38 protein-coding genes, 1 tRNA gene and 3 pseudogenes are annotated in these 56,306 nt (G+C 51.7%); 31 read left to right on the top strand and 11 right to left on the bottom strand.

The annotated features are described in order from the left end of the window. Nucleotides 1-863: hypothetical protein (locus EDC30_RS18635; RefSeq protein ID WP_207907328.1), on the bottom strand; the 863-nt coding region annotated here is incomplete at its 3' end. Between the two features lie 1,098 nt (nt 864-1,961). Between EDC30_RS18635 and EDC30_RS18630 the strand changes: the two genes are divergently transcribed. After that, nucleotides 1,962-3,338: a tyrosine-type recombinase/integrase gene (locus tag EDC30_RS18630; RefSeq protein WP_132260368.1), complete on the top strand. Its 1,377-nt coding sequence runs from the start codon at nt 1,962-1,964 to the stop codon at nt 3,336-3,338. Here EDC30_RS18630 and EDC30_RS18625 read toward each other — a convergent pair. Together EDC30_RS18625 and EDC30_RS19535 are read right to left on the bottom strand one after the other, a co-directional pair. Then, nucleotides 3,339-3,425, bottom strand: a tRNA-Leu gene (locus EDC30_RS18625). A gap of 206 nt (nt 3,426-3,631) precedes the next feature. Continuing rightward, entirely contained in the window at nt 3,632-3,793 is a 162-nt protein-coding gene (locus EDC30_RS19535; protein ID WP_165973885.1) for a hypothetical protein, read from the bottom strand. A 375-nt stretch (nt 3,794-4,168) separates the two neighbouring features. Here EDC30_RS19535 and EDC30_RS18620 point away from each other — a divergent pair, with 375 nt between their 5' ends. From EDC30_RS18620 to EDC30_RS18595, 6 genes are all read left to right on the top strand, one after another. Then, on the top strand, nt 4,169-4,837 hold the full coding sequence (locus EDC30_RS18620) for a hypothetical protein (RefSeq protein WP_132260367.1): 669 nt from the start codon (nt 4,169-4,171) through the stop codon (nt 4,835-4,837). A 530-nt stretch (nt 4,838-5,367) separates the two neighbouring features. Next, nucleotides 5,368-5,952 (top strand): hypothetical protein, encoded by a 585-nt coding sequence (locus tag EDC30_RS18615; RefSeq protein WP_132260366.1) that lies wholly within the window; start codon nt 5,368-5,370, stop codon nt 5,950-5,952. Nucleotides 5,953-6,200: 248 nt separating this feature from the next. Beyond that, nucleotides 6,201-7,352 (top strand): hypothetical protein, encoded by a 1,152-nt coding sequence (locus EDC30_RS18610; RefSeq protein ID WP_132260365.1) that lies wholly within the window; start codon nt 6,201-6,203, stop codon nt 7,350-7,352. A 146-nt stretch (nt 7,353-7,498) separates the two neighbouring features. Then, on the top strand, nt 7,499-8,257 hold the full coding sequence (locus tag EDC30_RS18605) for a hypothetical protein (RefSeq protein ID WP_132260364.1): 759 nt from the start codon (nt 7,499-7,501) through the stop codon (nt 8,255-8,257). A 189-nt stretch (nt 8,258-8,446) separates the two neighbouring features. Then, on the top strand, nt 8,447-9,010 hold the full coding sequence (locus EDC30_RS19645) for an HD domain-containing protein (RefSeq protein WP_207907327.1): 564 nt from the start codon (nt 8,447-8,449) through the stop codon (nt 9,008-9,010). A gap of 146 nt (nt 9,011-9,156) precedes the next feature. Continuing rightward, a complete protein-coding gene (locus EDC30_RS18595) occupies nt 9,157-10,083 on the top strand; it encodes a hypothetical protein (protein WP_165973884.1) in 927 nt (308 codons plus the stop codon). Nucleotides 10,084-10,312: 229 nt separating this feature from the next. Here the strand turns inward: EDC30_RS18595 and EDC30_RS18590 are convergent, their stop codons facing one another. The 3 genes from EDC30_RS18590 to EDC30_RS18580 are packed head-to-tail and all read right to left on the bottom strand — an operon-like array spanning nt 10,313 to nt 12,389. Further along, complete coding sequence (locus tag EDC30_RS18590) at nt 10,313-11,095, bottom strand: hypothetical protein (RefSeq protein WP_132260362.1); 783 nt, start codon at nt 11,093-11,095, stop codon at nt 10,313-10,315. A 47-nt stretch (nt 11,096-11,142) separates the two neighbouring features. Further along, nucleotides 11,143-11,415: a hypothetical protein gene (locus EDC30_RS18585; protein WP_132260361.1), complete on the bottom strand. Its 273-nt coding sequence runs from the start codon at nt 11,413-11,415 to the stop codon at nt 11,143-11,145. A gap of 5 nt (nt 11,416-11,420) precedes the next feature. Continuing rightward, a complete protein-coding gene (locus EDC30_RS18580) occupies nt 11,421-12,389 on the bottom strand; it encodes a helix-turn-helix domain-containing protein (protein WP_132260360.1) in 969 nt (322 codons plus the stop codon). Nucleotides 12,390-12,843: 454 nt separating this feature from the next. Between EDC30_RS18580 and EDC30_RS18575 the strand changes: the two genes are divergently transcribed. The 18 genes and pseudogenes from EDC30_RS18575 to EDC30_RS18485 all read left to right on the top strand — a co-directional run. Then, nucleotides 12,844-15,669, top strand: coding sequence for a class I SAM-dependent DNA methyltransferase (locus tag EDC30_RS18575; protein WP_132260359.1), 2,826 nt, complete (start codon nt 12,844-12,846; stop codon nt 15,667-15,669). After that, nucleotides 15,666-17,777: a DEAD/DEAH box helicase gene (locus EDC30_RS18570; protein ID WP_132260358.1), complete on the top strand. Its 2,112-nt coding sequence runs from the start codon at nt 15,666-15,668 to the stop codon at nt 17,775-17,777. Before EDC30_RS18575 ends, EDC30_RS18570 begins: the two co-directional genes overlap by 4 nt. Beyond that, entirely contained in the window at nt 17,770-18,963 is a 1,194-nt protein-coding gene (locus EDC30_RS18565; RefSeq protein WP_132260357.1) for a GIY-YIG nuclease family protein, read from the top strand. Before EDC30_RS18570 ends, EDC30_RS18565 begins: the two co-directional genes overlap by 8 nt. A gap of 1,722 nt (nt 18,964-20,685) precedes the next feature. Beyond that, nucleotides 20,686-21,750, top strand: a complete 1,065-nt coding sequence (locus EDC30_RS18560) for a hypothetical protein (protein WP_132260356.1) — start codon at nt 20,686-20,688, stop codon at nt 21,748-21,750. Between the two features lie 1,440 nt (nt 21,751-23,190). Next, nucleotides 23,191-24,243 (top strand): hypothetical protein, encoded by a 1,053-nt coding sequence (locus tag EDC30_RS18550; RefSeq protein ID WP_132260355.1) that lies wholly within the window; start codon nt 23,191-23,193, stop codon nt 24,241-24,243. Nucleotides 24,244-24,618: 375 nt separating this feature from the next. Then, a complete protein-coding gene (locus EDC30_RS18545) occupies nt 24,619-25,239 on the top strand; it encodes an AAA family ATPase (RefSeq protein ID WP_132260354.1) in 621 nt (206 codons plus the stop codon). Between the two features lie 161 nt (nt 25,240-25,400). Next, nucleotides 25,401-25,640 carry a CopG family transcriptional regulator gene (locus tag EDC30_RS18540; protein ID WP_132260353.1) on the top strand — a complete coding sequence of 80 codons (240 nt, stop codon included), beginning with the start codon at nt 25,401-25,403 and terminating at the stop codon, nt 25,638-25,640. A 29-nt stretch (nt 25,641-25,669) separates the two neighbouring features. Further along, on the top strand, nt 25,670-26,416 hold the full coding sequence (locus tag EDC30_RS18535) for a GIY-YIG nuclease family protein (RefSeq protein ID WP_132260352.1): 747 nt from the start codon (nt 25,670-25,672) through the stop codon (nt 26,414-26,416). A gap of 265 nt (nt 26,417-26,681) precedes the next feature. Next, complete coding sequence (locus EDC30_RS18530) at nt 26,682-27,224, top strand: hypothetical protein (RefSeq protein ID WP_165973883.1); 543 nt, start codon at nt 26,682-26,684, stop codon at nt 27,222-27,224. A gap of 183 nt (nt 27,225-27,407) precedes the next feature. Further along, a complete protein-coding gene (locus EDC30_RS18525; RefSeq protein ID WP_132260350.1) occupies nt 27,408-28,169 on the top strand; it encodes a hypothetical protein in 762 nt (253 codons plus the stop codon). A gap of 154 nt (nt 28,170-28,323) precedes the next feature. Continuing rightward, nucleotides 28,324-28,896 carry a hypothetical protein gene (locus tag EDC30_RS18520; RefSeq protein WP_132260349.1) on the top strand — a complete coding sequence of 191 codons (573 nt, stop codon included), beginning with the start codon at nt 28,324-28,326 and terminating at the stop codon, nt 28,894-28,896. Between the two features lie 101 nt (nt 28,897-28,997). Next, nucleotides 28,998-29,471 (top strand): hypothetical protein, encoded by a 474-nt coding sequence (locus EDC30_RS18515; protein ID WP_132260348.1) that lies wholly within the window; start codon nt 28,998-29,000, stop codon nt 29,469-29,471. A gap of 151 nt (nt 29,472-29,622) precedes the next feature. Then, a pseudogene (locus EDC30_RS18510) lies at nt 29,623-30,637 on the top strand (IS110 family RNA-guided transposase). Nucleotides 30,638-31,495: 858 nt separating this feature from the next. Beyond that, nucleotides 31,496-33,163 carry a ShlB/FhaC/HecB family hemolysin secretion/activation protein gene (locus EDC30_RS18505; protein ID WP_243656863.1) on the top strand — a complete coding sequence of 556 codons (1,668 nt, stop codon included), beginning with the start codon at nt 31,496-31,498 and terminating at the stop codon, nt 33,161-33,163. Between the two features lie 38 nt (nt 33,164-33,201). Next, nucleotides 33,202-42,174, top strand: coding sequence for a two-partner secretion domain-containing protein (locus EDC30_RS18500; RefSeq protein ID WP_132260347.1), 8,973 nt, complete (start codon nt 33,202-33,204; stop codon nt 42,172-42,174). An 8-nt stretch (nt 42,175-42,182) separates the two neighbouring features. Beyond that, nucleotides 42,183-42,953 carry a hypothetical protein gene (locus tag EDC30_RS18495; RefSeq protein ID WP_132260346.1) on the top strand — a complete coding sequence of 257 codons (771 nt, stop codon included), beginning with the start codon at nt 42,183-42,185 and terminating at the stop codon, nt 42,951-42,953. A gap of 63 nt (nt 42,954-43,016) precedes the next feature. Further along, nucleotides 43,017-43,655 carry a hypothetical protein gene (locus EDC30_RS18490; RefSeq protein WP_165973882.1) on the top strand — a complete coding sequence of 213 codons (639 nt, stop codon included), beginning with the start codon at nt 43,017-43,019 and terminating at the stop codon, nt 43,653-43,655. 73 nt (nt 43,656-43,728) lie between these two features. Further along, a pseudogene (locus tag EDC30_RS18485) lies at nt 43,729-43,955 on the top strand (transposase); the annotation flags it as partial. Nucleotides 43,956-44,030: 75 nt separating this feature from the next. On the opposite strand, the gene EDC30_RS18480 reads toward EDC30_RS18485, so the two are convergent. Next, the gene (locus tag EDC30_RS18480; RefSeq protein WP_132260344.1) at nt 44,031-45,320 is read right to left on the bottom strand and encodes a Y-family DNA polymerase; all 1,290 of its coding nucleotides are present in this window, start codon (nt 45,318-45,320) and stop codon (nt 44,031-44,033) included. A gap of 2 nt (nt 45,321-45,322) precedes the next feature. Beyond that, nucleotides 45,323-45,844, bottom strand: coding sequence for a LexA family protein (locus EDC30_RS18475; RefSeq protein ID WP_243656862.1), 522 nt, complete (start codon nt 45,842-45,844; stop codon nt 45,323-45,325). A 423-nt stretch (nt 45,845-46,267) separates the two neighbouring features. Here EDC30_RS18475 and EDC30_RS18470 point away from each other — a divergent pair, with 423 nt between their 5' ends. The 6 genes from EDC30_RS18470 to EDC30_RS18445 all read left to right on the top strand — a co-directional run bounded on the left by EDC30_RS18470 (nt 46,268) and on the right by EDC30_RS18445 (nt 53,983). Beyond that, the gene (locus EDC30_RS18470) at nt 46,268-46,516 is read left to right on the top strand and encodes an antitoxin Xre/MbcA/ParS toxin-binding domain-containing protein (RefSeq protein ID WP_132260342.1); all 249 of its coding nucleotides are present in this window, start codon (nt 46,268-46,270) and stop codon (nt 46,514-46,516) included. Nucleotides 46,517-46,626: 110 nt separating this feature from the next. Beyond that, nucleotides 46,627-47,058, top strand: a complete 432-nt coding sequence (locus EDC30_RS18465; protein ID WP_132260341.1) for a hypothetical protein — start codon at nt 46,627-46,629, stop codon at nt 47,056-47,058. A 192-nt stretch (nt 47,059-47,250) separates the two neighbouring features. Continuing rightward, nucleotides 47,251-50,226, top strand: coding sequence for a type VI secretion system Vgr family protein (locus EDC30_RS18460; RefSeq protein WP_132260340.1), 2,976 nt, complete (start codon nt 47,251-47,253; stop codon nt 50,224-50,226). A gap of 63 nt (nt 50,227-50,289) precedes the next feature. Then, nucleotides 50,290-52,491 carry a M23 family metallopeptidase gene (locus EDC30_RS18455; RefSeq protein ID WP_165973881.1) on the top strand — a complete coding sequence of 734 codons (2,202 nt, stop codon included), beginning with the start codon at nt 50,290-50,292 and terminating at the stop codon, nt 52,489-52,491. Beyond that, complete coding sequence (locus tag EDC30_RS18450; protein WP_165973880.1) at nt 52,472-52,999, top strand: hypothetical protein; 528 nt, start codon at nt 52,472-52,474, stop codon at nt 52,997-52,999. The genes EDC30_RS18455 and EDC30_RS18450 overlap by 20 nt, the downstream gene beginning before the upstream one ends. A gap of 213 nt (nt 53,000-53,212) precedes the next feature. Next, nucleotides 53,213-53,983 (top strand): AP2 domain-containing protein, encoded by a 771-nt coding sequence (locus EDC30_RS18445; protein ID WP_132260337.1) that lies wholly within the window; start codon nt 53,213-53,215, stop codon nt 53,981-53,983. Nucleotides 53,984-54,977: 994 nt separating this feature from the next. Here EDC30_RS18445 and EDC30_RS18440 read toward each other — a convergent pair. From EDC30_RS18440 to EDC30_RS18430, 3 genes and pseudogenes are all read right to left on the bottom strand, one after another. Continuing rightward, a pseudogene (locus tag EDC30_RS18440) lies at nt 54,978-55,163 on the bottom strand (NAD(P)-binding protein); the annotation flags it as partial. Between the two features lie 63 nt (nt 55,164-55,226). Beyond that, complete coding sequence (gene badI, locus EDC30_RS18435; protein WP_132260336.1) at nt 55,227-56,006, bottom strand: 2-ketocyclohexanecarboxyl-CoA hydrolase; 780 nt, start codon at nt 56,004-56,006, stop codon at nt 55,227-55,229. A gap of 93 nt (nt 56,007-56,099) precedes the next feature. After that, on the bottom strand, nt 56,100-56,306 hold a 207-nt coding region (locus tag EDC30_RS18430), incomplete at its 5' end, for an electron transfer flavoprotein subunit alpha/FixB family protein (RefSeq protein ID WP_207907258.1).

Raw genomic sequence — 56,306 nt, 5'->3', positions numbered from 1 at the left:
GCCGTAGTGGTGGTGGCAGCACGAGTGGTCGTCGTGGCTGCTGCGGTTGTCGTGGTCGCAGCGCGGGTGGTTGTCGTGGCTGCTGCAGTAGTCGTGGTCGTCGCGATAGCGCCGGATGCCAGCGACAGCTTGGTCGAGGTGATCAATGGTGCATCGGTTTGTGTCACGACATCCAATGCGCTGGGCGAACCGAGATCGGCTTTGGAAACGGTAACTTTGGCCACGCCATTGCTGGTGGTGGAACTTACTTTCTTCACGAAAGCCCAACCCCAGGCGCCATTGCTACCGGTGTAACGGTACAGGTTGCCGTTCTCGATCAGGAAGCTGGAGCCAATGTTATAGCCACGGAAGCCCGTGTTGGCATTGCGATCAGTATCGACGAAGACGCGCACCCAATTAGGCGTGCCGCTATAAGGGAATTGGTAATAGAAATTGCTGCCGTCAGCAGTGACTTGACCTGCATTGCCGCTCGAAGAATCGCTGGATGATGAATCAACAAGCGTTTTCGACAATTTGGTCGAGGTGATCGTCGGCGAGCTGGTTTGAGTAACAGCGTCCAGTGCGTTGGGCGAGCCGAGATCGGCTTTGGAAACGGTAACTTTTGCCACGCCATTGCTGGTGGTGGAACTTACCTTCTTCACGAGGGTCCAGCCCCAGGCACCATTTCTGCCGGTGTAGCGGTACAGGTTGCCATTCTCGATCAGGAAACTCGAACCGATGTTATAGCTGCGATAGCCGGTGTTGGCATTCTGGTCGGTATCGACGAACACACGGACCCAGCTAGGCGTCCCGCTATAGGGGAATTGGTAATAAACGTTGTTGGCATCACTGGTGATTTGCGGGGCGCTTTGGGCCATCGCCATCGGAGCCAAGCCGAATGCGGCAGAAAGAAGAAAAGCGTGAGAGCTTTTCAGCTTGAACGAACTAGGTTGTTTGTGAACCACTGGCATAGTTATTCAGCCTTTTGAAAAATTTGAAACAGCACGACCCAGCCGCCGGGCGAACCAGGCAGTTGCAATCTGGAATGACTGTTGAAATTGAAAGAAAAGTCAGGAGCCGAGATGCAATGCGCGCGACGATGAACCCAAGCGGCATTGTCTTGATGCAACACTACGTTACATATAAGAATAAAAAGTAGTTGTTGCAGTGAACATTACATTGGCTTGCAAAAGTACGATGTAAAGATTCCTCCGTGAAACTATGTGCCTATTAGTAAGTTTTCGAATGGAAATAGTTCCGCGAAAAAATATTTTTTTTCGGAATTTATTTTATGTTGTCAATTTAAATTTTGACTATTGTTGCGCGGAATCAACGCATTAGCAGTGACGAAACAGATTCGTCAGGGTGAATAGCGTTTACTTGGTTAGTTCTAAAAAGGAAAACTTTGGAGATGTGGTTTTGCCAAATGACCGTGATCTTTAGGCGGGTTGGTAGTAGGGCAAAAGGGCAAGGAAATTTTTGCTGTTGACCGTTTGCGGAAAATGACTTTGGCGCAAAGAGCTAAACGCGAAACTGGCGAGATGAATTACCGGAAATAATTTGATAAGGCGACATGCCGAAGTTGATAATCGGCTATTGCTAATTTGGTTTTACTCTCATTTATGGTAAAGTTCCGAGTGCTTTAACACTGTTTCAAGGCTGACGTGTCGTCTGGGATCTTAAGTGCGTGATTTGAAAGCGTCTGATCGCGGCAAATCAAGTACGGCCGACACTGCGTGCAGCGCCTCGAGCATGCATAAATTAAAAGCGCCTATGGCGCTTTTTTACTTGTATGACTCTCACCGCCTGAGTGGTGAAATTGGTAGACACAGCGGACTTAAAATGCTGTGTGTGTGCTTCCGGATGGTCGGTAGTGTTATTTGTAAGTTGTTGAAAACAAATAAAATTATAAGAATAACTTTTCTTAAAATAAATATGTGTTAAAGTCCGTGTGCAAAAAGTGCACATGAAAAAAGACGCATATGGCCACTATTAATCAGCTTCCATCGGGTTCTTGGCGAGCCCAGATTCGCCGTAAAGGGTTGGCGACACTCGGGGAAACATTCAAAACGCGAGCAGAGGCAGCTGCCTGGGCGACCGCTAAAGAAGCGGAACTACTTGTTGCTTACCACCAGGCAAGTCCTCGAATTGCTAAAACTGGAACGCTCGCTAACATTGTTGAGAAGTATTTTCAGTCGACTGTATATCGCAATAAAGCACCTACGACTCAATCACGCGAACGATCATGCTCGGTGCGCGTAATTGAGTGTTTGGGCCACTATGCCATTACTACCATCGACAGCTTGGTGATCCAGGAATACCTGGATGCTCGTGGTGGGGAGTATGTCCGACATGCCAACGGTAAGCCGACAAATAAGCTTGTATCGGCAAATACTATCCGGCTTGAAAAGGCTTTCCTTTCATCGGTTTTCAAGTGGGCGAAAGGGCGCAAGTATATAACTGTGAACATCATGGCTGATTCATTCGATCTGCCAAGGTGCTATCCCCGGGAGGGGCGCATTTCAGAAAGCCAGCAGCTAAGGCTGTACGAAGAGGCCATGGCCCTAATGAACACCCCAGGAACAAATCCCTGCCTAGCCGCATGGACCTATTTTGTATTTAACACTGGCACGCGACCGGGTGAAGCCGCCAAAATCGAAGTTAGCTGGGTAGACCTAGATAAAAAAAGAATCCACATTCCCAGAAGGGGCTCAAAAAAGCGCAATCCACGCACCATTTTGCTCACTGACAATTTGGCAAAAACGATCCATGAGCAAGTTGCTAAGGCTCAGGAAGCAGGCAGCAAATACTTGTTCTTCTCTCGCGCTAACGAGCGCCGGAAGACTCGGCCGGATGGCACTCCGGTTCGTCGGCTCCGAACAGAAGAGGAGAAGGTGACTAGGGAATGCATACCGTACCAGTATTATCACGCATGGCGAAACCTGTGCCGCCACGCTGAGATCTCGGAAAAGATCAACCCGCATATCATGCGGCACGAGTTTATCTGCCGCTTATTTGAAAAGACGAATCTGAGCGACAGCCAAATTGCCATGCTAGTCGGCGATGTAAATGTGCTTTCCTTGGAGCCTTACAAGCATGTATTGGTTGAGAGATTGCGCGACCACTACGATGCGCACCAAGATTCCATAAGTAGTACGCTCGAAGAATTGCTAACGAAGAAGCAAGAAGATCTCGCCAAATTGTCTGAATACCTGACAGGGGTACTCACAGAAGCTCAAGAAGAGCGGGAGCGCAATGGGGATTTTTCAACGCCGATAGATTGGTTACATGCTGCTTTCTTGGCTGAAGAAGAAGAGAAAAGGAGAGCTAAAGAGCGGAGCTCGGAAGAGAAGAGTTGATGGTGCGGCTGGCCGGAATCGAACCGGCACACCATTTCTGGCGAGAGATTTTAAGTCTCTTGTGTCTACCGATTTCACCACAGCCGCACGATAGAGCGGGGGATTGTAGCAGACCTAACCATTCTTACAAAGCCGTCTATAGTTGGAAAATGGAAAAAAGCCGGGAGGGGCGTCACCAACCTCCAGGCCGATGGCCGACCATCACCCGCTGGCCATTTCAGCCCCTGCAAAATTTCTCGTTATTCGAACAAGCTCAGATAGCCAACGGCACTGTCGCGGCCGGATAAGTCAGTTTATATTTCGTCGAGCTTTACTTTAATAACTTGCTGCCCGTTGCGCGCATCTGCAATCCTATTTAGTTCAATGTCCTCTTGCTGCTGCAAAGCGGCGCGAGATTTTGCATTAAAAACCGGATTTCCTGTTTCATTAACGCTTTGCTGATTCTTTTTTTCCATATCAGCCTCTCCAATCGTTGTCGCCACCATTTTAACAAAGAGGGGTGACGGATCGCACCTGCTTATCCAGGTTGTCACCCAGAACAAATTGAAGCAGCGGCTGGCCCGTGGAAGTGCAGCTCATCGACAATATTTTGAAAGCCCTATCCGTCGACCAGACGTAAAAAAACCGGGAAGGGCATCACCCACAGCACCTCGCACACACACTCGGAGCGGATCATTCGATACCCAGCACAACAAGGGCAAGGGGTGATATAGATACTGTTTAGGATGAATATCGAAATGCTGGATAAGTAAAACAGCTAATATTCCAGTATCGAATATGTTTAAAACAAGCATTGATTATGCATATTGCTATGCGTTACTATGCTTTGCATGAAAAACGCTAAAGCAATAAGCCTATTATTACGCAAACGCGCTTGGGTCGCAGCCATTGCGGCTGCTCGCAAATACGCCGAAACAGCTTCCTACGCCGACATCGAGGCGCAATTTAGCCAAATGATGCCTCAGGATCGCCGCGCGGTGCTTGCTCTACTAGCAGACGTCCTGAGTGACTATCCCCACTGCGTATGGGGCGTTCCAGTTCTTTTTTATTACAAAAATCCTGCGTGCGATAGCTATTTCCACTGTCCCATACCGGAGTTTCAGCCGGATCCAGACATCACGGCTATGTCGTGGCTGCCACTTGATATCCTAAGACGAGATGCGCCGCTCAAGCCGACCGGTGAGAACGTGTCTATCCCCCCGCATAGCACTGAACTTGCCATTCTGGTTGCATGTACTGACTCACGTGCAAAGCCACAACTGGAAGACAGATTTTGGGCTGAATATTTTCAGAGCGAACATGGATCAGTCAGGCTCAGCGCAGGAGAGCCGCTACCCCTGCCGGAGGCCGTAGAAGCAGGCTGCGCCGCATTGGTTACAGCTCGAAACGGTGCTGCCTTTTGCGACACACCGCGCCTTTTTCTAACCGATGTGGGCTTTAATGCGGCCCTAGACCTCGGTATCGCCTGGCGACGCGGATACATAAACGACCACCTCTAAGCCTCTTCTCGTTTCTCCTTCAACATAAAAAAACCGCGCCGAGATCGCTCTTGACGCAGTGAAGTCCTGTGAAGGAAAGAGGAAACAACAGCAACAAAACCTTTATTCGCCCTCTGTTAGTGTATAGCAGGGCATGTCCTCGTCCGGCCCAAACAACTGTAAGGCAAGCTCATCGAGCTCATCTTGAGTTAGTTCTGAAAATTCCATGCGAATAAGCATAATATCATTGCCGCATAGCGTCAATTCATATTTGCATTTACTATGCAGTTAAGATTGCATAACAATTTTAAAATTTGAGGCGTCATTTTGAATAACAGGGTTGCCCAAATTTATAAATGTATTGTCAAAAAGAACAGGACTTTATGTGTCATATATATCTAGCGACGAGTTAAATACTGTTAATTTAAGTGAGACGTAATTGTTATGGTTTCTATAAGCATGTAGACTCGTTGCTAATTTCTTATTGGCAATTTTAATAACGCTGCAACGCTTACTTTTAAGCTAAGGTAGTGATTCTTTGTATAAGCTTCATGTTTGAGATATTCAATCTTCTTGTCATTAGTGCTCAGCTCTTAGACCCAAACCTAATCAACTTGCGTACTGTGGAATTCCCACCGCGGCACCAAGTCGTTGTCATGGAGTTTCAGCCGGTCGCACTCCGCTGGAGTAAAAAACGAGAATGCCGCTATTACGGCCTCATGGTTCCATACACCCGCACTTGGGAAGAAAAAGATCCATCAGATCAAACTGGCATGTCTACTTTGGCACCTGAGCCGGACCAAGTTGTTGGCTACGGAATTGTTGTGAATAAGAAGACCTGTCCTGAAACAGGTGTGGAAAAGGTATTTGCAGCTGGGGAGTATGTTACCGGAACTGATCGTGTTGGCAGACCCTACATTCAGCATGCTCAGATTTACGTAAATCCTATAGTCGACAATCCCGAGAAAAACCCTAAGTGGCTGCCACAAGTTGTCGCAACCATTGAAAAAGCTGCCGAAACTGATCAAGCGGCAAAGGCCTTCCTGGATTTTGCCAAAAGTACGCAAAGCTCAATCAAGGTTCAAACTTCAGAAAAACAATCACAAACTAGTCCCGAGTTAGCCCCAACTAGATAGCTCTCAAATAAATTGAAATGCCTTGCTGTAGTAGCTATGAGCACGGCTACATATCAGCTTTTAGCCATTTGGGGGCATTGTAAGAATAAAGATGCGTACAAATTCCCACTCAAGATAAAACGAGAAAGCAATTCGTAAATCCATAAATAGTTAAGAAGGATGAAGCTCTTTAGCGTAATAAGGCGAAAGTAGTAGGACCTTTCTAAACTCTATTCCAGAAATTAAGTTAGTAAAAACAAGAGGTAAAAATGAAAGTATTTAACAAGAAGATTCTAACAAGCCTATGTCTTTACTTCTGCATTTCAGACTTGGCTTTCGCTCAATCCAATAATGTTGAGCAGCGCTTTGCAACTAGTGTTTTCCCAGGTGTTGTCGGCCGTGGCTCGGGTTATTGTAAATTTGCATTTGTTAGACAGCATAATGGCGTCTGGCAAGTTGATCAGTCAGAAAATATGGCAGATGCAAAAGTTGAGCGTTTGAACGTATGCATGGCGAAGTCAGATAGCGGCAGAACCTTTGATGTGCTGCTAGCCTTTCCTTCTTCTATCCAAGGTTGTCCTAACACGAAAAATTGGTTCACTCCGCGTAGTAAAGGGTATTGGGATTGCAATAGCGAGTTTTCAATGTCTGGACTTATTGGAAAAGGTTACTCAGGCAGTATCAGACCAGAACTAGTGAAAGAAGCTGTTGAATCCCAAGCTATGCAATCGCATGCTCCAATCATAGTTCAGTCCATCTACACTGACTTATATTCTGAAGCGGTAAAAGGAAATGTCAATCGCATAAGGGATCTGCTGATCGACTTATCAAAATATGTGACAGATGAAGACCACCGCGCACTGATAGCAGCCTATGGTAAGAGCACTAGTCAAAAGGTGGTGCCAGATTGGCTTTTTCAGAATGCAAAGCCAGAAGTCGTTAAGCTTGCTGAAGGAGATATACGAGATTACTGGATTGACCAATACCGTAAGAAAGTTGCTGATCTGATGGAAAATGGAATATGGGCTGCTCAATACAAGCAGCATATCGAGTCACTAACTAGTGTCGCCAACGTCTGGACAGCTGAGGATTTTGACAATGTAATTCCGATGCTAAAGCAAAAACAATCTGCTCTTGAAAAAGAGGAAATGATTCAAGAGCAATTGGCAGCAAAGCATAAAGCTGACGATAACAGGAAAAAAGCCGAAGTTGCCAGACGTGCTGAACAACAGGTCGCGCTATTCCGTAAATCTGTCCAAGTTGGAACATGGACAAATTGCGGTCAAATCTATGACATGCGCAAGCCAATGGCAGGTGTACAGACAATGGTGGGGCAGCAATACATAGATATTAATCGCCTATATCCACCTCAGTATATCTGCCGTTTTCTCAATGGGGTGTATATAGGTGCTTCGAATTAGTAGTTTACATAAACTGACTTACTCAATCCAAACAATTGAGAGTGTATTTTGAAAAAACGTGCAAGTCTTATTGTCGATTTATAGTAAGAATGGCCGGTGGATTTTCAAGAAATGACGACTAGAACAGCGAATCGCCAGAGAGAGAAATGAATAAGAGTCAATACAAGAGATTATGTTTGGTCCTATTGGCACCACTGCTTTTCGCTGGCTTCATAAGTTCAAATACATTTCTCCGGTCCGAGCGGAATCACTGGTTATTGTGCGAAGGAATTTCAGGAGAACAAGAGTTTTGTCGCCGTGGCACGTATACAGATCATGGCGACTTTTATGACTCGATCAAAAAAAAGTACCCGGCATGGTTTCTTGTCGAATTCCCTTTCCATGAAAAGGCAGTGAAGTTAGAGGTTCAAGTTAGGCAAAGAGTAGCATTTGCAGATGAGATTATCGGAACTGAACCCAGTTTTGGTTATAAAGAAAAAGCTGCTTATATGGATCAGATGGTTGGACGTAAGGCTCTGATTTCATTGGGAATTATAAAAGATGCAAAGTCCGAATTTGTTGAAGCGCTACCAGAGGTATTCTTAGCTTGCAATTATTTAAGCATGGATAACAAAGAGCCAAGGGTTTATATGGCTCACTGTAAAGGCGAAGGATGGATAGGTGCTATTACTTTTAAGGCAAGCGCCGAAACGGAATTGATGCTACAAGGAATTAAGAATCAGTATTACAAAGAATTAGACGATTTGGAATTCAATTTTTGGATAGATCGAATTTCGGCATGGCTAATATATGTTGTCCTGTTTCTTATTCTTTCGCTTATCGTTTATCTCATCAGGACCAGCATCAACTACGTGCGATTTGGATCAAAGAAAAACATTAGAACGACAGAACTAGCCAGCAAGTAGATCTCAGGATCGTATTACAAATGTGGGTAAAGAAGATGAGTGGGACAACCCGCAGAGTGCTGCTGATGAGCCACTAAGTTCCTGATTGTCAGGTTTCCGAGGCAGGGTACTTCCGCTTTGGGGCGAAGTCGGAAGTTCGCAATCTGACAAATCCTGTCAGATGAAGTCCCAACTTATACACCTTATTTCATGATCAAAGCTAGCGACCATTCTTTGAGTGCTTCAGCCATTACGCCAGAACTGCGAGCCGACATCCTTCGGCAATTCCGCTTGCCGCGGCACAGCGTTCATGGTCCTTCGCATTGGGCCCGCGTACGCTATAACGGCATGCTACTTTCCCAGGCCAGTGGCGCTGACTGGCAAGTTGTGGAGCTGTTCGCCTTCATACACGATAGCCAGCGCTATGATGATGGGTACGACCGAGATCACGGGCCACGTGCAGCTGATTATGCGCTGCAGACATGCGGAAAACTGTTCCAGCTTAGTGACTCGCAGTTGGAAATGCTGGTTAAGGCGTGTATGGGGCATACTCACGAACACCTGACTTCATGCGTGACGGTGCAGACTTGCTGGGATGCGGACAGGCTCGATTTGGCGCGAGTAGGGATCATTCCGGATCCGTATTATCTTGGCACCGATCTAGCAAAGGATCCGCAAATGATCGCTCAGGCCATTGCCAGAAGCAGAGGGCAATCCTCTAAAACGCATGGCATTATCGATGGTTTGGAAGAGAGCCTTTCTCCTTTAGAGTAAAGCGGTAGCTAAGTCCCAAAATGACGTTAATTGCGCACGAAAAGTTGATTAGCTTTGCCCGTGCTGAGAATGGCGCAATCGTCTCGATAGAAGAAGTGCCGCGAGGTCTGGCCTGCAAATGCACTTGCTTAGCCTGCAAGCGGACCATGGTAGCCAGAAAGGGAGAAATCCGGGCATGGAGCTTTGCCCACCAGGTCAATGAAAAAGTCCAATGTGACTGGGCGGCCGAAACGGCAATTCATTTCGCTATGAAGGAAATCATAGCTGAGCAAAGGCAGATTTTCATTCCAGATCTGCGTGTGACAGTGAGTAAGAAGACCTCGCGTGGCGAACTCTTGCAAAGCTCTGCGGTGATCCCAGGGCGGCTCATTAACCTGGAATCGGTTGAGCTTGAATACAGCGTTCATCCCATCAGGCCTGATGTTGTAGCCATCAGTCAGGGAAAGCGCCTGTTTATTGAGGTGAAAGTCACCCATGGCGTCGACGATGAAAAGCTACGGCATATCCGGAAAATTGGCGCCTCAGTAATCCAGATAGATCTTAGCAAGGCAAACCGCACGGTTGACCGGGACTACTTGAAAGAATTGTTGTTGACTGCGGTAGCTGAAAAATCATGGATTTTTCATCGAAAACGGGGCGTCTATGAGACTAAGCTTCTCGAATCGCTTGAGCAGGATGTTCAGCAAAGAGAACAGGAATATCTACAACGGCAGGTTAAAACCGTAGGCATTACGGTACTTAATACGGCGGAACTGGGAACTGCTGCAAGTCTCATGCAAGACGACTTTTTCATGCCGGACGGCGCAGTGATGTGCTTTCGTTTTGAGAGTGGTGGCGAGGCCTTCCTCAAACGAAGCTCTAATCATGAGTACCTTATCGAGTTCGTGAAGGCAGAAGAAGTGCGTGATGCACTCATATGCGCATCGGGATTATCTATCGCCGGCAAACCATCAGTGCTTTGTGTATCTCAGCACAGTTTAGTCCACGTCATTCCGTTGCTGAATAAACTGGCCATAGCTACAACAAACCGCAGCAAGAATGAATATTTACGCTATCGGTATGGAGATCAATAAATAAATGTTCTGCTGGTCGCTCTACAAAGCGTGCTAGATCATCTCAATTTTATTGAGCGACACTGTGGCTTTCTTGCTTGTGTTCCGTAATGGCGTTTGAAAAGGGAATGCCACACTAACTGGCAATAATTGCCGAACTTTGCTGGTTTTAGTGCCGCTACGCTGAAGATTTTGCGAGTTTTTCCATGGTCGGCTTCCCTTTGCTTCACTCTAGTGTTTTCAGATAAGCTTATTTCAAGTAAGCCACTTGAGAAACTAGCTTTTCGCGTAAGAAATCCAGGAGCGCAGGATTTGTTTTGACCGATAATGCTTCTTTCTTCTTTCGGCCCAAGAAGTAGGCGATTCGCTCGGCATTTGCGCCTGATGGATGCGGCAACCCATCCAAGATGCGGTCAGATTTAATCACCCCTTCAGCTGCCAGCCAAGCCAGGCCTTTACTGACTTTAGGACCGAGCGGAATATATAGTGGGTTCTTCATTTTGGCCGCTTCTTTTGCGAAGTGATCCAAAATCTGATGGCGCAAGAATGGCGTCTTGACCATGTGTGGAGTGCCGCTGTAATTCTTGCCACCCACAAAAATCGGATGACGCAGGATCGACGTAGTCTGTACCAGAGAGTAATTGGACCCAAAAAGGCTATCGCAACTTGTCACTTTCAGCAACCCATGCAAGCCAATCGAGTCAAGTAGAGCAATCAGGTTCGGGCGCAGGGCGCCACTGAACCCGCCGGTTTGCTTGGCAGCGGCATGAGCAACATCCAAAGGGGCGCCACTCGCCAGTTGCTTCTGCGCTTCCTGCATGGCGTTCTTCCACTGCGTAAAACCTGGGGTTATCCCGACCAGCACTACTTTGGCACCGGCATTGACGATATCGAACGGGATATAGTAACTAGCAAGATCGCGGTCCTGACCGAGGAGGAACGTGCTCGGGATTTGCCCAGCATGGGAAATGCTGCCCAGGTTGAGATTGCGAATGGCCGAGGCGTATTGAGAGAAATGATTGTTTTGGTCCATATATCCTTCTGTCGATAAATAGGGCGGGGTACAGCTCACAACTTCCTTTAGTGATGTTTAACTTTTTTGACCCGAGGTGCAACAGTAATAACGTTGCCATCGCTGCCTACGACAGCGTAGTAGTCCAGAAAGCCTTCAATTGCACGGAATAATTGACCGGCATAAGCACTTATTTTCCGGCGTGATGCCTTGTCGAAGTAATAGGTAACCGCGTCTTTTCCTGCTTTTTCAATTGATCCGTACCCAAGCAACAGGTCAACCACTATCGGAGGGATGCCTCGCTGCTGCAGGCGAATGCTGGCATGGTTGGTCAATTTCATGTCTATCACTCCTCTTCCAGATTGGCCAAGGAAGCCTCAACCAGGGCCTTCTCAATTCGGTGATGCAGGGTGAGGCTCGCTTGCACAAATGTTTTCACGTTCAGTTGCAGTGCCTTGGCTAAAGCGATGAAGGCAGTACGGTCAAAATGGATTTGTTCACCTTTTTCCATTGTCGCTAATGCTTCAAGCGTCATGGCCGGATTGGCGACAGCTTTAACGACCTGCTGCGGCGTCAGGCCTGATTCCTTTCGTTGAGCCAGAAGATAGGCGCCAAAGTCCGCAAGTGAAAGGAATCCGCTGGTTGTCAGGTTGCGCTCGGCGTCCTGGGGAATGTAGACGGTTGGCTTGAACCCTCTGCGCTCTTTCAACCAAGCCAAAGCATCTTCGGCCGTTACGTAAGTACGGCTTCCGTGATTGAATGTCTTTAGATGATTCTTATGCTTCGGATTGGCTGCGTTGCGCACACTCTTTTCGTCCATATTGGCCAATAGCGCAACATCACTTAGCATGAGCACGCCGCCGCGCACGCCAAGCCCCACTGCTGCTTCATCAGTGACACTGGTAATCCCCTCTTGTTCGTCGAGCAAATTCCTGGCATGTGCGACAGCCAATACATGCTGAGACAGATCCAAGCTAAACCTGATGCTGCTTTCGTGGAGGAGTAAAAAGTTTTTCAGCCCATCGATAAAGGAGAGCGTATCGGTGGCCATGTCGATCCAGTTCCAATCACCACGTCTCTCACCGTTAATGCCATAGTCATAGAGCTCCATGAGCACGTCAGTCACGATGAATTTGTCGATATCAATGGCTTCGGGCTTTAACAAGGAAATCGATTCTTCTTTGAAGTTTTTGGGATCAAGCCCCAGAAGTGCCCAGCCGCATTTGGGGAAGTAGACGCGCTCTAGGCAATCGGCCAGTGCCCACATGTAGCCGCGGATTTCGTTACGAAGTTCTTCTTTGTTGAAATATTCCATTTATTCCTCCACATAAGCAATGTTTCGAATTATAAACCTACATTTTTAAGTGTCAAGATATCTATGATGGAATAAATGGAATAAATATGTTTGCATCGTTAAATGGATTTGTTGCGTCTATCAAGAGAAGTCACTCAGTTGACAATAAGAATGTCTGTGAAATGTTAAAATTTCCGGCAATTTTTAAGAGCCTTTCCACGGGCCATGAATATCGTTGGATCAGGAATGCCTAGACTTGGGCAGATGCACGAAGCTCGGATCTGCAGCGCAGGTACTGCACCTCATTCGTGGCAAAAGCATAAGGCTCAAGTTTGGATCAACTATCCTCCTTAGCTAGAGGTGGATCGCTACAAGGCCCCTAGTGCAATCGTTTATAAGATGACCCCGACTGTGCCGCGTGTTTCACTAGAGCTTAGGCGGACGAAAGCGGGGGAATCCACGCAGAAAATACCCCATGAATGCAGTAGAAATCGAAGCAGCCATATCGGACTTGGCAGAGCAGCCGTTTCACAAAGAAGAATTTCCATTCGCGTTCCTGGCCGCCTTTGGCCATAAGGAAACGGCCCTCAAGCGCCTACGTACAGGCAATAACAACGCTTCAGATGTGCCAGGCGGCGTACTCCTGCGCAATAACATCCACCTTGCAGTATGTGACGTCGGCGCTGTGGGCGACACATTCAAGGCATTGCGTGTCAGCCCAGCCACCACAAAAGCCAAGGCAAAGTTCATTCTCGCCACCGATGGACAGACGCTGGAAGCCGAGGAGCTAGCCAGCGGGGAAACCGTTGCCTGCGCCTATCCCGACTTCCCCAACCATTTCGGCTTCTTCCTGCCGCTGGCCGGAATCTCCACCATCAAGGAGATTAAGGACAACCCAATCGACGTGCGCGCGACCGGGCGCCTGAACAAGCTGTACGTCGAGCTGCTGCGCGAAAATCCGGATTGGGCAACGGACGAACGCCGCGCCGACATGAACCATTTCATGGCGCGGTTGATTTTCTGCTTCTTTGCTGAAGACACCGATATCTTCAATGGCCGGGGCTTGTTCACGAAGACCGTGGAGAAAATGAGTGAGCGTGATGGCAGCAACACCCACACGGTGTTGTCCGAAATCTTCCGCGCCATGAACACGCCTACACGCCACGAAGGCAAGCTGGACGACCGCCACCGCAAAGCCGCCAACATTCGCAGCTGGGCAGACCAATTCCCATATGTTAATGGCGGCCTCTTTTCTGGCAGTATCGAAGTGCCGCGCTTCACTCGCATGGCACGAACGTACTTGCTGCATGCCGGAAGCCTAAACTGGAACCAGATCAACCCAGATATTTTCGGCAGCATGATCCAGGCCGTTGCGGATGACGAGGAGCGCGGCGAGTTGGGCATGCACTACACCAGCGTGCCCAACATCCTAAAGGTGCTGAACCCGCTATTCTTGGATGACCTGCGCGCGCAACTGGCTGAAGCTGGCGACAACAAAATTAAGCTGCTGAACCTGCGCAAGCGCATGGCACGCATCCGCGTTTTCGACCCGGCTTGCGGTTCTGGCAACTTCCTGGTGATCGCTTATAAGCAAATGCGCGAGATTGAGGCCGAAATTAACCGCCGCCGAGGTGAGGCACATCTGGGCAGCGCAATACCGTTGACCAACTTTCGAGGCATCGAACTACGTGACTTCCCGGCGGAGATTGCACGTTTGGCGCTCATCATTGCTGAGTTCCAGTGCGACGTGCTGTATCGCGGACAGAAGGATGCGTTAGCGGAGTTTTTGCCGCTAGACTCGCAGAACTGGATTGTCTGCGGCAACGCATTGCGACTGGATTGGTTAAGCTTGTGCGACCCTGACGGGACGAGCGTAAAGCTAGTGGCGGATGATTTGTTTAGCACACCGCTGAATCAAACGGAAATCGACTTTGAGAACGAAGGCGGTGAGACGTACATTTGTGGCAATCCGCCATACTTAGGTAGCAAGTGGCAATCGGACGCTCAGAAAGCCGACCTTGGGGCAATCTTCGATGGTCGCGTAAAGAATTGGAAGTCATTGGACTATGTGGCGGGCTGGTTTATGAAGGCAGCTGACTACGGAACTAACACTAAAGCATCGGCCGCCTTCGTAGCGACGAACTCAATTTGCCAAGGGTTGCAAGTGCCAATTCTTTGGCCACTAATCTTCCGGACGGGTAACCAAATTACTTTCGCTCATACATCATTCAAATGGGCAAATTTGGCTAGCCATAATGCTGGGGTCACAGTTGTGATCGTTGGCATTTCCAGCAAAATGAACCTTGTGAAGCGTCTTTATTCACTTGCAGACCGCGAAAATGCGAATGTCGTTGAGCTGAAAGAAGTTCAGAACATAAATGCCTACCTCGTAGCAGCTCCTAATATTGAAATACAGGCTAGCCCAAGGCCAACGCAGGATTTGCCGATAATGCAATTTGGCAACCATACTTATTACGGCGTGGATCTCTTGTTAACACGTTACGAAGCAGAAGAAATTATCGTCAAATGGCCTAGTTCAGCTAAATTAATTAGAGATTTTTATGGATCCCAAGAGATCGTTTCTGGGTTACCTCGTAAATGCTTATGGATTAACGACAACGATGTAGACTTTGCTTTGTCAATTCCTCCTATATCGCAGCGTCTCCAGCGTGTTGCTTCTGCTCGGGCGAAAATGAAGAGCGACAAGTCGGCGCAGAAACTTTCAGAGACACCTCATAAGTTCCGTGAGCAATTTTTAGGAAATCAATACACGATAGTAATTCCTGCAATCAGCTCTGAGAATAGACCTTATCTACCTGCATCTATCGTAAATGGAGACTGTGTAGTTGGGCACAAATGTTATGCAATGTATGACGCTCCTCTATGGAGTATCGCGCTGATTACTTCACGCATGCATTGGGTCTGGATCGGCGCGGTTTGCGCGCGCTTAGAAATGCGATTTTCGTATTCCAACACATTGGGATGGAACTCTTTTCCGCTTCCCTTCCTTACAGAGCAAAACAAGTACGACTTGACCGCCTGCGCTGAAGATATTTTGCTAGCGCGTGAGGCGCATTTTCCAGCCTCCATCGCCGACATGTACGACTTGGACAATATGCCGGAAAACCTACGTCGAGCCCACGAGCGCAACGATGAGGTATTGGAGCGCATCTACATTGGCCGCCGATTCAAGAACGACACGGAGCGGCTCGAAAAACTGTTTGAGCTGTACACGAAGATGATGGCCGATGCGCCCAAGGGCCAGTCTGCCACGAAAACGACAAAAGGAAAGAAAGCATGAGTGAGCAAGCAGGCAGCCCGACCAACGCTTACACCGTTCCTTCGGTTTCGATTGCTACGGCACGAACCGGCGCTTCCAGCAAGGCAAACGAACTGGGTATGCGTACCATGCAAGAGCGTGCATATGCCAAGCGCGGTGAGCAATACCTTTTGATCAAATCACCACCGGCTTCTGGTAAATCGCGTGCACTCATGTTCATTGCTCTTGACAAGCTCCACAACCAAGGCTTGCAGCAGGCCATTGTCGTCGTGCCTGAGCGCTCCATTGGTGGCAGCTTTGCCGATGAGCCGCTGAGTCAGTACGGCTTTTATTGGGATTGGCAGGTGGCGCCCCAGTGGAACCTATGTAATGCACCTGGCGTAGACGAACCGCGCGTTGCGAAGTCCAAGGTGGATGCAGTGCGCAAGTTCCTTGAGGGCAGCGACAAGGCGCTGGTCTGCACCCACGCTACCTTCCGCTTTGCGGTGGAAGAGCTGGGTGTTCAAGCGTTCGATAACCGCCTGATCGCTATCGACGAATTCCACCACGTCTCCAGCAACCCGGACAACAAGCTCGGAAGTCAGTTGGGCGCCTTCATCGCCCGCGACAAGGTGCACCTGGTGGCCATGACCGGCTCTTACTTCCGTGGCGACAGCGAAGCGGTGCTCGGACCGGCAGACGAAGCCAAGTTCGAGACAGTCACTTATACCTATTACGAGCAGCTTAACGGTTATCAATGGCTCAAGTCGCTGGACATCGGCTACTTCTTTTACACAGGTCCATACGTCAATGCTATCACCAAAGTGCTGGACCCGTCGCTCAAAACCATCGTCCATATTCCCAATGTGAACGCCCGAGAAAGTCTCAAGGATAAGCAGCGCGAGGTGGATGAAATCATGCACGGCTTGGGTGAATGGAAAGGTGTCGACCCTGCGACCGGCTTCCATCTGGTCCAAGCCCATGATGGTCGTACCCTGAAAGTAGCGGACCTGGTGGATGACAGCGATCCGGCCAAGAGGTCTAAAGTTCTCACGGCCTTGAAAGACCCGGCGCAGAAGGATAATCGAGACCACGTGGATGTCATCATCGCCCTAGGCATGGCGAAGGAAGGCTTTGACTGGATCTGGTGTGAACATGCATTGACCATTGGATACCGTAGCAGCTTGACTGAAATCGTGCAGATCATTGGGCGTGCCACGCGTGATGCCAAGGGCAAGGAACGGTCGCGCTTCACCAACCTGATCGCAGAGCCTGCGGCTGAACAATCAGCTGTGGCAGAAGCGGTGAACGACATGCTTAAGGCCATTTCTGCCAGCTTACTGATGGAGCAGGTTCTGGCTCCACGCTATGAATTCACCCCCAAGAATACTGGTCCGAAAGAGGGCTTCGATTACGGCGAGGAGGGCTACAAGGAAGACGGTCACAATATCGGCGTAAATAAGGACACTGGCCAAATTCACGTAGAAATCAATGGGCTGGCAACGCCGCAAAGCCCTGAAGCCACACGCATCTGCAAGGAAGACTTGAACGAGGTCGTCACCAGCTTCTTGCAAGACAAAACCGTATTGGAGCGCGGCCTGTTCGATAAGGAAAACACCTTGCCTGAAGAGCTTACACAACTCCGGATGGGCAAGATCGTGCGCGAGCGTTATCCGGAATTGACCGAAGCTGACCAGGAAGCCATTCGCCAACACGCCATCGCTGCCATGAATATCACGCAGCAGGCCAAGTTGGAGATAGCTAAAATCGATGCCAGCGGTGGTGTGTCACAAGGAAATACTGCCTTGCTGGATGGAGTGCGCAAGTTCGTTAACGTACGCCATCTGGACATTGATCTGATCGACCGCATCAATCCCTTCGAAGCCGCCTATGCAGTGCTGGCAAAGTCGATGGATGAAAAATCTCTGCGCCAAGTCCAGACCAGCATTGCTGCTAAGAAGGCAAATATCCCAGAAGAGTATGCGCGCGAGCTGGCGAGGCGCGCCCTGCAATTCAAGCTTGAGCGTGGCCGTCTGCCCGATATTAATTCTGCAGATGCTTGGGAAAGAGAAATGGCTGAAGGCGTGGCCGCGCTGGCACGTTATCGTGCGCAAGCCAAGGCGGCACAGGGAGGAAATGTAAATGGCTGATATGGACGACGACGAACTACTGGATGCACTCGGCGTAGAAGTCACTGCGGTCAAAGCCTCTAGCCGGACACCACGCGAGGAACGCATCATTGCAGGCTTCGAGGATATTTTGCGCTTCTATCAGGCTCACGGCCGCGCTCCTACGCATGGCGAAGGTCGTGACATTTTCGAGCGTATGTATGCGGTGCGCCTGGATCAGCTGCGTAAGCTACCAGAAGCTCAAGCTCTGCTGGCAGAGATGGATAGCCCTGGCCTGTTGGCCGGCGCGATAGCGTCGACTACGGTTGATGTTGATGCTCTCGATGAAGACGCGTTGCTAGCGGAACTCGGGATTGACACGGAAGCTGTTGACCAAAGCGACATTACCGTCTTGCGTCATGTCCGGCCTTACGCTGAAATCAAAGCGGCAGAAGAAGTCGCCAACCGCACTCCTTGTGTGGATTTCGACCGGTTTGAGTCATTGTTTGCGGAAGCCACCGCTGGCCTCAAGGCTGGCTCCTGGATGACGAAGCCTTTCGTTAAGGATGCCAGCATCGAGGCTGGAGACTTCTTCATCATTGGCGGCCAAATAGCCTATGTGGCCGAAATGCATGACGGTACCAAGACCAAGGATGGGCGCGATAATCCACGATTGCGCGTCATTTTTGATAACCATACCGAAAGTAACCTGTTACTGCGCTCGCTTTCGCGCTCGCTGTACCCCGACGGAGACACGCCGGTGGGGCGCCGCCTCATTCGCAAGGACGATGGTCCGCTATTTGGCAGCGCGGCGGAGTCGGATGACATTGAATCCGGAACCATTTATGTACTCCGCAGCCAATCCGACCATCCATTCATCGCTGAGCATCGAGAGTTGATCCATAAGATCGGCGTGACTGGCGGCAGCGTAGAGAGCCGTATCGTTGGCGCCGAAAAGGACGCCACCTACCTGCTAGCAGGTGTTGAGGTAGTGGCAGCCTACAAGCTTCACAACTTGAACCGTACAAGGCTGGAAAAGATTTTTCACCGATTGTTCGGGGCAGTGCAGCTCGACTTAACCATCGAAGACCGTTTTGGAAATCCAGTCAAGCCAAAGGAATGGTTTTTGGTGCCACTACATGTGATTGATGAAGCGGTTCAGCGCATCCGGGATGGCTCGATTGCGAATGCCATCTACGATCCGAAGTCGGCACGCCTGGTAGGCTAGGGCGGGTAGACTTTATCAGTTTTCCTGCCGTTATGGTGTCTATGGTTGCTGGTGTGGCAGCAACGGGAAGCGCGAAGCGGCGAGCAAGCGCAGCCATAACATTTTATTTCGCAGAACCATTCTCCCCTCACACTTCTCGTCGTGCTTTCTTGTGAGGCGCTTGCCAGCCCCTTTGTCCCAAAGCTATTGAATTTTTGCGTGTGTATCAAGCGGCTTTGCTTGGCTGGTGTGGCGCCGCGCAAGGGAAAGATGCTTAGGCAAGGATCTGGGATTTGGGGTGACTTGTTTGCGTTGTGCGGGCTGGCTAGGTCGAATTTTTTAAGGGATGGATACAAAAGGATTAACCGGGTTCTTGTTTCCCACACTATCCACCGTCCGTCTACCCGTGCTCAGTTGTGCGTGCGCGCCCCGGCGGCGGCGCCTTATGCTGCGCTTCAGGCTTCGCCTTGTTGGCGCGTACTCCACCTTGCGCGCAGGTCTCCTTGGGCGGGTTTCAAGACAGGTTAATCCCGCTCTATGTGGGCGTAAAACTGTTTTTTTAATGTGCATGCGAAGAGTGTTTTTTCTTGTTGCGCTGAGCCGCGACTGCTGTTACTCCTGGTTGAGCGCCTATCAGGTTGCTGAAGGCGCGGCGCTGGAGCGGCCTCAACGGCCGCACTGGCCGCCAGGGCGGCCTGCTCGACCAGGATAGGAGTTGGCTGCCGCGTGCACCTACTTGCCGATGAGCTACCCCAGTACCCGACAAGAGCGCTGGCTTCCGCGCACTGGCTGACCGCCCTGGTAGAGGCTCCGCAGGAAAAATGGCGCAGTATTTTTAAACCTATTCTCACGTATGAGTCACTCCATACCAGTAAAAACTAAAAGAAAATTTCCTGACCTGCGGGTCAAAAATAAAAAATGTGCTGCGCGATATGGGAATTTACAACCAGGATCTGAAGCGCTGCCGCATTGGACCGCGTAAAACAGGCTTATTCGGGCGATTGAAGCCAGCCGCGGTGGGTTAGCCTTTATTTTGGCGGGTGTTGCACTGCCTCCCGCTTCTGGCTAACCCATATATATGTATTCCACAAAAATTCTATGTTTTATTCAAAGCATTGATGAGCCTGCTTCGAGATGCAGTACAAAAAAATTTCGCGCGCAAACTTTAAGTTGAAAGCTGAAGCAAATTGAAAAGGGCTACTAGCTCTAAAAAAGATTAAAGGGACTCTTAGGACTATCAGGACTAAGCAGCATTTTGGGGCCCGAAATCTCATGGCATTCAAACCCTATTTTTTGGGTGCGAGCAAGAAAATATCCGTACAAAGTCAAGTTTTGAATATTTAAAGGTCAAGTATTATTTGAAGGCAGGTCAAGTATTAAAGCGCTTAGGGTCAAGTTATAATTCGCTTCAAGTCATGTAAAGTTCCGTTGTAAGTCAAGTGCTCTTGGGGTTAAGAAGGTCTGGTTGGTTTTGCAGAACTTAATGAGGGCGTTTAACTTTTGTAAATTATTTAGCGGATGAGCTGCCCATGAATTTTTGAGGAATCAAAATGATTACTAACAAAACTGAACGCAAGTATCGCAGCGGCAGCTACGGCCCAAACAAGTTGCAATTGACCGCTTTAATCACATGCGAAAAGCATAGTGCTTCCTTCGCGGTTTGCCGCCAAAGGGGAAAAATGACGCGCGATGTTATCCGCTCTTTCGTCGACCGACATATTACCAATGCTACTGGAGCCTAGAATGGAAAAAACTGAGAAAGAGCTTAAACTTGAGCGGGAAATCGAGAACCTCCGTAGCTTGCTGCCGCTGGCGTCGCCTGAGCAAGCCGCAACGCTGAATGAGGAAATTCGAAAAAAGGTATGGCTGCTTGAGAAAGCAGGCACTGCACTTACGTTTATTAGCGATACTGAAACAGAGGAAGTGCGCGACGAAAAGCGTAAGTATGGGGCTGTGCGGCACCGAGGTAAATCGTACCTGCCACACCAAAAAGCCGGCTATGTTATTTTGCCAAATTCGCTTATTCGATCTGCTTTATTTGCTAGCTCAGATGAGCCTGTGGAACATAAGCGTGATTCCGACGGCTACGTTCCAATTGGTTCTAGGAAGGACATTACGCTTAGACTCAAAGGATCAATGCTTAATTGGTATGACCGAAAGGTGTTCAGCTGTTGCTTAACGCATTATGCTGGCGATCTTCCGCTTCCGTCCGAATCGTCTGACGAAGGCTGGCATGAAACAACTTTCTATAAGTTCGCTCAAGCCCTAAAAGTTTCATACGGTGCAAGCACGCACACTGCCATTCGCAATAGCATTGTCCGGCTGAGTGGCGCTGAGCTTTGCTTACAAACTACTAGCGGTAGGAATTGCACTGTGCCGCATCTGATCGAAATTGACATTATTGACGACTACAAGGTTTCACGCCTCAAACCTCGTGGCCGCGATAAGCTACGCTTTCGGGTGTGCGACCCGGTTGCCGAGCTGTTCGGCGTCAACTCATGGACTGCCATTCCCAAAGAGGCGCTCGCTTACAAAGGGTTCCCCAGCTGGCTAGCGGCGTATTTAGCATCGAACGATGAGCTAATTACGTTGCCTCTCGCGCACCTTCAAAAAATTTCAGGTGCGACGGCTGATATGGACGACTTTAAAGATCATATTAAGCGCGCGCTTAATAAATTGTCACAGCCAAAGGTGCATGATCGCATTCGAATTTTGCAGCCGTACAAACTCGACACGAAAGCTGAAAAGCTGCACATGCAAAAAGCAGTCGTCACTCCGAAAAAGAGCACTGAAGAAATCTCTTCCTAGTAACCGGCGCCAGCAACAGGGAGGTGGAGTTTCTCCAATGCCTCGAATAATCTCTAAAACTGTGCGTTAATCCACGCTTTAGATTTTCGATCAGCAGGTACACTGTCCCTGTAGTCAAGTTTTCCCCGTGTGGTGGCTGAGAATACCAAGACTACTGCTGAAAATCGAAAGCTAATCGCTTTCGCTGCTTTAGCATCTGTTCGCCGCCGTATGGGCGGTTGAGAAGGTAGTGGCTACTGCTGATAACTTGAAAGTTATTGCTTAAAAGGCTCCAGCATCCGTTTGCCGCCGTACGGGCGGGTGAGACATTCCTTCGGAAGGTATAGAGGGCACATCAAGAGGTGCGCCCTTTTTCTTTTGCAGGCTTCACGTCGATCTTGATGCTGCCTTAGGCGGACAGCTGGTACCGCCAGGAGAAGCAGCAGGTGTATGCGCCAGTCGAGCTTGTTTCGCTTCCAAGTTAGCACACAAGCCGGCCTATCCATTACTCCATTAAGGCTAGCCCTGCCCATGCCGTGCGAGCATCCAAGCCAGCTCCAACACCAACAGTCGCAGCGCTATACGAGCCGGCCTATCCGCGCCCCCATCCTCGGAATATCCATAGCCATCCATCTCACGCTTTAACAGCATCTCGCCCGCCAGCCCAAGCAGCACTTAGCCAGCTGCTCGCTAGTTGCCCCAGGCGAGCCGTGCGCGGAGCGCCGCCAGGCATGGTGGCTCAGACCTGCTCCCACTGCCAAGGTGATCGCGGAGGAGCATCCAAACCAGCTTCCCAAAAGGCGGTCGATGGCGAATCGGTGGCGACTGCTCGCCAGCGATTTAGCCGGCGCGAGCCGCGTAACTCAAAGCCAGCTCATTCGGCACCTGCTTAGCTTCCATCCCAGCACCTAATCCACACCGCTTTAGCTTCCAGGCCAGCCACCTCGATCAGAGCCAAAGTGGATCCATGCCAGTAGCTTGCCTACTGATCGCTTAGCTTGCTCATTACGCGCTGACGCAGATGCATGCATGGTCTGTAAGGATAGGCCGGGGCAAGCGCAGGGGAGATTCCAGGCTGGCTGCGTTGCTTGGTGCTGAAGTAAGTGCGGGCAAGGAGGGTGGAAAGATGTTAGGCGAGGTGGCTGGGAAGGGGGAGGGAGTGGAGGCTGGGGAGGAGGCAGAAATGGAATCTGCAAAGGATGCCAGGGAAGCACCGGTTAAGCCGGCTTAGTTGCGGTGCGCAAGGCAGTGAATGAGGGGTAGCTGTGTCGGAAAGGTAGGGGAGGCTAGCGTAGGTCCCACTCGTTCTCCGACGTCTAAGAGAGTCATGCTGCCTATCCGTACTCTCCGACTGGGCTCAATGTGGCAGGTTGGCATAAAAGTAAGCATGAGCCGCTTGTTAACTATGCATATACGTGGTAATTTAATGCATAGTGCTAAGCAATTAAACGCATAATAAAAATGAGAAAAAAGACCCTCTTTGATTTCCATATCCGCACTTACATGGCAGCGCTTGACGGGCTTGAAGCTTTGCGCGGAGACGACCAAGTTGTAAGCGTAGACCCGGGCCTGCGGGAAGCCCGCGAACGACTTATCGACCGCGTAAAACTCGCGCTCTACTCGCTGTCACACCGTACTCCAGCTCACTTAGCCGAAGCAGCAGCCGGAGTGTTTGTTGAAGCACCACGTTTTAAGCTCGATTGGCAACTCGAAGACTTACGCGAACTGCCTGCATACAAGCTCAGCACGCCTGAGTTTGCAGTCGGCACACTGGGGCTCGGGGCTGCCATTGTAGGCGGGTTAGTCGTTTCCCCCGTCACGGCTGTAGCTGCTGGGGTAGCTGCCGCAGGCTTGTTTGCCGGGTATAAGCAGATAAGGCGCTTGCTCCGGCGCCGTGAGAACAAGGCGCGGAATCGCCGTCTGCGCGATCTGCCTGCACGGGCCGCTCACTTTGCTGCAGTGCTGGAGATTAATATTAAGTACGTAACACCAGGACTCGTTGAAGCAATTATGAAAGCCAGAGAGACGGCTATGGCTGAACAGAAGCAGCGCATGCTGGCTAGCTTTCCTGCCGAAGCTGCTGCTCCAACGCCCGCTATCCCACCTTCCAATCAGGGCGCTAGCAAACAACTGGGATTTAGTCTGGGTGGCGGAGGAGGGGCGACAGGAACGTGGCGCGACTTTATGCCGCACATAACTTTCAATCTTACCGGCGGACGCCGTCGGAGCCGTGCGTTTTCCTGGGGCGGCCGGAGTAGAGGCGGTAGCGATTGCAGTGGCGCCGTGAGCAGGCAAAGCGACGATTACGCCTTCGGTTGGATCAATCCAGCGAGCGGACTGCCAATGCTCGCTGGAGCGATGATCGACATTGCGGGAAATGCATTTGGCTACACCTTCGATGCAATCGGCGACCTCGCTGGCAGCGTGTGTGACTTCGCGGGCGACTTTGTAGCCAGTATTGCCGATGGCGTGTCTGACTTCGGCAGCGGGCTTGGAGACTTCGACAATTTTTAATCAATGCGATCAGCACGGCCATCGCAGTCGAGTCTATAGGAGTAATTATGGATAAGCTCTATAAGATTAATACTCTCGCCTAAAAAACGCCCTATTTACAGGGCGTTTTTCTTTCATCTATCGCATCGTCCTAAATATGGTTGTTTTTGGTGCTTTATCCAAGGATTGAAACTGTACATTTTTCCAAGACTTTCCATTCGATTTTAGACCTGGATCGCTATACATACTTGTAGGTTAATTCGCTTTAACTTTGCATCAGAAGCGCTGCAGCGAAACTGCATCAATGCTGTAAGCGCACTGTATGAGTGCTTCAACTTTACTGCACAAGCACTGTATTAACGCTGTAATCGTACTTATAAACCACCGGGGGTTTAATTGATTTTTGCCTTATCGAGCACAAAGGGCGGCGAAGGGAAATCTACGCTCGCGTTAAATCTCGCCATCGCACTATCTCTCGCTGGCCGTGACGTTTTGGCCGTTGATGCGGATCCGCAAATGTCCCTTGCATCGGCACTCAAGCTTCGTGAGCCTGATCCCATCGCCGCTGCTAGCTATGCTGACGGCCAGACCTTGCGCCAACAAGTGCAACTCGCCGCAAAACGGTACGAGGATATCGTGATTGATTGCCCTGGCGGTCGTAACAGTGCTGCTCTCCGTGCAGCACTTATGGTCGCGGATCGTGTGGTAGTCCCATTTCAGCCCCGCTCTTATTCAATGTGGGCAATAGCAGACTTCCTTGAAATCCTAACTGAAGCGCGTGGCTACCGAGACATCGCAGCCTTGGCTGTCCTCTCGATGGCAGACCCGCGAGGCGCTGACAACCGTGAAGCTGCTGCAGCCATCCCGGAAGGCATTACATATCTGCCCACCCCCATCGGTCGCCGCAAAGCCATTTCGGAAAGTGCCGCAGAAGGGCGTTCAATCATCGAACTTCCTGGGCGTGATCCAAAAGCGGAAGTAGAGATGCGCAACTTTATTCATGCAGTACTGGCGTGATTCGCTGCATAGCTTAAAGCTTACATACAGTGAAAATGAGGCGAAAGTACAGCAAAAGTGAAGCAATTCTGCAGCGAAGCTAATGCGCTAATACAGCACAAATAAAGCAATAAACCTTAACCAGTCCAGTGTTTCAACATTCAATCTAATGGAGCAAGTTCATGGCTATTATTCCGACAAAACCCCAAGTCTCAGCTTATAAAAACCTGGACGCATTCATTGCTGGTGGTGAACCGGCATTCTCACCGGAAAAAAAGAAGGTCAAGAAAGCGGGCTGCAAGCAGGTTATCACCCTGACGATCAGCCCGGCGACTTTGGCAAGGATTGACGACTGGGCTCGCAATCAAGGCATCAGCCGCGCTGCCGCAGTGGCGGTCGCCATTTCCAAATTGACCGGCTAATAAGCTTACTGCCAGACGGGAGACATAACATGGTAAGCACAACAAAATATAAGCCGGCTTACTTGTACTTGCTTAAGCATAGAACGCTTGACCGCATAAAAATAGGTTGGTCAGCTAACGTGCCCAAGCGCAGCAAACAGCTGCTAACGCAAGTCAACTTTGATGGATCGATCATGCTGCTCTGTCGGGATGGAGTCCAGGCGGAGCGCCTTGAAAAGACGCTTCACAGCATCGTTGAGCAGTACCGTAATCCGTTAGCTGCTGCCGTACCTGGTCGTACAGAATGGTTTGATGAGGAGGCCCGAGCGATTGTGCTGGCTTACGTCGATGCGACGCGTCAGTTCTACAAGTTTGGTTGCTTTGAGCCGATTCCGAAAGCTCGCGCGATCACAGGCGCTGAGAAAGAGGCACTTGAGAAGCGCCTGGCAGCCGGCCGCGCTATCAAAGAATCCGAGCGATCTGCCCAAAATGAATTCAGCATTGACACTGCCATTGCTGCTATTGATCAGCTCGCCACCGAGGGGCGTATCGTCGGCGCCGGTGGAAATGGGTTATTGATTCGCGGCGAGTATGATCTTTGGATGCGAGAGAATATGGAGCGCGCGCTCACTGCAAAAAACTTCGTTGGAGGCGTGTTTTCCTGCTACACCGATTCACCTGGGCTAGTTGTGGCTACGTTGTCACCGAGACTTATCGGTCATAGTCAGTCGTCCATTACGCCCCGCGCCGCAGTTCAGCGTCTGCACACTCGGCTGAACAGTTTGGCTGGGGCCTAATAGCTGCTGTGTAACTGACAGCGCTTGCTGTCGATGGTACAGCATGCTTCCATGGCTTTTCCCGCGGCCATTGCTCAATGCTGTGCCACTTAAAAGTGTCCGTCCTTCGTTTCTTGGTCCGTCTCCAGTGTTTCGAGCCCGCTTAGTTAAGTTGGAAATGAAAAATCCCATAGTATTCTGCTATTTGTACAGCACATCGGCATAACTATGGCTGTATTTATGCGGTTCTTTTACAATATGCTAATTGCTAATAATGCTTGTGAGTATGCGTATTTCTTTTGAAGCGGTGAGAAAGTGGCTGGCAGAGCGCGCTGAAGACGGAGAAATGACTGACAATCAGTTTTATCAACTGTACGAGTTGATTCGCCGTTGTCAAAAAAAGCTTGAAGAGCGAGAGGAGAAGTACGAAAAAGCTCGTGAAAAAGTCATTGAATTAGCTAAGCAGCTCGGAATCCCACCAGAAGGTATGCTGGCAGCGTTAAAGCGACCAGGCGAGTCGCCTGAAACGCGTGTTAATCAAAGGCGCCCATATTTGAACCCTATGGACGCTAAGGACCGCACTTTATATGGCTCCTATGCTCACCCTAGTCGCCGGCATAAAAAGCCGCAGTGGCTGCAGGACGCAGAGGCGATGGGCATTCAACAAAGCGATTGCCATTACAAAAAATTAGAGGAAACATGGGCGAAGTTCAACTTGCCAGTATTGTTCAACCCTGAAGAACGCTATAAAGAGCTCCTGGCTGAGCAAGCTCCACGTCCTAAACGTCAACCTCCTCAGCGCCCCCGCGGAAAACGTAAGACTGACTAGGAAAAGCTAAAGACCAAACGACTTCTTCAGAAGCCTCTAAGCTGGAGTAGCGCGCGTAGCTTATTTAAATCGTCGTTGAGCCTGGATTCGCAGCGAAGAACTTCCGCTCCACGACATGGGCTGTGGCCCTATTAGCTCGGCGTTAGCTAATTTCACTGATTTTTTACACAAGTAGATACAAAAATGATCAAAACAGTTATGCCACGGCTCACTTTATTGGCCTTTACGCTGGTTCTCACCGCATGCGCTACAGAACTCCGATCAGTGCGATTAGGCAGGCCAGTCGAACCCGAAGTAATACCAGGGAAGGTTTTTGTCCCGAGCAAATCTACGGCTAATGTTGGCGATGTCATGCTCACTGCAGGGGAATATTCAAAGGAGGCTACGGGCCTCCGACTTGAAGCGTTTCGTTTGAAAGAAAGCTCAATAACACGCGTAGAACACAAGGTTAAAACGCTCGAATTCTCCATTCCAGCCGGAGATTATCGGTTGCGTAACAGAACCAATGAAGGAAGTTACTATTCTGCGCCGGCGCCATTCTCTGGCTTAAATGGAACGAAAAGAGGCTATGGCGGCCTGTTCGTGCCAAGCGGGACATCAGAAGCCACAGAATTTTATTGGAGCTGGACTCCTGATGTAACGAACGTCTTTCAGGCTAAATTGACATCGCCGATCAGTGGAAGCATTGGAGAGTCTATCAAATACCTAAAAGATCGAGAAAGCTCTGGGCCGCGTGCTACGTTGACGTATGCTGGAGTTGCAGGAGGCCAAATCCGTTTCGTCTACAAAGAATTTACTAAAGACGGATTTGCTCGACCGGCTTTCACTCAAGAGGTCAGCCTGGATTACAAACCAGGTGGATTGTATGCATACAAAGATGCGCAATTTACAGTTGAAAAGGCTGATTCAACACACATTAGCTTTATGGTTCATCGCCCTTTATAGATGTCATCCGGTAGACAACTATCGTTCCAGCATCGCACCTGCAGTGCTGGACAGTTTTTATATCGCAGTTTAATGGTTTTGCTGCGCAAAAGTATCCCTTCAAACCATGACTTAAAAACTGCCACTGAACTATGCGTTAGACATCACTGAACACATGAGAGAGCAACTGAATCAATTCCTTGATAACCTCGACACTAGGCAGATGGTGAAAGTGTTGAGCTGGGTCATCGGCTCGGCGCTTGCCTTCATCGTATTGGCCTACGTCATGTACTTCTCGCGCTTTCACGGCGGCTTCAGTGAAAAGCAAGATGTCTGGGGCCAGTTCGGCGACTTCATTGGCGGAACAGTTAACCCGCTTCTTAGCTTTCTTTCTCTCATCGCGCTAATTTTCACGGTTGTCTTGCAAACGCGTCAGCTCGAACATAGCCGCGAGGAGCTAGCAAACTCGAAGGCTGAACTGGCGGCGACTCGAGATGAAATGGTTAGAGCCACAGAGGCGCAGCGACTCTCGGCGGCGGCTTCGGAGGCGCAGGCGAAGTATGCGAATATTTCAACTCGTTTGGCCGCCCTCCAAGCTGCTCTCGCAGTGGCCAGTGAGCAACTCGACCAGATGAGGGGAGGTGTTATGACCAGCCCTGATGCGTATAACGCACTCTTGCAGCGTAAGGAACGCATCGCGGGAGAGATCATCCGGACAACTGACGAATTGATCGACGGTGATGTCTAACAGGTTGTTCAACACGGACGCCGTGCGGCGGGCCTTCGCTTCGCTCCCGGCCCTTTCTTTCGGCACCGGTCAAATCTGCGTTATAAATAATAGGAGACAGTGTGCTCGATTTTTTGGACTTCTGGATCGATGAGACTAATAAATCGCATGAGCCAGACCGCCGATCATGCTCTATTTTTCAGGAGCCTTTCAAAGGCTTTTATACTCCGGAATTTTTGAAGTCATCATATTTTGTAGTCGTTGACAAACTCCCTAAACCCGATACACCGATGCTCAGAGATGCAGGGCTAGGAGATTTTATTGATATGGATTTCAATGGAGTTACCTACAAAGATACTTACTACGTGCTGCCACGCGCAGTACAAGAACTGAGCCTTCATTTTCATGAACTTGTACATGTGGTGCAGTGGCGAGAGCTAACCGCAAAGCCCTTTATCAGTCGCTACATAGATGAATATACGCGTTTAGGGTATCGAAACATGCCTCTTGAAGAAATGGCTTACGGACTTGAAGAGCGTTTTAGTAAAGATGAAATGCCCTTTGACGTTGAAGAACATGTTCTACAAAATTTATAACTCGTCGCTCAACCGGGATCCGCAAGATGGGCTGCCGCTTCGCGGCAATGCGTTGGGCCCCGGTTAGCTAATGTGATGGACTCCCTCCGCCCGTGAAGGTGGATACTCTGAAGGTAGAGATGCGTGGGCATCGCTACGAACGGAGGAAGAGATGACAATTGTGCGAGTGGGCGTGGATATCGCCAAGACGGTATTCCAGATTCACGGCGTGGATGGGCATGGCAAGGCGAGATTGAAGAAGACGCTTTCGCGTGGCGAGATGTTGGAATTCCTTGCCATGCTACCAGCGTGCCTGGTAGGGATCGAAGCCTGTGCGGGGGCGCACTACTGGGCCAGAGAGCTCAAGAAGTTTGGCCATGATGTACGGTTAATGGCAGCGCAGCTCGTGACGCCGTATCGCAAAGGTGGCAAGAATGACGCCAATGATGCGGAAGCCATCTGCGAAGCGGTAGGGCGGCCCAATATGCGCTTTGTGCCGATTAAGACAAGAAGAGGCGCAAGCGGTGCTGACGTTGCACCGGGCCCGGGAGTTGCTGGTGGCAGAACGCATCGCCTTGTCCAACCAGATCCGCGGTTTGCTGGGCGAGTTTGGGATTGTGGCGGCAGGCGGCATGGCCAGGCTGCGCCGCGTGATGCTGGAGATTGGCACGGGCCAGCGGCACTTGCCGGCGCTAGCCAGGCAGACGATAGGCGAGCTGTTTGAGCGGATGCTGGAGCAGGAGAAGAAGGCGCAGGAATACGAGCGCCAGATCAGCCATCTAGCCAGGCAAAACGAAGCGGCCAGGCGGCTGATGCAGATTGAGGGTGTTGGGCCGATTACAGCCAGTGCCCTGGTGGCCAATGTAACGGATGCCAAGCTGTTCAAAAGTGGCCGAGAGTTTGCGGCGTGGCTCGGTTTGACGCCGAGGCAGCATTCCAGTGGTGGCAAGACCAGGCTTGGCAGCATCAGCAAGCGCGGCGATGTGCCGCTGCGTACGCTGCTGATTCATGGCACGCGAACGGCGCTATAGTATGCCGCTGCCAAGGAAGACAGGAAGAGCCACTGGGCGATGGCATTGAAGCATCGGTCTTGCGCCAATGTGGCAGCGGTGGCAATGGCAGCCAAGCAGGCGCACATCATTTGGGCAATGCTGGCAAGAGGGACAGAATACCGGGTGGCAGCGTAACAGGCTGCTGAAGAGTAATCGATTAACTAAACGATCACGAAGTATCCCGCCGACGATTGCAAGCAGCGGTTGATGAAGGAAAGAGTCGAACTCTCGCAAGCACCAGCCTGGTAACGCTGATGGCCGCAGCAAGACCGCTTAGCTGATGAGGCAGCTTGTGAACTACGGATGACATCAGGGCCGGCGCCGACGGGCGCCACAGTAGGCCGGATAGATTGATGCAGTCGATCTCAATTCAACAAAAACCAAAACCGCTTGCAAAAAGGAGGGAGTCCATAGATCGGTGTTAAATGTGTCGTCGTCATTGGCTTTTACATCTGTTCCCCGTTTAAAAAAGAAGGATGCTGTACGGAAGTTGAAATGGGTTCAAGCTGTAGAAAGATTTTTAAACGATATGCTCTGAGTGCGACGCAGCCACTGCATACCATAATTTCTCACTTGTGAAGAATTGTTAATAAGTTTCCGTAAGTCATTAAAAACACTCAGAAAAACGACATTTTCAACTCTGAACGTTCGGTCTTTTTTTTCCTCACTGCTATTATTTCCTCATTGTAATTAAAGAAACTGCAGGGGGAATGGGAAGGCAACGATAGGTTTTTTAATAGAAGGTTCTTGCCAATCTTTGTACCTATTGCCTGTAAAAGTACGAGCACCTCTTTCGTTCATAAAAACACCGTTCTGGTGCTTTAGCGTGAAAAAGCTTTCGCGCTATCATTATTAAATGTGGATAAATTGACAAGCATCTTTTGGCCTTGTCGGCCCCCGTTTTGCCGACTGATTTTGCAACCTACTGCGACCCGGCGACAGATGGCGATCACGGCGGCCCTCGTGTGCCTAGTCAGTGTGGCGCCGTCTATCTTGGCCCAAACTGTCCCGCTCTCGCCGGCCCAGGTGACAGAAGAAGGATTGCGGCGCCAAGAAGAGCGTACCCGTGAACAGCAGCAGCAGATTCAGCCAAAGGCGGATGTGCTGCAGCCACAGGCGCCAATCATCGTACCCACCAGGCTTCCCGTCGAGCAGCCGTGCTTTGTGATTCAAGGCGTGGAACTCATCGGGCCAGACGCCGTGCGTTTCGGTTGGCTGGCCGATAGCGCGTCGCCCTATCTAGGGCAATGTGTCGGTGTCGCCGGCTTGCGGCACATCGCCGCCGCGCTGGATGCCAAGTTGATTGAACTCGGTTATGTCACTTCACGCGTGACGCTGCCGCAGCAAAATCTCAACGATGGCATTCTGACCATGCAATTGCATGTCGGACGCGTGGCGCAGATCACTATGCGCAAGGCCGAGAAGGATAAACCGCAGGACGATGGTTGGGGTACTTGGCGCAATGCCTTTCCGGTCGCTGAAGGTGACGTGCTCAATGTGCGTGATCTGGAGCAGGGCGTCGAGCAGATGAAGCGGTTGCCTAGCCAAAATGTGGCAACCGAACTGGAACCTGGGGCTAACCCTGATACCAGTAACGTCGTCATCCTGCGCCAATCCGGTACGGTATGGGAGCATGTGCGAGGAGGTGTGACGATTGATAACTCCGGCAGCCGCACGTTGGGCTTGACGCAGCTTTCCGGTTATCTGTCCTTGGACAATCTGCTGGGCTTGAACGATATCATATCCATATCGGCAAACACGAACGCAGAAAACCTGGCGGCAAATCACCGTAGCCAAAGCGCCTCGTTCAATTACAGTATTCCATGGGGCTATAACACCTTCTCTTATAGTAAGAGCTATAGCCGCTTTGCCCAAACTGTTGCTGGAACAACTGTGCAGTTTCTCTCCAGCGGCACTGGCGTCAACGATGAAATCAAGTGGCATCGCACTGTAGTACGCACCAGCGCAACCAAGGCCGGCTTCTATACGGCGCTTGCCACTCGGCGCGCTAACAGTTTTCTTGACGATGTCGAGTTGGTTGTACAGCGCCGGCGGACATCCAGCGTCGAGACCGGCATTACTTACAAGCAATTAATCGGTGACGCCAGCCTCGACTTCGAACTGGGATATCGCCATGGCGTCAATTGGCGCGATGCGCAGGACGATTTGCCTTCGTCATCCAGCGGCGGCCTGACGCTGCGTCCAGACATTACTATCCTGACGGGATCTTTTAGCAAACCTTTCAAGATCGGTAGCACTCCGCTGCAATATAGCGCCAGCATCCGTGCGCAATACACGCCAGACCAAACCCTTTCGGTTGACCAGATCGCTATCGGTAACCGTTTCACGGTACGCGGTTTTGACGGCGACAACGTTTTGCTTGCCGAAAGCGGCTATTTCATTCGCAACGATCTCTCAATACCGGTCAAGTTGATGGACAACCTCGTTGCCGTCGCTTACCTCGGGCTCGATTTTGGCCGGGTATGGGGACCTAGTACGGCGCTTCTGGTTGGCGACAAGCTGGCTGGCACTGCCGTCGGCTTGCGTGGCCAGTGGCAGCAATTGCAATTTGACCTGTCGCTGGGCGCGCCGATCTACAAGCCGGTAGGTTTCCGCACTCGTTCTTGGTCACCGTACCTGTCGCTGACCTACGCATTCTGATCCGACTTCCACCATTGCCTGACGTACCTGGAAACAATATGAAGAAGCCAAGCCAAGTCCAACCGCTATCAGTCATCGCTCAGCAAGCTGCGGCAGGCAATGCCGTGCCGGTTTATGTACAGCCAGCCGCGCGTCCCTGGGTGCGTCATGTTGCACGGGCAATGGCGACACTATTGCTATGTCAGGGAACGCTGCTTGCCATTCCGGCGGTTGCTCAGATTACGCCGAGTGCGAATGCGCCAGCCGGGCAACGGCCGATTATGGATGCGGCGCAAAACGGGGTGCCAATCGTGCACATTGCTCCGCCCAGCGCCGGCGGCGTCTCGCGTAACCAGTACAATCAGTTCAACGTCGGCACGAACGGCGCCATTCTCAATAACAGCGCAACAGCTGTTCAAACCCAGCAGGGTGGCTGGATTACCGGGAACCTGCAGCTTGGTCCTACGCCGGCGCGCATCATCTTGAATGAAGTGGTCGGCGCTAATCCATCGCAGCTGCGCGGCACCATCGAAGTTGCTGGACAGCGCGCCAATATCGTCGTCGCCAATCCGAACGGTATTACCTGCGACGGCTGCGGTTTTTTGAATACGGGGCGCGCTAGCCTGACGACTGGCCAGACACAGTTCAATACCGATGGCTCGATTCGCGGTTTCGACGTGCGCCAGGGGCAAGTCACGGTTGGGGGCAATGGCCTGAATGCGACTAACCTTGAACAGCTGGATCTGATTGCGCGCGGCATCGTCATTGAAGGCGAAGTCTGGGCAAAAAACCTCAACGCCATCGCCGGCGCCAATCAAGTGCTGTATGGTACTTTGCAAGCGGCTGCGCAGGCTGGCTCTGGTCCCGCGCCGAGCTTTGCGATTGATATCAAAGACCTGGGCGGCATGTATGCCAACCAAATTTATCTCGTTTCTAACGAACTCGGGATCGGGGTCAATAGCACTGGCCGGATGGCGGCATTGCAGGGTAATCTCGTACTGTCTGCCAATGGCGATTTAACCCTGAAAGATACGTACGCCAAGCAAGATCTCAAAATCAATGGTGGCAATATCGCTTTGAATGGCCAGACGCAAAGTGAAGGCAAAACCACGATTGCCGCCACCGGCAATCTGAGCAATAGCGGTACGATAGATTCGCACGATGCACTGGCATTGGACAGCGCGTCACTTGTCAATGGTGGCACAATCGCCCAGCGCAATGGCGCCGGTGTAGCCATGATCACGACCGGAACGGTCACCAACAGCGGTATCATCTACAGCGGCGGCCAAGCCAGCATCCAGTCTGCCACGCTCGATAACCGTAGCGGTATGCTCGTCGCCGACCAGGGCGTTGCTGTTCAAACAGGCAGCATCGACAATACTGCTGGTCAGATCGGTAGCGACAATGCTGTGACGATTGCCACTGCCGGTAGCGTGAAGAATACGCAGGGAAAAATCGTCAGCAATGGCAGTCTAGCGCTGGCCGCTACGACGCTCAATAATCAATCGGGTATCGTGAGCGCCCAGCAGGCAGCCAGTGTCCAGTTAGGTACTGGCTTGCTCGACAATACGCAAGGTCAAGTGACCGGCTCCCAGGCGCTGGCATTGCAAACCGGGGAAATCCGCAATCGCGCCGGCACAATCGCCAGCGGCGGTGGCCTAGCCCTGAATACCCAGGGGGCGGCCCTGACCAATACCGCTGGCGGCCAGATCGTCGCTAATGGCGACTTGTCGATCTCCAGCGCGCGCTTGGATAATACGAGTGGCACTGCCGCTTCCATTAACGGCCAGTTGCACCTCAATACTGGCAACGATCAGCTCGTCAACGACAGCGGTAAGCTGCAAGCGGCGAGCGATACCACGATAGCTGCAGCGAATACCTCTAATCAAAATGGCCTGATCACCGGACAAAACATCACGGCAACGACCGGGACATGGACAAACGATGGCGGCCAAGTCGTCGCGGGCGGCACGCTTGCCTTGTCCACCCAGGCACTTTCCAATCAGGGTGGCCTATTGCAATCTGTCGGCAATACGCAGCTCAATACCCATGGTCAGGCGCTGACCAATTCTAATAGCGGGAATGCCGGCGGCATCATCGCGGGCGGTACGCTGACTGTCCATGCCGGCAGTCTCAATAACCAGGCTGGATTCATTGCCAGCAATAGCGACCAGACGTTGAACGTCACAGGCGACCTGGACAACCGTGCAAGCAATGGGCAAGCAGGGCAACTCGTTTCGAACGGCAATGCCACGCTGTCTTCTGCGAATGTGTTCAACCAAGGCGGGCAGATCAGCACCCTCGGTAATGTCAGTGTAACTACTGGCACACTTGACAACCGGGCCGGCACCATTGGCGCCAACGGCGATGTCGCCATTGCTGCTGCCACCATCAACAACGCTGCGCAGAATGGCACTGCCGGTACCATTGACGGCCGCAACATTACGGCCACTGTAACGACGGTCGGCAACCAAGGTGGGGCCATCCGGGCTTCAAACGATGCCACACTAACTGCCAGTTCCCTCGACAATGCTGGCGGCACGCTCACGGCGAAGAACAACATGTCGTTAGCCTCGGCAGTCATGGCCAATGCTACTGGCCGCATCGTAGGCGATCAGGCAGTGACCATCACGACCAGCAGTCAGACCTTGGGCGGCACGGTTGCATCCAGTAATAACGTGACATTGAACGTCAACGGCGACTACAGCAATAGTAGCCTGCTGTCCGCGCAAAAGGATTTGACGATCAATGCGAACAACATCACTAACAGCGGGACATTAACAGCTGGCCAGACGTTAACTGCCAATACCGGTAACCTGACCAATTCAGGTGAGATCAGTGGCCAGAATGTCGTTCTTAATGCGAGCGGCACGCTGACCAATACGGGCACCGGCTTGATCGATGCTACGGATACACGCGTGAATGCGAACACGCTCAATAACACCGGCCGCATTTATGGCGATACGCTGCGCATCAAGGCCAATACCATCAACAACGACAGCACGGGCGCCATTGCTGCGCGCGGCACCTTGTTGATCGGCGCGCAAACGCTCAACAATACCAATGGCGGCCTGATTTATAGCCTGGGCGACATGGCGATAGGCGGCACGATTGACGGCTATGGCCAGGCGCAAGGCAGCATGGCTAGCCTAACCAATGCGTCGAGCAAGATCGAGTCAGCCGGCAATATGGTGATCAGCTCGGCCACTATCCTCAACCGTAATGACAATCTGACGACGGCTCAGGTCGCCGACGCTCCGGTTTATCAGGAAAGAGTGCAGCCGAATGGCAGTGCAACGCAATATTCAGGGGTTAATTGTTATGGCATTGGCGGCGGGCAGGACGACAACGGCTGTATCGTCCATCCGGACAAGTATGGTCAGCGCAGTGCTATCACGCCAGTATTTATTCAAGATTGTCATCTCGATCCCAATACCTTCAATCAGGTTTGTACCACACAGGCGAGCTACGCCTGGAACGATCCGGTGTTCGCCCGATTTGGTGTCGCTCCAGTCAATTCGCCCCCGCCGGTCGAGCCGGCAGGGGGGTGTAGCTACACGGACCCAAATTATGGGCAGACCTTTCAAATCAATAGCCCAGCCTGCAATCAATGGCGCACTGACTACAGTTCCTGGAACACGGCATATCAGGCAACGCTGAACCAGCTTGATCCCGTGGTCAGTGCCTACAATGCAGAAGTCAATGAAGACAACCGCGTTGACCATTTCGAGGATTACACCTGGTACAGGATTAATTCGACCCAAACCCGTACGGTCGTAACAAGCACGGCGCCGGGTCAAATTCTTGCCGGCGGCAACATGAGTTTGACGGGCAGTGTCACCAATCGTGACAGCCAAATCGTTGCCGGCGGCGCCTTGGCGATTACGGGGCCGGCTGTCAACAACCTGGCTACACAAGGAGAAGAACGGACTGACTACAGCGGTACCGCCCAATTTACCGAAGTCGTTTCCAGCGGCTTCAGCGGTCATAAGCGTAAGTGGTATGACGTCAATCCGTATAACCCGGCACCGGTCTCGGTGATGGTCGATTTACCGACCGTCACTTACCAAGAATACGCAGGTAACCAAGCTGCTATCCGCACACTGGCTAACGGCACCGGCATGGCCGACGCCACCGTTGCCAGTGCCGTTGCTGCCGCCGTGGGCAATAACCGTGGCATCGCGGGACGCTCGGTCCAGGCGGCGTTGGCTGCCACGACGCCGGCTACTCTGTCGGTACCCAACAGCAGCCTCTTCGTAATCCATGCCGAGCCCAGTGCACGCTACTTGGTCGAAACCGACCCGCGCTTTACCAATTACCGCAACTTCATCAGCTCCGATTATTTCCTGCAAACCTTGAACCGCGATCCGGAGCGACAATTAAAGCGCTATGGCGATGGCTTCATGGAGCAGCAACTGGTCAATGACCAAATTCTGGCGCTGACCGGTCGCCGCTACCTCGCTGGCTATACCAATACCGAAGATGAGTACAAGGCTTTGATGGATAGCGGGGTGGCTTTTGCCAAGCAATACCAGCTTACGCCGGGAGTGGCATTGACGGCCGAGCAAATGGCCTTGCTGACCACTGATATCGTGTGGCTGACGACTCGCACGGTCACACTAGCGGATGGCTCAACGCAGGACGTGTTGGTGCCGCAAGTGTATCTGCGCCGGCCGGCCAATGGGGATTTGCAATCCAATGGTGCCCTCATTGCCGGCAACGATGTGCTGATTCAGACGTCGGGTAATCTGACCAACAGCGGCACGATTGCTGGCAAGACGGTCACGGCAGTAGCGGGCAATGACCTGGTGAACCAGGGCGGCCGGATTAGCGGGCAGGATGTTTTCATGCGCGCCAACAATGACTTGAAAAACCTTTCCGGCGTTATCCAGGGGACAGGTGCCAACTCCACCGTCGCACTCTTGGCAGGGCGCGATATCGTGCTGCAGACGCAGACCATGGATACGACGAATAACGATGGCAGCAGCACTCGCAGTAGCGTGCAGCGTATTGCTACGGTCCAGGGCGGCAATGTGCAAATGCAAGCTGTACGTGATCTCGTGGCGGAGGGCGCAGCCGTCAAAGCGGACGACAGTATCTTTGCCGCGGCAGGGCGCGATATCAAAGTCGCCACAGTCGCCGGTGAATATCAATTGGATGTACAAGACAAGAGCGGCCGCTCGACGGAAGGTCGCACCGGTTATATCAGCGAAGCGGCCACCCGTAATCAAGGCTCCATGCTTACCGCAGGCAGCAGCATTACCATGGTTGCTGCTAACGACCTCAGCTTGAAGGGATCCTTTGTAGACGCTGGTTCGGACGGGAATGGCAATGTCTTGCTCCAAGGGCGTAACGTCAGTATAGAAGCAGCAAAAGATCGCACTACAAATGATGTACAAACCATCGGTAAGAAGAGTTATAGCCGGAACGCACGTGACAATGAAACCCTAGTTGGTGGTGCGGTAACGGCCGGCGACAGCGTCACAGTCCGCGCTACAAGTTATGACTCAGACGGTGCGGGCAATATTACGCTAACCGGCGCCAATATCGCAGCACAAAAAGGCAGCGTAGCGCTGGTAGCTGACAAGGACATAACGATTCAGGAAGCGGCCACCCGTCATACCGCTATTGATGAAAGTTATGTCAGGAGTGACGGTATATTTACCCGCGTCGCCACAACAAAATCCAGCAGCCGTCAATTGGTTCAGTCAGAAGGCAGCAGCGTTTCCGGCGATACGATTGCTGTACGTGCAGGAAATGATTTGACCGTCCGCGGCAGCACGGTTGCTGGCGATGGCGATGTGACACTGGCTGCGGGCAATAACCTCACCATTGCTGCTGCCACCTCCACAAGCACGGAGCGGCAATTCACCAAGGTACAAGAAAATGGCTTTTTGTCCGGTGGCGGTTTCGGCATCAACTATGGCCAGCGTATCACCACGACTGAGTTGAATAAGGATGGCACAACACAAAGCGGCCAGGAGCGCAGCTTGGTCGGATCCAACCAGGGTAGCCTGAACATGGTAGCCGGTGACGGTTTGCGCGTCTCGGGCAGTGATGTGGCGGCGGCGCAGGATATCAACATGCTCGCCAAGCGCGTGACCATTGACGAAGGCCGCGACACTTCACAAAGCAAGCTGGTCACTAAGATGGAACAGGATGCCTTAAGCCTGTCCATCGGCGGCTCAGTAGTCAATGCCATCCAAACCATGCAAGAGATGGAAGAGGCTGCAAGCAGGGCGAAAAACACCCGCACCAAGGCGCTGGCGGCAGCCACTGCGGCTATGGCAGCGGCCAATGCTGCCCAGGATATCGCGCAGAATGGCGTGAACGTCAGTATCAGTCTGACCTATGGTCATAGCGAACGCGAAATGACCCAGACGCATACCACCAGCGACGCCATCGGCAGCACGGTTGCCGCAGGCAATAATTTGAACATTGTTGCGACTGGTGCCGGCAAGGATAGCAATATCACGATCCAGGGCAGCGATGTGGCAGCCGGCAAAAACGTCACACTGGCAGCGGACAATCGCATCGATCTGTTGGCAGCGCAAGACCTGGAGGAGCAACACAGCAAGAGCAAGAGCATGAACGCGGCAGCCGGGATTGCAGCCAGCGCTGGCACAAACGGCATGGCGTTCGGCGTAACCGCCAGCGTGGGCTTGGGGCGCGGTCAGGAAGACGGAAGTGGCGTCACCCAGCGTAATACCCATGTTAATGCCGGGAATACGCTGATTCTGGCCAGCGGCGGCGACACGACCTTGAAAGGAGCGGTGGCGTCGGGCAAGCAAGTCATTGCCGATATTGGCGGTAATCTCAATATCGAAAGCTTGCAGGACACTGCCAAGTTCGACAGCAAAAATGAAAATCTCAGCGTTAGTGCTACGGTAGGCTTTGGCGCGTCGGTATCGGCCAGCTACAACAAAAACAAAATCCATAGCGACTATGCCAGCGTGCAGGAGCAAAGTGGCATAGCTGCCGGCGATGGTGGGTTCGATATCCGCGTCAAGGGCAATACCGACCTGAAGGGTGGTGTCATCGCCAGCACGCAGGCAGCTGTCGAGGCCAATCGGAACAGCCTGGTGACAGGCACCCTGACGCAAAGCGACCTAGAAAACCATGCAACGTTCAAGGCCAGCGGCATCGGCCTTTCAGGCGGATTTAGCGTTGCGGGTGGAGATGGCAAGGATCCCAAAGCCAATGGCGAGGGCAAAGGCCCGGGCGGCTCCAACCAGTTGAACGTGGCCACCAGTAGCGGCGCCAAGATGAACATGCCTGGTGTGGCTTTCGATAGCGGCAGCGATAGCAGCGTGACTCGAAGCGGTATTTCGGCGGGCAATATCACCATTACGGATGAACAGGGCCAACTGGTGAAGACTGGTCAGACGGTGGCAGAAACGGTCGCAGCCATCAACCGCAACGTGGCGACCGGCATGGATACCAGCGGGCGGATTGCCAATAACTTCGACAAGGAATCTGTCGAGGCAGGCCTCAAAGTAGTCAGCGCTTTTTCCAAGGAAGTCGGCACGTATATCAGTTTGAGCGCCGCCGAAGCCGAGGCCAAGAAAAAGGCAGCGGAAAACCCTGACCTGGATCTGAGCTTAGATCAACGGCGTCAGTTGCTGGTCGAAGCCAAGCAGATCGAGGACAACTGGGGGCCAGGTGGTACGTATCGCCAAGTTGCCACGGCACTGGCGGCTGCGGCTTCCGGCAATGTGAGTGCATCGGGTAGCCAATTTGTGCAAGCTGCTATGGTGAACTATGTGCAGCAACAAGGCGCTACGTATATCGGCAAGCTGGTGAGCGAAGGCGTCCTGAAGGAAGGCAGTCCGGAGCACGCGGCGTTGCATGCGATAGTTGCCTGTGCCGGTGCAGCAGCCAGCAACCAGAATTGCGGAGCGGGTGCTGCTGGTGCTGCAGCGAGCAGCTTCCTGACTAACCTGTTTTCTGAAAATCCGAACGAGAGCAATGTTAATAAAGAAAACAAACGCAACCTCGTTGCGAGTCTAGTAGCAGGAATTGCAGCGGTAGTTTCACCAGAAAATGGGGCGACGGCGGTCAATGGCGCCATTGCGGCAACGGATAACAATTGGCTACATCCGAAAGAGATTGAGCTGAAAAAGTTGGCGCAACGCCTATGTGCGGGTAGCAAGGGGGCGGATGTTCAGGCTTGCGGCACGCTGGCGGTCTTGAATAAGTTAGATGCCGAGCGTGAAGCTGGCAATAACGGCTCACTGTATAAAGGGATAACAAAAGGAGTCACCGATCTACTCTTGTCTCCAGTAACTGCCCCGGTTGGATTGATTAACAGTGTAATTGAGAACGGTGCTACTGATACTGCAATCAACATTGTTAAGGGCGTGGCAGGTCTGCCTAAAAATCTTTATCAAGGATTAACAAGTGAAGATTCGGAAAAACAGGGACAGGCATTAGTGGAGGCATTGGCACTAGGGTATGGAACTGTGCAGGTCGCTAAAAATTTGGCCAAATTTAATACTAATTTAGGTGGTGCTGCCCAAAATGTAAACCCCAGAATATTTAATGGCGTTGAGCTTGACTCGACTTTGCCTCCGCCTGCAGCAGGTTTTGAATATTCTCCAAGTTTTGTAAAAGGGGCTAAAACCGAAAACCAAGCCTATTCACACATGACTGGATATCAGGCAGAGATTAAACTTGCCAATGAAGTTGCTGGACAAGGTCAGATCGTTGTGAAGTGGGGCGATAAAATTGGAGCTCATGGAAGTGACATTATTTCAATTAACCCTAAATCTGGCGAGGTCACTCTTTGGGATAGTAAATTCCGTAGTGCTCAAACTTCGATTCAGCAATCACCTACATTTTCTAACGCAAGTACAAATGTGGCTGCAGTTGAAGAGGCTCGGAATGTTATACGTGCATCGGATCTTCCAGATCAAATTAAAATCCAAGCCTTACAGAATTTGGATAAAGGTAATTTCATCACTAATACCGTTGGGTCAGGCGGTGCTAAAAATTCAGTCCATGTAAGATATTGCGGAAATAAGCCTTGTTAGGAAGCAACATGATTTTTGACCCTCATCCACAACGCAAATTCTTCGAAACGTGCGGTTTAGCACTCATTTTGGACACACAGTTTGAAAAAGACGCCCCAATGGGGAATATTGCAAAGAACAGGATTTCGGACGTAATTTTGGCGTGCTTAATTGGTTTGGGTACTCAAGCGACTCCTATCATTCCACGCTGCCTTGAATGGTTGGATACGGCGATTTCTCACGATGAGGATTTTGGTACGTCACGCAATTTTCACCGCATGGCATTGCATTGGGCTAAAGCTCTTGGTTTATGGATAAATGATGGACTTAATAGGGTGGAAATTTGGAATAAAGTTCGTCAGTTTGATGAGGCAGCCCTAATGCAGGATCAGAATGTTTGGCCGAAAAATCTTATTGCCAAGGATCGGCTAGACGACTATATGGCGTTTTGTTATCAAGCTGAACAGTATGAGGTTGGTGTAGCTGAATTTGAGAAATACTATGGTCTAAAGACTATGTCCCTCAAGCGAACGTTAAAGCCTCGAGAGTTTGCATACATATTATGTCTAAATAAACTTAATTATAAATTTAACGATGCAACGCTGTTTGAAGCCGGCCGGAATATGCTGCAAGCTAATCTTGAAGAAAATTGGCTAGGGCGTGGACAATATATTCGTGCCGCAACTTGGCTTAAGCTTGTGCATTGGGAGCACAATAAAACTTTACTTCCCTTTGAGGTGCTTCTTAGAGCTTATGATGATATGCCGAATGTTGCTCGACCAGAGTTTGTAAATGGTTAATTAGCCAGAAGGTTTACTTCGGCGAAGCGGCTGTGCGATAGAGCCCGTGTTGGCTGAAAAGCTTTGGACTATTCAAAATATTTTTTAATCGTGAAAACAAAAGCATTCATTCCCATTGCACTCGCTTTTCTTGGCATTGCTGCCCATGCTGAAGACTCTAAGCAACCTAACGGTTCGTCGTCGCTTCAGACAACTACCACAGCACGGATTCGTATGTTTGGCCAAAACGGCGCATCGGCAGTTCTCTTCCGAGACAGCGCGTGTGTGAAAAGCTTTTGGAGCAGCGAGGGCGAAAAAGTCTCGGGTGGTTTGGGGAACGCATTCAGCTCTTTTGCGGGCACCGTAAGCAATACCAGCCTCGGAATTCCAGAAACCGACACCACACGCAACCTCGACCAGAAAAACGGCCTTCTTTCCAAAGCGTATTACCGCGAATACGAAATCCCAGCTGGCAAACCGACTAGCATGCGCATGGGCTTTCGTGATGTATCGTCGTTCTATGTCTCGAATGGTATTCGCTATGAGTCGGTAAGCCCTAGCTGCAGCGGCGCGATCACGTTTACGCCAGAAGCTGGAAAAGACTACGAAGCCGGTTTTGCATGGGAAGGCCGAGTTTGCACACTGTCTGTGAACCAGGTCCTCGTCAAAGACGACAAGACGGAACTCGTGCCGGTTACTATTAGCGTTGCACCTGACTGTTGAAGGATCTCTAGTTACGGAATCGTGAGCGCCATTTAATTGCCAATGGAAATTCGAACTATAAAAAATAACTTAAATCAGCGTATATTTCCGTGATCTTCACGGCCCCTGGCAGGGGGGGGCAATGAGAATACCAATGGGCTGGTGAGGCGGTATTTCCCTAAAAGGCGGGGCGACATTTCAGCATACTCACAAGCTCAGCTCAATGCCGTGGCAAGAAAACTCAATGAGCGGCCTAGGAAAACCTTAAACTACCAAGCGTCAGCTGAGCGATTCATTCAACTCGTTGCGCCGGCCGGTTGAATCCAAGTTTGGAAGTGGACAGCTCCGATGCGACACGTCGAGACCCATCGGGATGCAAATTGTGCTCGTAATTGCTCAGGCTTTGGCTGTCGGCAGCTCATCCCATCTGGTCGTATAGCGTGGTGAACGGTTCTGAGCCAGCATTGACCATCGCTGCTGGATGCCACAGGACGCCAAATACAGCGTATTGCGCCCATAGTCTCGGTTCAGCCCATCCAACACCTGCATAACTTTCTCTGACCGCTCGTCTGGCTCACGGAACAATGATGCCTGCCGGACGGTTTCCGGAATCAGGTCCAGCAACATGACACCAGCCTTTTTATAGCTATATCCGGGCCGGTAAATACGCCGCAGGCCGTACAACGCAGCTGCAGTCATACGCCGGGTGTCGCTGGTCGCCTCAGTCAATGGGATCGTCACGCCGTTGTGGTACTGCGCATCCTGCTGGCGGAATCGATTAGTCTGCACAAACACATGGATGGCACCGCAGATTGACCGCTCATGCCGTAGCTTTTCTGCGGCACGCGCCATGTATGACGACACAGCCTCCCGCAGCTCATCGGGCCTTGTGACCATCGTGCCGAACGACCGGGACGATACGATTTGCTTCTTTGGCGGCAGGACTTCTTCCAGCGACAGGCAGGACAGACCGCGCAGCTCATTGCAGGTACGCTCCATTACAACGCCAAAATGCTGCCGCATCAGCTTTGGCTCAGCATCCCGCAATGTCTGCACGGTATCGATGCCTAGGTACGACAGCCGCTTGGCGATCTGCCTGCCGACACCCCAGACCTTGCCTACATCCAGCGCTGAAAAGTACCGACACAGCTCTGCTTCCGTCAATGTGGTTAGATCGCACACGCCGTTGAACTCTGGCTTTTTCTTGGCCAGATGATTGGCTAGCTTGGAAAGAGTCTTAGACGGCGCTATGCCTACGCAAACCGGCAGGCCAACCCATTGTCGTACCCGTTGCCGGATCGCTTGCCCTAGTGCGTCATACGATTTCCAAAGACCAGCCAGCCCATCCAGACACAGGAAGCTCTCATCAATGGAATACACCTCCACATGTGGTGAGAAATCGCGCAGTATCGTCATCACCCGGTTGCTCATATCCGCATACAGCGTGTAATTGCTGGATAGGGCAACAATGCCATGCTGCTTGGCTAAGTCCTTCAGCTGAAACCATGGCGCTCCCATCGGCACACCTAGTGCCTTGACCTCATTGGATCGGGCTACAGCGCAGCCATCATTGTTCGATAAGACGACCACTGGCCTGCCTTCCAGCGCGGGATTGAAGACTCGCTCGCAAGAGACATAGAAGTTGTTGCAATCGACCAGTGCGTAGACTTTGCCGGATGCTGTCATGGCTACACCGGGAAGCGACGCAATACACCAGTAACCACGCCCCATATGGCCAATTCATCCAGGTCGGAAAACCGGATGGGCTCGAAGTCCGGATTCTCGGATCGCAACTCGACAACGCCACCCCGCATATACAGCCGCTTAATGGTGTATTCGTTGTTAATGGCGGCAATGACGATGTGCCCGTGCCTTGGCTCGATAGCGCGATCAACCGTGACCTTGTCGCCATCCAGAATGCCTGCGTTCTTCATCGACATGCCGACCACAGTAAAAATGAAGGTCGATGCCCGGTGTGGAATCAGGTATTCATTTAGATCCAGGCCGTCTTCAGTGTAGTCGGCTGCCGGGGAGGGAAAGCCGGCGGGAATGCGTTGTTTGAAAAAGCGAGTGCGCCAAGGGATTGGTTCGGATGAAACAGGTTCTGGCTCCTGGAGAAGAGTCAGATCGAGAATATTGGGGAAGCTGTAGATCGGTGGCGGCATGATGCCGTTAACTGTATATAAATACAGTATATTTGGCAATGCCATTTACTTGAAATACTGCAAGATAAAACGATGACGGCGCTATCGCTCCAACGTCTACCAGTTTAAAGAACTTAGTAGAGCTATGCCGTGGTTAGGAGGCGGGATCAACAAGTAGGAGCGCTTTCTCCTGCTTCAGTATTTGCCGGAACAACTCAAGATCAGCGCGAGTTACGACCAGAGGGCCGAGTTGCCCGATCCTAACGTGACAGTGAGCATAAAGGGACGTCTTTCTGTGCCGTATTTTCATAATATTCTCTCGATCAAAAATGGGAAGGTAGCATGTTGTCAAAATAGCTATATATATCTTTCGCAAAGAATCTCGCATGACAAAACATTCATTTATTGCTCTACTATTTTTACTTGTTGCAATAGAGTAATGTGACTGATGTGCTTACTCATCGCGGTTGATGCCGCTGCCGTTACGCTATGAATGAAAAAGAGTTGGATACCTTCGACAATCTAGCCCGCGAAGCTGGACAGGCGGATCCCCAGCAATGGGTGCAACATTGGTTGAGTCAGCCAAATGAAATTCTGGAGGGGCGGCGGCCGATAGATGTGTTTGAAGCTGGCTCTGACATCGCAAAAATGCGTGTGTACGTCGTTGCAACGATTGGGCTAACGGGACCAGGCTCGTCCTTTGTTTCGGCGGAGAAGCTGGAGTCGAAACAAGAGTGAATATATCAGTGCTGAATACCCGCCGTGAAATTGCGAGCATAGCGCTATACAGGAAAAGACGTAGCACTCGCTACTGATAGATAGGTAAATCAAATAAGGAAACAATCAACATGGAAGATATGGTTTGGCACTTCACCACAGGCCAAAAATACGTTCTGATCCAACAGGACGGGAAATTAAAAAGAGCTGCAATCGGAGTCAGTTATCCAGAACTGCCGATTTTATGGTTCTCAGCTCATAAGCTGTATGAGCCTAGTGCGCTAAAGCTTCTCGTGCAGGCCCGCCGCCAGGCGACTTTGGAAGAGCTGCGTGAGATAGGTATGGGGGTATTTCGCTACGGTGTGCCAAAATCTAGCTTAATTCCCTGGCCGGAGCTGGCGACTAAAGCCCGTATGAGCCGCAGCATGACTCGAAAGCTTGAAAGCAGGGCAGTGCAGATGGGAAGTGATCCTTCGGACTGGTATGGCTCGTTGGAAGATTTGCCGATCAAAGATATGGTCATTCAGCGAATGAACGACGAGCATCAGTGGGATTTAATTTAAAGGCATCAACTTAGCTCTGGGCACATAGTTCTATCTCAACCTCCGACAATTTGTCGGAGGTTTTTCAGATTGCTTCGTTAGTACCCAGGCTCATTTTTTGATCAGAGCGAATTCAGAATAAGTTGAAAATATGTAAATAATGGTTTATTGTTCTCGGCGTTGTTAAAATGATAACCTCGCAGAGAGAGAACCATGTCCGAGGCAATTCCAGGCGTAGGTAGCATCACAGAGCACCTTGCAGCCTTCAGCGCCGACACGCGCCTGTATGAGCTCGATACGGCCCTGGGTTCCGATCAGCTCATGGTGGAAAGCTGGGTTGGCCGCGAGGAACTCTCCTCTCTCTACGAATGGCATGTCACCTGCCTCTCAACCGATTGTCACCTCGAGCTCAAGACCCTGCTCGCCCAGCAAGTCAGCCTGTTCACAACATTAGCCGATGGCACCAGGAACCGGCGCACTGGCTGGGTCTCGGAAGTCGCCCAACTCGGTGCTGACGGTGGACTGGCACGCTATCGACTCACTATCGTCCCCTGGCTTTGGCTCGCCACGCAACGCCGCACTTCCCGCGTCTTTCAAGATGCTACTGTCCTGCATATCATTGAAGCCGTGCTGGCTGCCGATGCGCCGCGCAACAACTGGCGCATTACGCCAGAAGCGCAATCCTTCATCGATAGCCTGCGTCCTCGTAGCTATTGCTGCCAGTACCGCGAGTCCGACTATGCCTTCCTCACGCGCATCCTGGCCGAAGAAGGCATCGGTTTTACCTTCGAGGAAGACGAGGACGATGGCGCATTGTCGAAGCAGCGCCTAGTCTTGTTTGCCGATTCAGTGGCGGCCTTCGCTGAGGACTACTCCTCGCAGCATGCCAATGGCGGACGCGGCATCCGTTTTCACCGCGACGCCGCCGTGGAAGCTCAGGACAGTATTCAGCAACTCGGCTGTGAACGCGTGTCGCAGCCTGAAGTCACGACTATCTCGGGATGGGATTACAAGGCCAAGCGAGTCATTGCCGCTTCCGCCCACACGGCGCACCCGAACGACAACAAGAATATCCCTTTCGTGGAAAGCGCCGACTGGCTGGGCTTGTATCCCTTCGCCAGCCAGGATGAGGCCGAGCATTACGTGCGTATCTTGCGCCAAGCCATGGATTGCCGCACCAAGACCTGGTTCGGCCAGGGCAAGGTGCGCTCTTTCCGCACCGGCACGGTGTTCGATCTCACCGAAGCTCCTTTCCCCCGGCAAGACGGCGAGAGCGAAGAAGCCAAGCACCGCCGTTTTGCCTTGCTGGGCGGATTGCACGCCGGCGTCAACAATCTGCCGACCGGATTGAAGGCAGAACTGGCGGCCCGACTGGGGCCGGCCCCTGCCTATCCCGGCCAGCGCCCTGCGCAAGAGTGGCGCGAAGATGGTTTTGCTGCGCCATCCGCATGGCCTGATTCTCTCCCTTCGGACTTCGGCTGGGAAGATGGCTCCTCAGTCGCGTCCAGCGGCAGCCATGAACAGCATGCCAAGGCGGGGCCGAACGACGGTACCATCGCCGCCACGTATCTGGACCGAGCCGCCTGGGATACTTTGTTGAAACAAGCAGACACATCAGGCTACGCGAATCGCTTCACCGCCATCCGCGCCGATGTCATCTGGCGCCCGGCGCTGCTAGATGGAACTGGGTTACTGCTAAATCCTAAACCGACAGCATTGGGCAGCCAGACGGCGATTGTTGTTGGTCCGGACGGCAGCACGGCCAATGCCGGCACGGTCCATACCGATGATCTTGGCCGCGTTCGCATCCGCTTTCACTGGCAAACGGAAGAGTCCAATACATGCTGGGTGCGCGTCACTCAACTCTACGCCGGTCCCGGCTACGGCGCGCAATTCATTCCGCGCATCGGCCAGGAAGTGCTAGTGAAATTCTTTGGCAACGATATCGACCGTCCCATCGTCAATGGCGTCTTGTATAACGGCCAGGGACAGGATGACGCTTCTGCCCTTGCCAGCGCGAAAGACCATGCCTCAGCAGGACAGGATAACAAGCTAGGAGCTGGTGCTTCCCCTGCCTGGCATGGCGCGGCTGCCGGAGAACATAAGCACGGCGCTTACCTGTCTGGATTCAAAAGCGTCGCACTGGGCACTGATGGCTATGGCCGTCAAGCCAATCAGCTGGTCTTCGACGACAGCACCGGGCGCTTACGTACGCAGTTGGCCACCGACACTGCGGCCACGCAACTGAATCTCGGCCACCTGATCCACCAGGCGGATAACTATCGCGGCAGTTTCCGTGGTACTGGTTGGGAATTGCGTACCGATGCTTACGGCGCCATCCGCGCCGGCAAAGGCTTGATGCTTTCCACCTATTACGGCACCGCGCCCGGTGGGCTACCAGAACCAGCCGGAGATAATGCGGCCGGTGTCGCCATGCTGAAGCAGATCCAAGGTTTTGCGGATACGTTCAATCAGGCGGCACAGACGCATCAGACCGTGCAGATGGTGGCGGCTAAGGGCAGCAAGACCCTGAACGGCGGGGCAAGCCAGAGCAGCCTGGACGATAAACAGCCTCCGCTTGCCGCCATGCTGAAGAAAGTATCGGGCCAGGTCAGTGCGCTGGATGGCAGCGAAGATGGCAGCGGCGACAAGGTGCCGCACAGTACCGCGCCCCTGGTCACCGTGGCAGCGCAGGCGGGATTGGGCATGACGGCATCAGATGGCCTGCATGTGGCGGCAGGGGAAGTGGTGCATTTTGCCAGTGGCAGGGATATGCACGTGGCAGTGGGCGAAGCGCTGAGCGTGCATAGCGGTCAGGCGATTGGCTTGCTGGCGGGCGCGGTGGGCGCCGGGGATGGCGATGTGGGGATCAAGCTCTACGCGGGACAAGGCGACGTGGACATGCAGGCGCAAAGCGACACCATGACGTTCGCGGCGAAGGAGCTGGTGAGGCTGATCTCGGCCAATAGCCATGTGGATTTTGCGGCGGCGAAGAGTATTGAACTGTGCACGGAAGGTGGAGCATCGCTGAAGATCGAGGGCGGGAATATTACGTTTGCTTGCCCCGGGAAGATTTCAATCAAGGCTGCCAGCAAGAGCTTTACCGGGCCGGCAAGGCTCAATTACGCCTTGCCACAAATGCCCCGTGGCGAGTTCAAGCTGAAGAAAAATTATCCAATTTCCCGTTAAGTAATCCGGAAAACCAACGCAATGTTAATTAGCCCCCCGTTCTTACCGATACGGACTGCCGCCATGTCCGAGGATGACTGGCTGGAAGCCGCAATGCCTGGTGATCCACAGGGTCATGGCAGATACCCGCTCAGTTTCAATCTCGGATGGCATGGCGGCATTCATTTGCAGGCGCCTCAAGGCAATGACGGCCAACGTCTCCCGGTAAGGTCAATTGCAGACGGTACTGTAGTGTATGTACGTCAGCCTGACGCGCCCAATGACGATCCACAGCATCCCTTAAATTATGGCGATGTCAGTGGCAGACCAGTCTGGACCAGCAACGGATGCGTTGTTATCCGCCACGTCACGGAAATCGGGGTCAATGCGGAAGGTGTAGCCACCACCGTAACGTTCTTCTCGGTTTACATGCATCTGCATGCTATCAGGCCAACAGTCCAGCAAAACCGTCCAATTTATCGGAAGGACGAAATCGGTGATGCCGGCCATATATACGGCGAACCGCATCTATTGCATTTCGAAATACTGTGCGATGACACTAACGTGCAGTCGCTCGTCGGGCGAAGTGCCGGGGATCTAAATTTGTCACAAAATGGCCGGATCGACGCTATATATGGGGACATACACTTTCGCCTGCCGACCGGGTCCTTGATTTACGCACAACGACCTGCGGCTAATGTAGTGCAACCCGCAGTCGGTGCTGCTTATACGGCCGCAGCTCCCTTATTTGTCTCCCTTCGGTATGCGGCAGGCGATGGAGCCGCAGGCAATTGTGGCGACGCATATCTCCGTACGTACCACGTGAGCGGAGAGGTGGTCGGCGATGTCCTGGAAGAAAATGATGGCGAGTACGGTATTTATACCGAGGCCGGCCGCATTGTGACGGCGTATCGCAATGCTAATTCTCCGCAAGTACCCAGCCCAAGCGCTGTATATGAGTTACTGCGTTTCGGTCGCACAATTGGTACCGACCAGTTAACCCCGGCAAATACGCCGCATTGGCGGCAGATCCGCTATCCCGGTGGGCAAGGTTGGGTAAATCTGAACGCTGCAGATGTCAGCAAATTTAGTGATTCGGATTTCCCGCATTGGATAGGCTGGCAGCTTGTGGACGATAGTGCAGATCAGGACAGTCGTTGCGACTCATCTACGATTAGGACTTTGCTAGATGCAAACAATGATGGCCGTATAACGCCGCAGGAAGCCACTGCTCGCCTTGGTGACGTGCCTATACAAGATAAACTTGCACATGTCATTGCTAAATATCCTACCGAATGGGATGCGGCCAGTTTCGATCATCGTTGGGGCTGGCTAAGAACTTCTACCGCAGAAAATCCCGAGCCGCTGACCGAGGATGATTTTTCTAGGCTAAGATCCCATCTCGAGGCGCTGAGCTTTTGGCAAGGCGCCAATCTGGGAATCCCCAGCTCACATTGGCATTTTCATCCCAAGGCTTTCATCCGGCATTTCAGAAAGTGTGGATGGCTGAGCGTATCGGAGTTTGCCCGGTGTATTCCTCGAAGGAGTCTTTCAGGCGTCACCAACTGGAATACTGCTCACACACGGTCGACGACACACTCGAGACATCTTAATGAGTTTTTCCGGAAGTATCTTGGCGCATGCCCCAAAAGGTATGTGCATGCTCTTGCACAGATATACATTGAAACAGGTTTGTTGGCCTTGATGAATGAAGGTGGAGCGGGGGCGAATCACCTGTATGGAGCTTTCTACGGACGCGGCTATAAGCAGCTTACCTGGGCAGGCAATTACAAGAAATATGGCGCCTTTAAGGCAATACCCGATCAGGCTAATCCTGTTTATGGAGATGCGAGAATAACGGCAACCTCAACACATGCGATTGATTCTGGTGGCCAAGTTATGCGGTGGGCTCCTCGGTATGATCCTGCTATCGTAAGCAATAATTTGACCCATGCGGCGGAGTCGAGTGGATTTTATTGGGTTACGAAGACCTTCCGCGGCACAAGAAACATGAACCGGGTTGCTGATCTTTCCTTTAGTCCAACTAGCGTCGCATTTAACTGCTGGTTGATTAATGGCGGCGGTAATGGATATGCGCATCGGCAGCAATTTGCAAAGTATCTCGCAGATGTACTGCTTGACTCACCGCCGTTGGCAGGATCGGTACAATTCACCTATCCTCCGTTGACCCCTCCACAAAATCCATCTTTATGTCAGACTTTTCCGCCTACGGAAATTCCCTATACTCTGAATGGCACTGTTCATTATGATCGCCAAGTACCTTAAATATTTATCAGGCGCGCTTCTGCTTTTGTTGGCGGTTTCTGCAAGTGCAGATACAAATCAGAATGGCGGCATCTGGGCCGATTCACCGGTAGGCAAGTGTTATTCATCTTTGGATGATTACATGGTGAATGTCTTCGGCCCCGACTATAAGGACGATGACAATATTCAGATCATCGATGCGACATCTAATAGCAATCAATATAAATGGGTCTTTGATAAGACGCCGGGAATCAATATTACAAGGGTCATGTTAAGGCTCGAAAAATCTCAGCGTGCGTGCGCTATTCTATTCATTCCGTACGCCAGCACCGTACGTGAAATACGAAAGGAGAATTCCACCGGCTTGCCAACCCAATTTCTGGCACTCGATACGCCGCCTCCAGGGTTTCCGGCTACGGAAGTGCTCTATCAATTGGATAGGAAGACGAACACCTATTTCCCTCAGCAATGTACCAAGCGCTCTGCAGGCAAAAAAGAAAAAGTGAACTGCGCTTCGATTTTTCAGTAGAGTTTTGATACAACATGAGTCTTTTGGAAGACTTAAGGCGTATTTGGAGGGGCGGTTTCCTTGGCAGTGAGCGAATCTTGATAATCCGGTTGCCCATTGGTTCTTTCATCCAAAGGGGCTTATCTAGCACATCGGAAAGCGTTACACCCATGATGTATCTGGCAAATACAAAAGACGTAGAGCCTCAGAGTTAACTTCTCAAGTAAATCCACAATGAAGGCTCAAAGACCAATTGTTGATCAGGTCCAAAGCAAGGCCGCCGATTGTAATCAATTGCTTAACGAAGCAATTACCAAATTGGGCTTGAAAAACGATGCGGCTTTGGCAGCTAGGCTATGTGTGGCACCGCCGATCATATGCAAATTGAGAAAGGGAGATTTGGCGTTTGGTCCGTCTTTGATTCTTCGGCTGCATGAAGAAATTGGAATGTCCATCCGCTATATTAAGCATTACCTTAGACTGCCATCACTGCCGCTCCTGACAAAAGACAATAACGATACCCCAAGCCTGCCAGCTTTGGATGAGTTCTATGGGATTGGACGCCAGGAAGTCAGCCGTAACGTGAAATATGCACAATGGCGGGTGACCTTGCAACGGCAAGGAGAGGCGTTTCGCAAATCCTTCCGGGACGATGTGTACGGCGACAAGGATAAATCGCTTGAGGCAGCCAAAGCGTATCGGGACCAAATCGTAAAAAACCATCTGCCCATGGTAAAACGAGACTGGGTGCAAATTGTCAGGGCCAGCACCAATGCGTCGGGCATACCAGGCGTAATACGCGTCGATAGAGAAATTAGAAATAACAACGATAAGCCGGTTAGAAGGCTAGCCTGGATGGCCTACTGCCGGACTGAATCAGGCAAAAACAAACAACGATTATTCTCAATTCGTAAATATGGCGAACAGCGAGCTTTTGAGTTAGCACTCGAGGCACGCAAGGCATTCCTGGAGGATGTAAAAGGTTACGTCCTGCCATTGAAATAGAAAGAACAAGTGGCTAGTACATAATGTCTATTCTGTAGGCATGCCTACGCCGCCAAGCAGAGACAGTTCCTCTGTCTGCGAGCATAGGCCTACGTTCTTACCTCGAAAGTTTCGTTCATACTCGGTATTTGGCGGAATGCGTCAGGAAGCGGCCGAAGTAGTTAGAGCCAGAGCCGGGGGCGTCGGTGCCGCAGTCCTGTCGGGAGCGCCTCGTCAATTGAGGTCAGGACTGCTGCGCCCCCGCCGTTGATTGGATTGGAACGTCTGTGCCAATCGCACAAGCGCCGCTGGCGACGGTCCGGTTTGGGTCTTGGATTCAACCGGTCGATTTAACTTACCAAAAAAGTCTAACAAAATGTACTGTCATTTCGAGCTAGCAAGGGTTCTCAGCGGCATCTGATTCCAATGCAGCCTGAGATTCTCACTTCGTTCGAAATGACAGTACATTTTGACATGTACTCTTCATCGAATCTGTCCCAAGGCGGCCACAGGCGGATCCTGAGCAAGGGGGCAGAGTTGGCTGCGTCAGGAAAATGCCATTCTCGAAGGGTGGCGGCCGGCTGATGTGTTCGAAGTTGGCTCAGATATTGCAAAGATGCTGGTGTATGTCGTCTCGACTATCGACTTAACGGCCAAGGCTGGCTAAACGCGTGAACAGATTTTGCACACGAGCTCTAAAACAGATGGGGAAATAGGTTATTTGCACACATTAGTGCACATGAGAATTGTAATAAGTCATTGTAATAAAAGAGATTTCAGATGCGTGGTGCTAAATATTTAGGACTTAAAATCCGCCGCTTACCCGAGAGGGGGCGTACCGGTTCGATTCCGGTCTCAGGCACCAAGACCCTGTTCCCCGGGCTAATACATGCCGTGTGCGGTCAGAGCGAAATAGAATGTTCGATGAGGTAGCCCCATTGCTGCCGTATCCTGGAACGACATGTTGGCGGGCATGGCGAAACAGCAGTTTTCGTCGACGACCAGTTGTTCCGCATATGAACTCCCAGTTCGCCGCCTTTTTCCAGCACACAGACTGAGACTTCCTTGCCTTTTGGGGCTGCGAGTTATTCAAGCGAATGGCGGCTGCCAAACCAGCCGGACCACCACCGACGATAACGGCATCGTATTCTGTCGCTTCACGCAAGCCATATTGTTCGATGAGAGCTCGGGCGGAGGGCATGGTGAACAGAGTAGCAGGTGGGACGTCAGGCTGGGTAGGGCGCCTGATGCGGCGCCCGGTCCATCAGAATTTGCGGAAATTCGGCTTTCGCTTTTCGAGAAAGGCTTTGACGCCTTCCTGGGATTCTTCGGTGCCGTAGTATAGGCTCAACGCCTGCATGCCGAGACCGCCGATGCCGCGAATATTGTCGCTGTCGGCGTTGAGCGAGCGTTTGGCAATGGCAATGGCGGTCGGGCTCATGGCCAGGATTTCCATGCACCAGCGTTCTACTTCCGCGTCCAGTTCGGCTGGCGGGACCACGGCATTAACCAAGCCCATTTCCAGCGCTTGTTTCGCTGTGTAACGGCGGCACAGATACCAGATTTCCCGTGCTTTTTTCTCGCCGACCACCCGTGCCAAGTAGGCTGTGCCGAAGCCGGGGTCGACCGAGCCGACCTTCGGGCCAACCTGACCAAACTGTGCGCTTTCTGAAGCGATTGCCAAGTCGCAGCAGGTCACCAGTACATTGCCGCCGCCGATGGCATAGCCGTTAACACGGGCAATGACGGGCTTGGGCACGTCACGAATTAAGCCCTGCAATTCCTCCACCGGCAAGCCAATGATGCCGCGGCCGTCATACCCGCCATCATGCGCGGATTGATCGCCACCGGTGCAGAATGCCTTTTCGCCGATGCCGGTCAGCACAATCACGCCGATCGATTTGTCCCAGCCGGCTCGATTCAATGCATCGATCATTTCATCGCAAGTCTTGCCGCGAAACGCATTGTATTTTTCCGGGCGGTTGATGGTGATGCGGGCCACGCCATCGCGTGCTTCGTACAGGATATCGGTATAGTCACTCATAGTATTTCCTTTCCATGCAAGGTTAGGTTGCTGTCAGAATGCATGCATTTGGCAGCAACAGAAATTGCGCTTTCGTTTTATTGTCAGGTTTGGCTATCCCAATTCCTTGACCAGCTGCGGCACGATCTCGAACAGGTCGCCGACGATGCCGTAATCGGCTACCGAGAAGATCGGGGCTTCCGGATCCTTGTTAATCGCCACGATGGTCTTCGAATCCTTCATGCCGGCCAGATGCTGGATGGCGCCGGAAATACCCACCGCGATATACAACTGCGGCGCCACGATCTTGCCGGTCTGCCC

Origin of the sequence: Paucimonas lemoignei, assembly GCF_004342585.1 — a bacterium.
Taxonomy (GTDB): domain Bacteria; phylum Pseudomonadota; class Gammaproteobacteria; order Burkholderiales; family Burkholderiaceae_D; genus Paucimonas; species Paucimonas lemoignei.
The sequence above is the reverse complement of the archived record's forward strand: the minus strand, read 5'-3'. Positions and strand labels throughout refer to the sequence as shown.

Bases quoted from the DNA above. Each gene is read 5' to 3' on its own strand.
- badI (WP_132260336.1), bottom strand. From the start codon at position 56,006: ATGAGTGACTATACCGATATCCTGTACGAAGCACGCGATGGCGTGGCC.
- EDC30_RS18580 (WP_132260360.1), bottom strand. From the start codon at position 12,389: ATGGAATATTTCAACAAAGAAGAACTTCGTAACGAAATCCGCGGCTAC.
- EDC30_RS18525 (WP_132260350.1), top strand. From the start codon at position 27,408: ATGATCAAAACAGTTATGCCACGGCTCACTTTATTGGCCTTTACGCTG.
- EDC30_RS18575 (WP_132260359.1), top strand. From the start codon at position 12,844: ATGAATGCAGTAGAAATCGAAGCAGCCATATCGGACTTGGCAGAGCAG.
- EDC30_RS18560 (WP_132260356.1), top strand. From the start codon at position 20,686: ATGGAAAAAACTGAGAAAGAGCTTAAACTTGAGCGGGAAATCGAGAAC.
- EDC30_RS18445 (WP_132260337.1), top strand. From the start codon at position 53,213: ATGAAGGCTCAAAGACCAATTGTTGATCAGGTCCAAAGCAAGGCCGCC.
- EDC30_RS18465 (WP_132260341.1), top strand. From the start codon at position 46,627: ATGGAAGATATGGTTTGGCACTTCACCACAGGCCAAAAATACGTTCTG.
- EDC30_RS18500 (WP_132260347.1), top strand. From the start codon at position 33,202: ATGAAGAAGCCAAGCCAAGTCCAACCGCTATCAGTCATCGCTCAGCAA.
- EDC30_RS18530 (WP_165973883.1), top strand. From the start codon at position 26,682: ATGCGTATTTCTTTTGAAGCGGTGAGAAAGTGGCTGGCAGAGCGCGCT.
- EDC30_RS18455 (WP_165973881.1), top strand. From the start codon at position 50,290: ATGTCCGAGGATGACTGGCTGGAAGCCGCAATGCCTGGTGATCCACAG.
- EDC30_RS18475 (WP_243656862.1), bottom strand. From the start codon at position 45,844: ATGGCATTGCCAAATATACTGTATTTATATACAGTTAACGGCATCATG.
- EDC30_RS18565 (WP_132260357.1), top strand. From the start codon at position 17,770: ATGGCTGATATGGACGACGACGAACTACTGGATGCACTCGGCGTAGAA.
- EDC30_RS18590 (WP_132260362.1), bottom strand. From the start codon at position 11,095: ATGGACCAAAACAATCATTTCTCTCAATACGCCTCGGCCATTCGCAAT.
- EDC30_RS18480 (WP_132260344.1), bottom strand. From the start codon at position 45,320: ATGACAGCATCCGGCAAAGTCTACGCACTGGTCGATTGCAACAACTTC.
- EDC30_RS18620 (WP_132260367.1), top strand. From the start codon at position 4,169: ATGAAAAACGCTAAAGCAATAAGCCTATTATTACGCAAACGCGCTTGG.
- EDC30_RS19645 (WP_207907327.1), top strand. From the start codon at position 8,447: ATGATCAAAGCTAGCGACCATTCTTTGAGTGCTTCAGCCATTACGCCA.
- EDC30_RS18605 (WP_132260364.1), top strand. From the start codon at position 7,499: ATGAATAAGAGTCAATACAAGAGATTATGTTTGGTCCTATTGGCACCA.
- EDC30_RS18495 (WP_132260346.1), top strand. From the start codon at position 42,183: ATGATTTTTGACCCTCATCCACAACGCAAATTCTTCGAAACGTGCGGT.
- EDC30_RS19535 (WP_165973885.1), bottom strand. From the start codon at position 3,793: ATGGAAAAAAAGAATCAGCAAAGCGTTAATGAAACAGGAAATCCGGTT.
- EDC30_RS18520 (WP_132260349.1), top strand. From the start codon at position 28,324: ATGAGAGAGCAACTGAATCAATTCCTTGATAACCTCGACACTAGGCAG.
- EDC30_RS18615 (WP_132260366.1), top strand. From the start codon at position 5,368: ATGTTTGAGATATTCAATCTTCTTGTCATTAGTGCTCAGCTCTTAGAC.
- EDC30_RS18540 (WP_132260353.1), top strand. From the start codon at position 25,401: ATGGCTATTATTCCGACAAAACCCCAAGTCTCAGCTTATAAAAACCTG.
- EDC30_RS18460 (WP_132260340.1), top strand. From the start codon at position 47,251: ATGTCCGAGGCAATTCCAGGCGTAGGTAGCATCACAGAGCACCTTGCA.
- EDC30_RS18610 (WP_132260365.1), top strand. From the start codon at position 6,201: ATGAAAGTATTTAACAAGAAGATTCTAACAAGCCTATGTCTTTACTTC.
- EDC30_RS18470 (WP_132260342.1), top strand. From the start codon at position 46,268: ATGAATGAAAAAGAGTTGGATACCTTCGACAATCTAGCCCGCGAAGCT.
- EDC30_RS18535 (WP_132260352.1), top strand. From the start codon at position 25,670: ATGGTAAGCACAACAAAATATAAGCCGGCTTACTTGTACTTGCTTAAG.
- EDC30_RS18550 (WP_132260355.1), top strand. From the start codon at position 23,191: ATGAGAAAAAAGACCCTCTTTGATTTCCATATCCGCACTTACATGGCA.
- EDC30_RS18595 (WP_165973884.1), top strand. From the start codon at position 9,157: ATGGTAGCCAGAAAGGGAGAAATCCGGGCATGGAGCTTTGCCCACCAG.
- EDC30_RS18450 (WP_165973880.1), top strand. From the start codon at position 52,472: ATGATCGCCAAGTACCTTAAATATTTATCAGGCGCGCTTCTGCTTTTG.
- EDC30_RS18630 (WP_132260368.1), top strand. From the start codon at position 1,962: ATGGCCACTATTAATCAGCTTCCATCGGGTTCTTGGCGAGCCCAGATT.
- EDC30_RS18585 (WP_132260361.1), bottom strand. From the start codon at position 11,415: ATGAAATTGACCAACCATGCCAGCATTCGCCTGCAGCAGCGAGGCATC.
- EDC30_RS18570 (WP_132260358.1), top strand. From the start codon at position 15,666: ATGAGTGAGCAAGCAGGCAGCCCGACCAACGCTTACACCGTTCCTTCG.